59 protein-coding genes and 1 pseudogene are annotated in these 53,259 nt (G+C 64.3%); 29 read left to right on the top strand and 31 right to left on the bottom strand.

Annotation, left to right across the window (positions count from 1 at the left end; all coding sequences use genetic code 11):
• Nucleotides 1-757: 757 nt before the first annotated feature.
• Nucleotides 758-1,051: a GYD domain-containing protein gene (locus tag EN869_RS22495; protein WP_127228192.1), complete on the bottom strand. Its 294-nt coding sequence runs from the start codon at nucleotides 1,049-1,051 to the stop codon at nucleotides 758-760.
• Nucleotides 1,052-1,241: 190 nt separating this feature from the next.
• Nucleotides 1,242-2,129: a transcriptional regulator GcvA gene (locus EN869_RS22490; RefSeq protein WP_127228191.1), complete on the bottom strand. Its 888-nt coding sequence runs from the start codon at nucleotides 2,127-2,129 to the stop codon at nucleotides 1,242-1,244.
• 131 nt (nucleotides 2,130-2,260) lie between these two features.
• On the opposite strand from EN869_RS22490, the gene EN869_RS22485 reads away from it, so the two are divergent.
• The 4 genes from EN869_RS22485 to EN869_RS22470 all read left to right on the top strand — a co-directional run bounded on the left by EN869_RS22485 (nucleotide 2,261) and on the right by EN869_RS22470 (nucleotide 4,289).
• Nucleotides 2,261-2,722 carry a VOC family protein gene (locus tag EN869_RS22485; RefSeq protein WP_127228190.1) on the top strand — a complete coding sequence of 154 codons (462 nt, stop codon included), beginning with the start codon at nucleotides 2,261-2,263 and terminating at the stop codon, nucleotides 2,720-2,722.
• 35 nt (nucleotides 2,723-2,757) lie between these two features.
• Nucleotides 2,758-3,486: an SDR family oxidoreductase gene (locus EN869_RS22480; protein ID WP_127228189.1), complete on the top strand. Its 729-nt coding sequence runs from the start codon at nucleotides 2,758-2,760 to the stop codon at nucleotides 3,484-3,486.
• Between the two features lie 131 nt (nucleotides 3,487-3,617).
• Complete coding sequence (locus EN869_RS22475) at nucleotides 3,618-3,980, top strand: hypothetical protein (RefSeq protein WP_127228188.1); 363 nt, start codon at nucleotides 3,618-3,620, stop codon at nucleotides 3,978-3,980.
• Nucleotides 3,981-4,109: 129 nt separating this feature from the next.
• On the top strand, nucleotides 4,110-4,289 hold the full coding sequence (locus EN869_RS22470; protein WP_127228187.1) for a Flp family type IVb pilin: 180 nt from the start codon (nucleotides 4,110-4,112) through the stop codon (nucleotides 4,287-4,289).
• Nucleotides 4,290-4,367: 78 nt separating this feature from the next.
• Here the strand turns inward: EN869_RS22470 and EN869_RS22465 are convergent, their stop codons facing one another.
• Nucleotides 4,368-5,261, bottom strand: a complete 894-nt coding sequence (locus EN869_RS22465) for a LysR family transcriptional regulator (protein ID WP_127228186.1) — start codon at nucleotides 5,259-5,261, stop codon at nucleotides 4,368-4,370.
• 216 nt (nucleotides 5,262-5,477) lie between these two features.
• Between EN869_RS22465 and EN869_RS22460 the strand changes: the two are divergent.
• Both EN869_RS22460 and EN869_RS22455 read left to right on the top strand, forming a co-directional pair.
• Nucleotides 5,478-5,872, top strand: a pseudogene (locus EN869_RS22460) (cupin domain-containing protein).
• 39 nt (nucleotides 5,873-5,911) lie between these two features.
• Nucleotides 5,912-6,928 (top strand): zinc-dependent alcohol dehydrogenase family protein, encoded by a 1,017-nt coding sequence (locus EN869_RS22455; protein WP_127228185.1) that lies wholly within the window; start codon nucleotides 5,912-5,914, stop codon nucleotides 6,926-6,928.
• 24 nt (nucleotides 6,929-6,952) lie between these two features.
• On the opposite strand, the gene EN869_RS22450 is transcribed toward EN869_RS22455, so the two are convergent.
• Entirely contained in the window at nucleotides 6,953-7,477 is a 525-nt protein-coding gene (locus EN869_RS22450; protein WP_127228184.1) for a hypothetical protein, read from the bottom strand.
• 81 nt (nucleotides 7,478-7,558) lie between these two features.
• On the opposite strand from EN869_RS22450, the gene EN869_RS22445 reads away from it, so the two are divergent.
• Both EN869_RS22445 and EN869_RS22440 read left to right on the top strand, forming a co-directional pair.
• On the top strand, nucleotides 7,559-8,089 hold the full coding sequence (locus EN869_RS22445; protein ID WP_127228183.1) for a cupin: 531 nt from the start codon (nucleotides 7,559-7,561) through the stop codon (nucleotides 8,087-8,089).
• A gap of 1 nt (nucleotide 8,090) precedes the next feature.
• Complete coding sequence (locus EN869_RS22440) at nucleotides 8,091-8,693, top strand: dihydrofolate reductase family protein (protein WP_127228182.1); 603 nt, start codon at nucleotides 8,091-8,093, stop codon at nucleotides 8,691-8,693.
• Nucleotides 8,694-8,706: 13 nt separating this feature from the next.
• On the opposite strand, the gene EN869_RS22435 is transcribed toward EN869_RS22440, so the two are convergent.
• Complete coding sequence (locus EN869_RS22435) at nucleotides 8,707-9,066, bottom strand: hypothetical protein (RefSeq protein WP_127228181.1); 360 nt, start codon at nucleotides 9,064-9,066, stop codon at nucleotides 8,707-8,709.
• 851 nt (nucleotides 9,067-9,917) lie between these two features.
• On the opposite strand from EN869_RS22435, the gene EN869_RS22430 reads away from it, so the two are divergent.
• Entirely contained in the window at nucleotides 9,918-10,232 is a 315-nt protein-coding gene (locus EN869_RS22430; protein WP_127228180.1) for an EthD family reductase, read from the top strand.
• Between the two features lie 91 nt (nucleotides 10,233-10,323).
• On the opposite strand, the gene EN869_RS22425 is transcribed toward EN869_RS22430, so the two are convergent.
• The 4 genes from EN869_RS22425 to EN869_RS22410 all read right to left on the bottom strand — a co-directional run bounded on the left by EN869_RS22425 (nucleotide 10,324) and on the right by EN869_RS22410 (nucleotide 12,902).
• Entirely contained in the window at nucleotides 10,324-10,635 is a 312-nt protein-coding gene (locus EN869_RS22425) for a DUF2934 domain-containing protein (RefSeq protein ID WP_127228179.1), read from the bottom strand.
• A 78-nt stretch (nucleotides 10,636-10,713) separates the two neighbouring features.
• Nucleotides 10,714-11,271 (bottom strand): DNA-3-methyladenine glycosylase, encoded by a 558-nt coding sequence (locus EN869_RS22420; RefSeq protein WP_127228178.1) that lies wholly within the window; start codon nucleotides 11,269-11,271, stop codon nucleotides 10,714-10,716.
• Between the two features lie 31 nt (nucleotides 11,272-11,302).
• Complete coding sequence (locus EN869_RS22415; RefSeq protein WP_127228177.1) at nucleotides 11,303-12,454, bottom strand: amidohydrolase; 1,152 nt, start codon at nucleotides 12,452-12,454, stop codon at nucleotides 11,303-11,305.
• 28 nt (nucleotides 12,455-12,482) lie between these two features.
• Nucleotides 12,483-12,902, bottom strand: coding sequence for a hypothetical protein (locus EN869_RS22410; RefSeq protein ID WP_127228176.1), 420 nt, complete (start codon nucleotides 12,900-12,902; stop codon nucleotides 12,483-12,485).
• 311 nt (nucleotides 12,903-13,213) lie between these two features.
• Between EN869_RS22410 and EN869_RS22405 the strand changes: the two genes are divergently transcribed.
• Nucleotides 13,214-14,119 carry an alpha/beta hydrolase gene (locus tag EN869_RS22405; RefSeq protein WP_127228175.1) on the top strand — a complete coding sequence of 302 codons (906 nt, stop codon included), beginning with the start codon at nucleotides 13,214-13,216 and terminating at the stop codon, nucleotides 14,117-14,119.
• 55 nt (nucleotides 14,120-14,174) lie between these two features.
• Here EN869_RS22405 and EN869_RS22400 read toward each other — a convergent pair whose 3' ends face one another.
• The 3 genes from EN869_RS22400 to EN869_RS22390 all read right to left on the bottom strand — a co-directional run bounded on the left by EN869_RS22400 (nucleotide 14,175) and on the right by EN869_RS22390 (nucleotide 16,132).
• Nucleotides 14,175-14,711, bottom strand: coding sequence for a hypothetical protein (locus EN869_RS22400; RefSeq protein WP_127228174.1), 537 nt, complete (start codon nucleotides 14,709-14,711; stop codon nucleotides 14,175-14,177).
• Nucleotides 14,708-15,541: an SPFH domain-containing protein gene (locus EN869_RS22395; protein WP_127228173.1), complete on the bottom strand. Its 834-nt coding sequence runs from the start codon at nucleotides 15,539-15,541 to the stop codon at nucleotides 14,708-14,710. Before EN869_RS22395 ends, EN869_RS22400 begins: the two co-directional genes overlap by 4 nt.
• A 105-nt stretch (nucleotides 15,542-15,646) precedes the next feature.
• Nucleotides 15,647-16,132: a hypothetical protein gene (locus EN869_RS22390; protein ID WP_127228172.1), complete on the bottom strand. Its 486-nt coding sequence runs from the start codon at nucleotides 16,130-16,132 to the stop codon at nucleotides 15,647-15,649.
• Nucleotides 16,133-16,579: 447 nt separating this feature from the next.
• Between EN869_RS22390 and EN869_RS22385 the strand changes: the two genes are divergently transcribed.
• The 6 genes from EN869_RS22385 (at nucleotide 16,580) to EN869_RS22360 (ending at nucleotide 24,616) form a co-directional block, all read left to right on the top strand.
• Nucleotides 16,580-18,553: a GGDEF domain-containing phosphodiesterase gene (locus tag EN869_RS22385; protein WP_127228171.1), complete on the top strand. Its 1,974-nt coding sequence runs from the start codon at nucleotides 16,580-16,582 to the stop codon at nucleotides 18,551-18,553.
• Between the two features lie 117 nt (nucleotides 18,554-18,670).
• Nucleotides 18,671-20,737 (top strand): ABC transporter ATP-binding protein/permease, encoded by a 2,067-nt coding sequence (locus EN869_RS22380; RefSeq protein ID WP_127228170.1) that lies wholly within the window; start codon nucleotides 18,671-18,673, stop codon nucleotides 20,735-20,737.
• A 199-nt stretch (nucleotides 20,738-20,936) separates the two neighbouring features.
• The gene (locus EN869_RS22375; protein ID WP_127228169.1) at nucleotides 20,937-21,344 is read left to right on the top strand and encodes a DOPA 4,5-dioxygenase family protein; all 408 of its coding nucleotides are present in this window, start codon (nucleotides 20,937-20,939) and stop codon (nucleotides 21,342-21,344) included.
• A 267-nt stretch (nucleotides 21,345-21,611) separates the two neighbouring features.
• Nucleotides 21,612-21,842 (top strand): hypothetical protein, encoded by a 231-nt coding sequence (locus EN869_RS22370; protein ID WP_127228168.1) that lies wholly within the window; start codon nucleotides 21,612-21,614, stop codon nucleotides 21,840-21,842.
• Nucleotides 21,843-22,219: 377 nt separating this feature from the next.
• Nucleotides 22,220-23,545, top strand: a complete 1,326-nt coding sequence (locus EN869_RS22365; protein WP_167507120.1) for an ATP-binding protein — start codon at nucleotides 22,220-22,222, stop codon at nucleotides 23,543-23,545.
• 288 nt (nucleotides 23,546-23,833) lie between these two features.
• Nucleotides 23,834-24,616: a competence protein CoiA family protein gene (locus tag EN869_RS22360; RefSeq protein ID WP_348632436.1), complete on the top strand. Its 783-nt coding sequence runs from the start codon at nucleotides 23,834-23,836 to the stop codon at nucleotides 24,614-24,616.
• 154 nt (nucleotides 24,617-24,770) lie between these two features.
• Here the strand turns inward: EN869_RS22360 and EN869_RS34510 are convergent, their stop codons facing one another.
• Nucleotides 24,771-25,124: a hypothetical protein gene (locus tag EN869_RS34510; RefSeq protein WP_127395066.1), complete on the bottom strand. Its 354-nt coding sequence runs from the start codon at nucleotides 25,122-25,124 to the stop codon at nucleotides 24,771-24,773.
• A 465-nt stretch (nucleotides 25,125-25,589) separates the two neighbouring features.
• Between EN869_RS34510 and EN869_RS35140 the strand changes: the two genes are divergently transcribed.
• The 3 genes from EN869_RS35140 (at nucleotide 25,590) to EN869_RS35535 (ending at nucleotide 26,399) form a co-directional block, all read left to right on the top strand.
• Entirely contained in the window at nucleotides 25,590-25,925 is a 336-nt protein-coding gene (locus EN869_RS35140) for a hypothetical protein (RefSeq protein WP_245489582.1), read from the top strand.
• Complete coding sequence (locus tag EN869_RS22340; RefSeq protein WP_127228164.1) at nucleotides 25,922-26,146, top strand: DUF768 domain-containing protein; 225 nt, start codon at nucleotides 25,922-25,924, stop codon at nucleotides 26,144-26,146. Before EN869_RS35140 ends, EN869_RS22340 begins: the two co-directional genes overlap by 4 nt.
• A gap of 121 nt (nucleotides 26,147-26,267) precedes the next feature.
• Nucleotides 26,268-26,399 carry a hypothetical protein gene (locus EN869_RS35535; protein ID WP_281015787.1) on the top strand — a complete coding sequence of 44 codons (132 nt, stop codon included), beginning with the start codon at nucleotides 26,268-26,270 and terminating at the stop codon, nucleotides 26,397-26,399.
• Nucleotides 26,400-26,754: 355 nt separating this feature from the next.
• Here EN869_RS35535 and EN869_RS22335 read toward each other — a convergent pair whose 3' ends face one another.
• The 4 genes from EN869_RS22335 to EN869_RS22320 form a co-directional block, all read right to left on the bottom strand.
• Complete coding sequence (locus tag EN869_RS22335) at nucleotides 26,755-27,000, bottom strand: MoaD/ThiS family protein (RefSeq protein ID WP_127228163.1); 246 nt, start codon at nucleotides 26,998-27,000, stop codon at nucleotides 26,755-26,757.
• A gap of 172 nt (nucleotides 27,001-27,172) precedes the next feature.
• Nucleotides 27,173-29,437 (bottom strand): xanthine dehydrogenase family protein molybdopterin-binding subunit, encoded by a 2,265-nt coding sequence (locus EN869_RS22330; RefSeq protein ID WP_127228162.1) that lies wholly within the window; start codon nucleotides 29,435-29,437, stop codon nucleotides 27,173-27,175.
• 3 nt (nucleotides 29,438-29,440) lie between these two features.
• Entirely contained in the window at nucleotides 29,441-29,917 is a 477-nt protein-coding gene (locus EN869_RS22325) for a (2Fe-2S)-binding protein (RefSeq protein ID WP_127228161.1), read from the bottom strand.
• A complete protein-coding gene (locus EN869_RS22320) occupies nucleotides 29,917-30,777 on the bottom strand; it encodes a xanthine dehydrogenase family protein subunit M (protein WP_127228160.1) in 861 nt (286 codons plus the stop codon). Before EN869_RS22320 ends, EN869_RS22325 begins: the two co-directional genes overlap by 1 nt.
• Before the next feature lie 193 nt (nucleotides 30,778-30,970).
• Between EN869_RS22320 and EN869_RS22315 the strand changes: the two genes are divergently transcribed.
• Nucleotides 30,971-31,840, top strand: coding sequence for a tetratricopeptide repeat protein (locus EN869_RS22315; RefSeq protein ID WP_127228159.1), 870 nt, complete (start codon nucleotides 30,971-30,973; stop codon nucleotides 31,838-31,840).
• Here the strand turns inward: EN869_RS22315 and EN869_RS22310 are convergent.
• The 3 genes from EN869_RS22310 to EN869_RS22300 form a co-directional block, all read right to left on the bottom strand.
• Complete coding sequence (locus tag EN869_RS22310; protein WP_127228158.1) at nucleotides 31,778-32,494, bottom strand: hypothetical protein; 717 nt, start codon at nucleotides 32,492-32,494, stop codon at nucleotides 31,778-31,780. The two genes, EN869_RS22315 and EN869_RS22310, sit on opposite strands and share 63 nt — an antisense overlap.
• Before the next feature lie 164 nt (nucleotides 32,495-32,658).
• Entirely contained in the window at nucleotides 32,659-32,919 is a 261-nt protein-coding gene (locus tag EN869_RS22305) for a hypothetical protein (RefSeq protein ID WP_127228157.1), read from the bottom strand.
• Nucleotides 32,916-33,257 (bottom strand): hypothetical protein, encoded by a 342-nt coding sequence (locus EN869_RS22300; protein WP_127228444.1) that lies wholly within the window; start codon nucleotides 33,255-33,257, stop codon nucleotides 32,916-32,918. The genes EN869_RS22305 and EN869_RS22300 overlap by 4 nt, the downstream gene beginning before the upstream one ends.
• A gap of 356 nt (nucleotides 33,258-33,613) precedes the next feature.
• Between EN869_RS22300 and EN869_RS22295 the strand changes: the two genes are divergently transcribed.
• From EN869_RS22295 to EN869_RS22275, 5 genes are all read left to right on the top strand, one after another.
• A complete protein-coding gene (locus EN869_RS22295; RefSeq protein WP_245489583.1) occupies nucleotides 33,614-34,651 on the top strand; it encodes a GlxA family transcriptional regulator in 1,038 nt (345 codons plus the stop codon).
• A gap of 406 nt (nucleotides 34,652-35,057) precedes the next feature.
• Nucleotides 35,058-35,339, top strand: a complete 282-nt coding sequence (locus EN869_RS22290) for a hypothetical protein (protein WP_245489584.1) — start codon at nucleotides 35,058-35,060, stop codon at nucleotides 35,337-35,339.
• 217 nt (nucleotides 35,340-35,556) lie between these two features.
• Nucleotides 35,557-36,456: a DMT family transporter gene (locus EN869_RS22285; protein ID WP_127228155.1), complete on the top strand. Its 900-nt coding sequence runs from the start codon at nucleotides 35,557-35,559 to the stop codon at nucleotides 36,454-36,456.
• 19 nt (nucleotides 36,457-36,475) lie between these two features.
• Nucleotides 36,476-37,432, top strand: a complete 957-nt coding sequence (locus tag EN869_RS22280; protein ID WP_127228154.1) for an EamA family transporter — start codon at nucleotides 36,476-36,478, stop codon at nucleotides 37,430-37,432.
• 86 nt (nucleotides 37,433-37,518) lie between these two features.
• Entirely contained in the window at nucleotides 37,519-37,764 is a 246-nt protein-coding gene (locus tag EN869_RS22275; protein WP_127228153.1) for a hypothetical protein, read from the top strand.
• 100 nt (nucleotides 37,765-37,864) lie between these two features.
• Here the strand turns inward: EN869_RS22275 and EN869_RS35530 are convergent, their stop codons facing one another.
• A complete protein-coding gene (locus EN869_RS35530; RefSeq protein WP_281015788.1) occupies nucleotides 37,865-37,996 on the bottom strand; it encodes a hypothetical protein in 132 nt (43 codons plus the stop codon).
• A 640-nt stretch (nucleotides 37,997-38,636) separates the two neighbouring features.
• On the opposite strand from EN869_RS35530, the gene EN869_RS35135 reads away from it, so the two are divergent.
• The gene (locus EN869_RS35135) at nucleotides 38,637-40,196 is read left to right on the top strand and encodes an alpha/beta fold hydrolase (protein WP_245489585.1); all 1,560 of its coding nucleotides are present in this window, start codon (nucleotides 38,637-38,639) and stop codon (nucleotides 40,194-40,196) included.
• Nucleotides 40,197-40,214: 18 nt separating this feature from the next.
• On the opposite strand, the gene EN869_RS22265 is transcribed toward EN869_RS35135, so the two are convergent.
• The 8 genes from EN869_RS22265 to EN869_RS22230 all read right to left on the bottom strand — a co-directional run bounded on the left by EN869_RS22265 (nucleotide 40,215) and on the right by EN869_RS22230 (nucleotide 49,647).
• A complete protein-coding gene (locus EN869_RS22265) occupies nucleotides 40,215-40,670 on the bottom strand; it encodes a MaoC family dehydratase (protein ID WP_127228152.1) in 456 nt (151 codons plus the stop codon).
• Nucleotides 40,667-41,938: an NAD(P)/FAD-dependent oxidoreductase gene (locus tag EN869_RS22260; protein ID WP_127228151.1), complete on the bottom strand. Its 1,272-nt coding sequence runs from the start codon at nucleotides 41,936-41,938 to the stop codon at nucleotides 40,667-40,669. The genes EN869_RS22265 and EN869_RS22260 overlap by 4 nt, the downstream gene beginning before the upstream one ends.
• A gap of 11 nt (nucleotides 41,939-41,949) precedes the next feature.
• The gene (locus EN869_RS22255) at nucleotides 41,950-43,176 is read right to left on the bottom strand and encodes an NAD(P)/FAD-dependent oxidoreductase (protein WP_127228150.1); all 1,227 of its coding nucleotides are present in this window, start codon (nucleotides 43,174-43,176) and stop codon (nucleotides 41,950-41,952) included.
• 58 nt (nucleotides 43,177-43,234) lie between these two features.
• Nucleotides 43,235-43,813 carry an OsmC family protein gene (locus EN869_RS22250; protein WP_245489586.1) on the bottom strand — a complete coding sequence of 193 codons (579 nt, stop codon included), beginning with the start codon at nucleotides 43,811-43,813 and terminating at the stop codon, nucleotides 43,235-43,237.
• Nucleotides 43,814-44,060: 247 nt separating this feature from the next.
• The gene (locus tag EN869_RS22245) at nucleotides 44,061-44,303 is read right to left on the bottom strand and encodes a DUF1127 domain-containing protein (RefSeq protein WP_167498650.1); all 243 of its coding nucleotides are present in this window, start codon (nucleotides 44,301-44,303) and stop codon (nucleotides 44,061-44,063) included.
• 704 nt (nucleotides 44,304-45,007) lie between these two features.
• Nucleotides 45,008-46,324: an HlyD family type I secretion periplasmic adaptor subunit gene (locus tag EN869_RS22240; RefSeq protein ID WP_127228147.1), complete on the bottom strand. Its 1,317-nt coding sequence runs from the start codon at nucleotides 46,322-46,324 to the stop codon at nucleotides 45,008-45,010.
• 3 nt (nucleotides 46,325-46,327) lie between these two features.
• On the bottom strand, nucleotides 46,328-48,061 hold the full coding sequence (locus EN869_RS22235; protein ID WP_127228146.1) for a type I secretion system permease/ATPase: 1,734 nt from the start codon (nucleotides 48,059-48,061) through the stop codon (nucleotides 46,328-46,330).
• 137 nt (nucleotides 48,062-48,198) lie between these two features.
• Entirely contained in the window at nucleotides 48,199-49,647 is a 1,449-nt protein-coding gene (locus EN869_RS22230; RefSeq protein WP_127228145.1) for a family 16 glycosylhydrolase, read from the bottom strand.
• A 366-nt stretch (nucleotides 49,648-50,013) separates the two neighbouring features.
• On the opposite strand from EN869_RS22230, the gene EN869_RS22225 reads away from it, so the two are divergent.
• From EN869_RS22225 to EN869_RS22215, 3 genes are all read left to right on the top strand, one after another.
• The gene (locus EN869_RS22225) at nucleotides 50,014-50,697 is read left to right on the top strand and encodes a hypothetical protein (protein WP_127228144.1); all 684 of its coding nucleotides are present in this window, start codon (nucleotides 50,014-50,016) and stop codon (nucleotides 50,695-50,697) included.
• 162 nt (nucleotides 50,698-50,859) lie between these two features.
• Nucleotides 50,860-51,303, top strand: coding sequence for an SRPBCC family protein (locus EN869_RS22220; RefSeq protein ID WP_127228143.1), 444 nt, complete (start codon nucleotides 50,860-50,862; stop codon nucleotides 51,301-51,303).
• A 145-nt stretch (nucleotides 51,304-51,448) separates the two neighbouring features.
• On the top strand, nucleotides 51,449-51,679 hold the full coding sequence (locus EN869_RS22215) for a hypothetical protein (protein ID WP_127228142.1): 231 nt from the start codon (nucleotides 51,449-51,451) through the stop codon (nucleotides 51,677-51,679).
• Nucleotides 51,680-51,702: 23 nt separating this feature from the next.
• Here the strand turns inward: EN869_RS22215 and EN869_RS22210 are convergent, their stop codons facing one another.
• Together EN869_RS22210 and EN869_RS22205 are read right to left on the bottom strand one after the other, a co-directional pair.
• Nucleotides 51,703-52,404 carry an SDR family oxidoreductase gene (locus tag EN869_RS22210; protein ID WP_127228141.1) on the bottom strand — a complete coding sequence of 234 codons (702 nt, stop codon included), beginning with the start codon at nucleotides 52,402-52,404 and terminating at the stop codon, nucleotides 51,703-51,705.
• Nucleotides 52,405-52,577: 173 nt separating this feature from the next.
• Nucleotides 52,578-52,955 carry a GFA family protein gene (locus EN869_RS22205; RefSeq protein WP_127228140.1) on the bottom strand — a complete coding sequence of 126 codons (378 nt, stop codon included), beginning with the start codon at nucleotides 52,953-52,955 and terminating at the stop codon, nucleotides 52,578-52,580.
• Between the last annotated feature and the right edge of the window lie 304 nt (nucleotides 52,956-53,259).

The following is a 53,259-nucleotide window of genomic DNA, read 5'->3' as shown; positions in this document are numbered from 1 at the left end:
GGAAATCCTCCTGCAAACCGAACTGGCAGAGCCGTCGAAGGTTTCACCGTGGCCCCGCTTTTTTGCGTCAGTCGCAGCCATGATCCTCTTGGCTCGAGCCTCCAAACTGGACGGTCACCGGGGTGGCCTGATCGCCGCTCTTGTAGCGCCCAATCGTTGCCGTAGCGCCGCACAAGCTCCCGTGCCTGTGCCGGCGAGCCTTAAAGGTTTCCAGGCGCCGCTCTTCATCTCGGCCCGATCTCCGCAAACATCCGGTCGCGAAACGCCTTCATCGCTTCCGGCGGACAGACCAGATAGAAGCTGGGACCGCCTTCATCGTGTATGTGTGCCTCCTCCCATATATGTTTGAATCGTAAGCTAGAAATCAGTTCCCATAAAAGCGGACAGGTGGCATTATTGCGTCAGGGCCAGCGCGATTTCTGATTCCATGGCCCCTCGTCCTGGTAACCGGCGGCTCCCCAACGCCCCCCGCCCGTGCCGTCGGTTGCCCTTAAAGGATCAAAAAACAAGCCGAACAGGCCAAAGCGCATCGCGGATACGCCGACGCGAGCAATAAAGCATGTCTTCCGAAAGCGGGAACCGGTTTCGGTATAAAGACATGCGCAAAATCAAAGACCTAAAGCGCATGGAGTGGATCTGAAAGATCGCGACGCGCTTTAGGTCGCGCGTCCTCGGCGAGACATAGCCAGGGCCGGCAGGCGCCGAGCACTCGGCACGGCGCCAGCTTCGATCTCCAACGCATGTCGGTAAGCAGCGGTCAGGCCACCTTTGCCAATATCTTGGCCATATCCGCCGAGTCGAACGCCCTCAGGGTCTCGGTTCTGATGTTGCCCATCGATGCGATCGATAGGCTTAGTGCAGTCGCGGCAATGTCGTCCTCTGCTTCGGCAACCGCCACGACATCATGCTTGCCCAGCGTCCACAACAGGGTGTGAATCTTGACCCCGCTTTTGCTGGCCATCGCCTTGAAAGCCTCAGCACGCTTCTGGGTGTCCTTGATGGTCCTGATACCCTGGTCGGTGAAATTCGACAGTAATACGTAATGAGCCATTGGTTTCCTCCCACAAGGGAAACGCGGGCGCTCACGGCGCGTCCGCCGTTCCCGGAACCACAATAGCACGTGCCCATCCTGCAAAGAAGCAATTGCTAATATATCGGCACGGGTTGGATTGCTGCGAGAGGCGCGAGTGTCATGTCTCGAAGGCAGCGCGCGCAAGGCGGTGTATGGACAGTCGCTGAACTCAGCCGGGCCCGATCTCGTCAAACAGCCAGTCGCGAAACGCCTTCACCTTGCGCTGGCGGATCGCTTCCGGCGGATAGACCAGATAGAAGCTGGAAACCGCCTTCAGCGCGTGGTCGAAGGGCCGCACCAGCCTGCCGGTGGCAAGGTCGGCGGAAACCAGCATGGTCCGGCCAAGCACCACGCCTTCGCCCTGGACGGCGGACTCCACCGCGAAGGTGGCGGAATCGAAGGTGAGGCCGCTGTTCGGATCGACGCCTTCGACGCCGGCGCTGGCCAGCCACGCCGCCCAGTCGATGCGGTAGCCGTCGCGGATCAGCGTGTGGTGCCTGAGGTCCTCGGGCCGCTTCAGCGGATGCGGACCCTCGAGCAGCTTCGGGCTGCAGACGGGAAACACTTCCTCGCCGGTGAGGAATTCCGACGTCAGCCCGTGATAGTGGCCACCGCCATAGCGGATGGCGACGTCGATGCCGTCGCCGCGGAAATTGGTCAGCCGGCCGGTGGTCGAGACGCGCACGTCGATGTCGCCATGCGCGCGGTGAAACCGGTAGAGCCGCGGCACCAGCCATTTGCCAGCGAAGCCATCCGAGGTGCTGACATTGAGCGTCGAGCCGGAATGGCGCGAGGTCGCCGTCTGCGTGGCGAGCGCCAACTGGTCGAGCGCCTCGCGCACCGCAAGCGCATAGGGCTCGCCGACAGGGGTGAGCCGCACCGAGCGTGTGGCGCGCTCGAAAAGCTGCACGCCGAGCTGGTCCTCCAGATGTTTCACCGCCCGGCTGATCGCACCATGGGTGAGGTTGAGCTCGTCGGCGGCCCGCGAAAAATTCAGATGCCGGGCGGCGGCCTCGAAGGCCGGCAAGGCATTGAGCGGCGGCAGTCTGCGGACCATGACGACAAAGCCATTTGTGAGTGATGGTAACCAATCCTTGCCAAACTTTGGTTTGTCCGTCGAGCTTTTTCCGGCCAAAAATCCTCACAGAATTTGTGATCAACGCTCACTTCAAAACCTGCGAGGACACCATGGCCACCGTTCATCCCTTCCTCTGGTTCAACCTCGATGCCGAAGCGGCGCGGGATTTCTATCTGTCGGTCTTCAAGAACAGCCGGGCGCTCGGAGCGATCGAGTTCACCGACAAGCCGCACGCGATCTTCGACTTCGAGCTCGAAGGGCAACGCTTCACCGCGCTCAACGCCGGCGGGGTGCCGCCCTTCAACGAGCGCATCTCGCTCTACATCGAGACCGGGGACCAGGCCGAGACCGACTATTTCTGGAACGCGCTCACCGCCGGCGGCGGTTCGGAACAGCCCTGCGGCTGGCTGAAGGACAAGTTCGGCGTCTTCTGGCAGGTCATCCCGAGCGAAGCCTTGCGGCTGATGAACGACCCCGACCGCGCGAAGGCCGACCGGGCGCGCCAGGCGATGTATTCGATGAAGAAGATTATTCTCGCCGACATCGCCGCCGCCCACGCCGGCCGCGCCTGATTTTCAACCCATCACTGCAAGGACGGAGAACACCCATGACCAGTCTCACGGGAAAAAAGATCATTGTCGTCGGCGGCAGCTCGGGCATCGGCTTCGGCGTCGCGGCAGCCGTGCTGGAACACGGTGCGGAAGTCGTGATCGTCGGCCGCTCCGAGGACAAGCTCAAGGCCGCCGAAAAGCGGTTCGGGACAGGGCGCGTGACGGGCATTGCCGCCGACATGGCCAAAGAGGCGGACATCGCCCGCCTGTTCGATGCGGTCGGCGCCTTCGATCATCTGGTGGCGACGGCCGGTACGCCGCCGCCCAATGATCCGATCGGCCAGACCGACATGGATTTCGTGCGCCGATTCGTCGATAGCAAGCTGATCGGCGCCGTGATGCTTGCCAAGCACGCCGTGCGCAAATTGAACAAGGGCGGCTCGATGATCTTCACCTCCAGCATCAACAAGGACCGCCCGCCGGTTCCCGGCGGCTCGGTCGTCTCGGCAGTCGCCGGCTCCTTCAGCTATTTCGCCCGCGCGCTAGCGCTGGAGCTCGCGCCGACGCGCGTCAACATCGTCTCGCCCGGCTGGGTCGACACTGAGATGTGGGACGAGATCGTCGGCGAAGCCAAGTCAGGCTATTTCAATGAGATGGGCGGCTGCATTCCGGCGGGCAGGATCGCCAGGCCCGCCGACATCGCGCCGGCCTATCTCTACCTGATGCAAAACGAGTTCATGACCGGCGAGACCGTCCATATCGACGGCGGGCAGCGGTTGGTTTGAGCGGGCGGGGCCGGGCCTCGGTTTGAGGATCCGGCCTCAACGATTGCCACGCATGAGCGCCGGGCGTCGCTTGCCGGGCCTTCGCAACGCAATGGCGTTTCCGGCGGAACGCTCATATACATGACGCTCGAATGAGCAGCGCCTCCGCCCCGTCGAGGAATGCCGTGCTAAGGGTCGTCGTCACCGCCATCTGTCTTGCCGCTGCGACAGGCGCCAGCGCCCATGACTGGTACCAGAACAAGGTCGATCCGGTAACGAACTTCAAATGTTGCGGCGGCACCGATTGCCGCCCCATACCGGAGTCCTCGGTGCAGTCCAGGGCCGACGGCGGCTACGTCTATCTGCCCGATGGTTTCAACATCCCGCGCGACCGCGTGCAGGAATCCCCGGACGGCCGATACCATATATGCGAGAACCATTACGTCATAACCAACCAGCCCTATCTGCGCTGCTTCTTCGCGCCGCGGCTCAAGGTCTCCCAGTCGATACCGTAGCGCCGTGGCCGCCGGCACCATGCCGATCGGAAGCCGGCTGCAAGTCCTTTCAATTTGAAAGGCTCGATTAATCGAACGGCAGGGCCGTCGCGGTAGGCTCCAGGCCTGTTATCGGCTGGGACGTTAGACATGCAACTTGTGATCGAGCGGTTTCATGCCGACGAATCCGGCGCGACAGCGATAGAGTACGCGCTCATTGGCGTGCTCGTCGCCGTGGCAATCCTGGTCGGGGCGACCTCGCTGGGTGGTGCCTTGAATGCCCAGTTCATGAACATCGCGACCTCCGTGAACAGCGCGATTGCGCCGTAGGCGGCGTTCCGCCTGCAGGACGCCATGGCGTGGGCCCAAGGCGAGGGGTTGCGATGACCCAAGCGACCAGCGACCTGTTCAGCTGCGATGCCGAAGCGCCTCGACGATCACCGTCATCGCCGGCGAGAGCTGCCGCCGGCTCGGATAGTAGAGGTGGTAGCCGGCGAAGGGCGGGCTCCAGTCGCCGAGCGCCACCGACAGGCGCCCCTCGGCCACGTGGCGGCTGACGAGGTTCTCGGGCACATAGGCGATGCCGTAGCCACTGATTGCGGCATCGATCATGGGAAGGGTCGAATTGAACGTGAGCTGGCCTTCCACCCGTACCCTGAGGTCTCGGCCGTCCCTGGCGAACTCCCAGGCGTAAAAGCCACCGAACGTCGTCAGCCGCAGGTTGATGCAATCGTGGCCGACGAGGTCCTGCGGTATCTTCGGCGCAGGACGTCGCGAAAAATACTCCGGCGAGGCGACAGCCACCAACCGCCAGTCCGGGCCGATCCGCACTGCGATCATGTCCTTGTCGATGCTTTCGCCGAGCCGCACGCCGGCGTCGAAGCGCTCCTCCACGATGTTGCGCATGCCGTTGTCGCTATGAAGCTCGACGCTGAGGTCGGGATAGTCGCTCAGCACCGGCTTGAGCTTCGGCCACACGGTCGACTGCAGCGCATGGTCAGAGAGTGTGATGCGCACGGTGCCGGCCGGCTTGTCGCGAAAGGCGACCAGGCCCGCGAGGTCGGCTTCGATCCCTTCGAAGCGCGGCGCGAGCGACTGATAGAGCCGCTCGCCCGCATCCGTAGGCGCCACGCTTCGCGTCGTGCGGGTCAAGAGCCGCACGCCGAGCCGCGCCTCGAGCTGCTTGATGGTGGCGCTGAGCGTCGACTGCGACGTGCGGAGCTCGGCCGCTGCCTTGGTGAAGCTGCGCTCCCGGGCGACAGCCAGGAACCACAGCAGATCCTTCATGTCGTCACGCTGCATCGGCAATCTCCTGGACGAGAATTTATATCACAGGTCGATAAGTCCATGCCGACTATTCGGTCTAATCGACGATGTTGCGCTGCAATATGTTGTTCGCAACTGGCGTCTCAGCCGGTCGCCGCCTGCGCGGTCAACAGATCATTTCGTGCGGCAGGCTCCGATGCGCCTGTCGGATCCGCGCCGCCGCACCGAAGGCATGTTGAAGGAGACCCAACCATGGACATTCTTCGCGCCGGCAGCCGGCCGTCCGGCAAAGGCCCGGCGGACTGGTTCACCGGCACGGTCCGCATCGATCCGCTCTTCAATCCCTTCGATGCCGCGCGGGTGCAGGGCGCGCAGGTCACCTTCGAGCCTGGCGCCCGCACCGCCTGGCACACGCATCCGCTCGGGCAGACTCTGATCGTCGTCTCCGGCCGTGGCCGCGTGCAGCGCGAGGGCGGACCCGTCGAGGAGATACGCCCCGGCGATGTCGTCTGGTTCGCGCCCGGCGAAAAGCACTGGCACGGGGCGTCGCCCGAAACCGCCATGACCCACATTGCAGTCCAGGAGGTCAAGGACGGCAGGTCGTGGACTGGCTGGAACATGTCAGCGACGCCGATTATGGCGCCTGACCCTTACCAATCGAACGAAAAGAGAAAAGGGAAGCAAAAATGCTCGCGACCGTTCTGCACAAGCCCGGCGATATCCGCTGCGAGGAAATCGCCGATCCGAAAATCCTGCGTCCTACCGACGCAATCATCAAGCTGTCGGCGAGCTGCATCTGCGGCTCGGACCTGTGGCCTTATCGCGGCCTGCAGCCGGTGGACGCCCCGCAGCATATGGGCCATGAATATTGCGGCATCGTCGTCGAGGTCGGCGCGGAGGTGCGCACGGTCCGCCCCGGCCAGTTCGTCGTCGGCTCCTTCTGCCTCTCCGACAACACCTGCCCACACTGCCGCTTCGGCTTCCAGTCTTCCTGCGAGCAGCGTGAATTCATGTCGGGCGCACAGGCGCCCTATGCCCGCGTGCCGCTGGCCGACGGCACGCTGGTGGCGACCGCCGAGGTGCCGCCGGCCGAGCTCGTGCCCGACCTTCTGGCCGTCTCCGACGTGCTCGGCACCGGCTGGTACGCGGCCGACGCCGCGGAGGTGCGCGAAGGATCGACGGTGGTCGTCGTCGGCGACGGCGCGGTCGGACTGATGGGCGTGCTGGCGGCGAGGGAGATGGGCGCGGCGCGCATCATCGCCATGAGCCGTCACGAGAGCCGCCAGAAGCTCGCCCGCGAGTTCGGCGCCACCGACATCGTCGCCGAACGCGGTGAGGAGGGGATCGCGCGCATCAAGGATCTCACCGGCGGCGTCGGCGCGGACTCGGTGCTGGAATGCGTCGGCACGGGAGAATCCTTCGACCAGGCGCTGGCCTGCTCGCGTCCCGGCGGCACCATCGGCTATGTCGGGGTGCCGCATGGCGTGAGCTTCGATGGCCAGAAACTGTTCTTCGGCCAGAAGCGCATGCTGGGCGGCCCGGCGCCGGTGCGCCGGTTCCTGCCCGACCTGATGGACCGCGTGCTCCAAGGACGGATCAAGCCCGGCAAGGTCTTCGACCTCAAGCTGCCGCTGGCCGAGGTCGCCGAAGGCTACCGCGCCATGGACGAACGCCGCGCCATCAAGGTCATGCTCGAGGTCTAGGCGCCGGTCGGGCTCTGGACCGTCTCAGCGCTCGGGAACCACCGCCCATAGCGTCTCCGCAAAACCCCGCTTGTCGAGCTGCCACGAATTGCCGGTAACGACCGCCTTGCCGCTCGCGCATTTGTAGGAATAGACGGCGTCGTGGCCGGTCGCGAAGGCCGGCACGACGTCGGCATTCGGGTTGGTCTTGCAGAATTCGGCCGCGCCAGGATTGTCGCGCGCGGCATTCATCTTGGCGCAGGGCAGGTTGGCGCCGACGAAGCAGGCCAGCACCTTGCCGTTCATGCAGCGATAGTTGGCCTGGGTCTGCAGCTCCTGCTCAAGCGGTGCTTTCTTGGCGTCGGGAAAGAGCTTTTTGAAGGCCTTGACCGTGCCGCCGTAGAGTTCGTGCGAATAGGGGCGGATCGTGTCGTCGTTCTTCATCTGACGGCAAAGCTTGTAGAGATCGTCCGCGGACGCGGCCTTGGCGGTCGCGGCGCTGGCGGCAACAAAGGCCGACAGCAGCGCGAACGCAAGCAGGCCGATCGTCGAAAGGCGAAACGCAGTCATTGTGACCTCCTCGGTGTGACCGGAGCAAAATGCGCGGGAAACCGTTAGCTCCGATGATTGAGGTTGCAGGAAGGGGCAAGGATGGCGCAACTGGTCAGAAAGCTCGAACCGCTCACCTTCCGCTTCGCCGATGACGGGCTAGTGCCCAACCATCCGCGCTGGCCCATGCTCGTCTATCCCGGCGCGGTGCAACTGCCGGACGACGCCGATCCGGCCGCCGTCTTCGAGGACATTTTCAGCGCCAATGGCTGGGGCAACAGCTGGCGCAACGGCATTTACGGCTTCGTCCACTATCACTCGCGCATCCATGAGGTGCTGGGTATTGCGCGCGGCGCCGCGGAGGTCCGCTTCGGCGGCGACAAGGGCAAGGTGCTCGAGGTCAAGGCGGGCGACGTGGCTGTCCTGCCGGCCGGCACCGGCCACCAGCGCCTGTCCGCGTCCGCCGACCTGCTCGTCGTTGGCGCCTATCCGCCCTTCGGCAAATATGATCTGTGCCGGAGCCCGGAGCAGCACGCCGAGGCGCTGCGCACCATCCCGAAGGTCGGCCGTCCCGACAAGGACCCGGTCTATGGCGGCGACGGCCCGCTTTTGAACGCGTGGAGCGAAGGCTGAAATGGCAAGGATCGTCGCCATAGAGCATCTGACGCTGGACGGTGTCTTTCAGGCGCCGGCGCGCGCCGACGAAGACATGCGCAACGGTTTCGCACATGGCGGCTGGAGCATTCCAGGCAGCGACGCGACGATGCAGGAGATCATCGGCCGCGCCATGGGCGGCGGCTGGTCGCTGCTGGCCGGCCGCACGACCTATGAGGACCTCTACGAAGGCTGGGTTGTCCGGCAACCGGCCAGTCCGATGACCAGGGCGCTGACCGGCGCGCATAAGTTCATCGCCTCGCATGATGGGGGCTACGAACCGCGCTGGGAGAATTCGACACTGCTTGCCGGCGAGGCGGAAGAGACGGTGCGCACGCTCAGGCAACGTCACGACAAGACTCTGGTCATGTTCGGCAGCGGCGAATTGCTCCGCGCGCTGATGCGGCACGGGCTTGTCGATGAGCTGGTGCTGATGATCCATCCGCTGGTGCTGGGCGACGGCTTGCGCCTTTTCGAGGCCGGGCAGCCGCCCACGGCGCTGAAACTGACCAGCCAGGTCGTGACGCCGACGGGCGTGGCGATCCTCACCTACGCATTCGAGAGGAAGGCAGCGGCGGCCTGAAACCGCCCGTCGCCTACGGATAATGCTGCTTCTTCGGCGCGTAGATTGCCGGATCGAAATCCAGGTCCCTCGGCAGCTTCTGGCTCGAGCACTGCAGATGCATCTGGCGGGCGAGCAGCCGTCGCTGCTGCCGTTCGTGCTCCTTGACCGCCGCCACCATCCCCATGCTGTAAGGCCCGAGCAGCACGCCAAAACCCCAGCCGGGATGGTCCTTCTCGCGCTGCGCATAATCCGCGGCGGCGGCACGGGCCTGCTGGCATGCCGGCGACGCCCATTTCGGATCCTGCTGCGACAGCGAGGCGCCATACTCGACCGGCGAGGACACGCATCCAGCCACACCCGCGCAGAGCGCGGCGATCACCGCAATTCTCATCCTTGAGTCCCCGCTAATTTAGGTCGGAGAAATCACAGAATGCTTCTTCGCACAAGCGAGATGGCGGTAGGTAATATCAACCCGTGGTTCGCGGCGCAAAGAAGCAGGTCCACCGCAACCTGTACCTGCCAACGCGAAACGTCGGATAGAGGGTTTCGCAGATATGATACTGGTCATCGGGCGCTGCCTGCACGCGGTCCCAAGGAATGAACCATTCGCCGGCAGCGGGATCATTCCGAGAGTAGGGTTGAGGTTGCCTGACGTAGTAGCCCTGCCTAGTCGATCTGACATCGCCTGAGGCGACTGGGTGGCAATCGCGATCGCCGCAACATTTGAGGTGCAGAACAGGGTCGGTTTTGCCCGAGTACCAGCTATGAGCGCTGGCGTTGCTGGCCAAAATAAGACAAAGCAAGACTATTCGCCCGCGCCGCTCTCCCATGTTATTAGCCCTCTAGCATTTGCCCATAGGCATTTGCCTATAGCAATTTAGAGATAGCTAATACACTGACTTAGGTCGAATTGATCAGCGCTTTAAGCCTGAGCGCCGCCATCACTCGGCATTTCATAGGGACCACGCTTGCCCGGCTTCGGCGCAACAATGTCCATCTTCTCGCAAAGGTCATCCATAGACCAGCGCGTCTTGGACACGCCAGCGGCCATTGCGGGGGTCATTTTCAGCGTCTTGTGCATTTTGATGAAAGTTGTGAGGCACTACCGGCGGCAACAGGCAGGTGGAGCGGACCTGTCGCCTATCATCGTCCCTCTGCGCTCCCGAAATTTTTTCAACCTCTCGTTCCGTTTCCACCCGCCGTTTCGTCCTTGGTTCGTCCGCAACGAAAAGGAGAGCCGCAATGGCTGGAATGGTCGTCATCTACAAGCAGCCTGCCGACGCGAAGGCGTTCGACAAGCACTATTTCGAGACGCATATACCGCTGGCCAAGAAGATTCCGGGCCTGAGGAAATACGAGGTCAGCCAGGGGCCGATCACGGTGCTCGCCGGACCGTCCGACGTCTACCTGATCGGGACGCTTCATTTCGACGATCTCGACGCCATGAAGAAGGGTTTCGCGAGCCCGGAGGGAAAAGCCGCCGGGGCCGATCGCCGGCTCTACGCGCCCGACAAGTCGGGCGTTCAGATGTTTATTTTCGACAGCCGCGAGGTCTAGAACCCGCGGCTGACATGGGCCGATCCGTCCGCGGGTTCGCCTGGCGAGAAAAGTCTCGTCCACAGCTGTTCGACATTGAATGTGACCGGCCTCAGCCTTTGCGGCGGCTGCCCTTCGTCGGCGCCGGATCGTCGGCGGGCGGCCCTTCAGGCCGGTTGCCCATCGCCTTACGCGCCAGCGCCTCGGCCGCCAACGGGTCCGGTTGGCCGGCCGGTATCGTCACCGCGCCGGGCAACGCGGCGCCCGGCTGTTCGCCCAGCCCCTTGTCCCCGCCCTTGACCTCGCGCTCGATTTCTTCGCGGGCCTGATGCCAGTGTTCCTCGTGCTGGCCACCCGGCTCGCCGCTCCGTTGCCAGATTTCATAGGCGCGGCGTTGGATGCGTTCGTATTTGTCGTTCGCCATCGTCCGTTCCTCCGATACCTGTCTCGAAACGCGCGCTCGCCGCGAATGATCCATGAAGGGGAACGGATATGGCCCCGCTCAGAATTTCCGGCTGAGATAGGCCGATCCGCCAAGCCCAAACCGCCACTCGAAGTCCACCGCCTTGGTAAGGCCGATCCTGCGTCCGCTGACGATCGCGGCCGGATCGGTCCGCGATGGCGCGAATTCGAAGGGCGGCGCGGTCAGCGCCAGCCGATTGTGCGAGGCGTCGATGCCCAGAGCCTGGCAGAGCTTGCCGGGGCCCGAACAGAGCAGCCGTTCGTCATCCGTGCCGCGTCTGTCGCGCATCGCGGCAATGCCGGATAGCGGCTGGATCGCGCGGATCAGCACGGCGCTGCCCGGCATGCACACCGCGTTCAGGCACCAATGCAGGCCGTAGGACCGGTAGACGTAAGCCGTGCCGGGCGCGCCATACATCGGCGCGTTGCGCGGCGTGCGGCCGCGATAGGCATGCGAGGCGGGATCGTCGGGCCGGTAGGCCTCGGTCTCGACAATGATGCCGCCGACGCCGGCGAGCGCAAGCGTGGCGCCGATCAGCGCGCGCGCCACGACAACGGCATCGCGGGTGAAGAAATCGGCGCCGGCATCAGGCGGCATGGCGGTCGATCGCGCAGGCCATCGCTGACGGTCACTCACCCAGCAAATTGCGCGCCGTGCGCATGAAAATCCGCGAGCCGATCGGGATCAGATCGTCCGGAAAATCATAGTCGGGGTTGTGCAGCGACGGGTGCTTTTCGCCGGCGCCGAGGAAGAACATCGCCGACTTGGCGCTGTGACCGAAAATGCCGAAATCCTCCGAGGCGCGCATCGGCAGCGTCTCCTCGCTGCGCGAAACGCCTTCCTCGTCGAGCGCTCGGTTGAGATGCTCGACCGCGTCCGGCGCGTTGACGCTGGCGACGAAGATCTCGTGGTAGTCGAAGCGCACGCTGAGGCCATGCCTGGCGGCGATTTCTGCCGCGAGCGCTTCGGCCGCGGCGACCAATTCGGCCATGCGTTCGTCGCGCCTCGTGCGCAGCGTCGCCCACACTTCCGCATAGCCCGGCGCGATGCCGAAAACTGCTTCGCCCATCGAACAATGGGTGACGGTCACCATGCTGAAATCGTCGTCGGCGAAAGTGCCGCGCCCGAGCGCGGGCAGCGCCGGCATCAGCTCGCTCACCGCCGGCATCGGCGAGATGCCGGTCTCGGGCATCGAGGAATGCGCCGTCTTGCCTTCGAGCACGATGCGCATGCCGCGCGAGGCGCAGTTGACGGTGCCGGCCTTGAGCCGCGCCTCGCCGAACGGGACGCCCGGCAGATTGTGCAGCGAAAACGCGAAGTCCGGCGCGATCTCGGCAAAGCGCGGATCGGCAACGACGCCGGCCGCGCCATTGCCGGTTTCCTCGGCCGGTTGAAACATCAGCACCACGCGGCCGCGCGCCGGCCGGTCGCGCCCGAACTGGCGGCCAAGTGCGGCCAGGATCGCGGTGTGCCCGTCATGCCCGCACATATGCGACTTGCCCGGCACCTCAGAGGCATGCGCGACGCCCGAAAGCTCCTCGATCGGCAAAGCGTCGAGCTCGGAGCGGAACAGCACCGTCGGCCCGGCCTGGCCGCTGTCATAGATCGCCGCCACGCCATGCCCGCCCAGGCCCGTCAGCACCTTGTCCGGCGCCGTGTCGGCGAGGAAGTCCACTACTTCCCTGGCGGTCTTTTCTTCCTCATTTGAAATCTCCGGCTGCCGGTGCAGCTTGCGCCGCCATTCGGTGAGCTCGATGAGGTCGCGGTTGGTCAGGGTCATGGGTTGGAGCTCCGCTAGGGCTTACGGGTCACACAAACACGATAGGGTTTTTCTCGCGCCGTGCCATGCCGATCAATTCCGCTAGGCCATCGGCGAATTCCCTCACCCATGGGTCGGGGTCGGATTCGATGAGCTTCAATTCGGCTTCGAGTTCGACAAAGCTCGGCTCTTCGATTGCATCGCCGGTGTGGCTGCCGGAATAGAGGACGATCCGTTCCAAACGCGACCCTTCGCCGAGACGGTCGGCAATCGCGTCCCGGAGTGCGGCGACGTGCATGATGTTTCCGACGCGCCACGAGCGCACTGTGACAGCGTCCCAATCCAGATTAATGCCCTCAGGGTAGATGACCCAACATTCGCCCGTCATCGGCTCCCGCCCGAAGCGATAACCTGGAAATTCCCGTTCCATCGCTGAGAGACTTTTGAAAACCACTATGTCGAGACCCATGCCGATCCTCCTGCCGAGCCGGAGCCATCCTTACATTCCACACCTTTGGAGGGTCAAACGTGACGCGGGCCGAGGAGCGGTCGCCGCTGGACTCGGCGAAAGCGAAGAAGAACCAGGCGGAGGCGACGCTTCAGGATCTCGGCAGGCGGCCAGGGCCGGCGGAACCCTCTCCGTCATCCAGCAACTCGACGACGATCCGGGAAACGCGATAGGTTTTCCGTCTGCGATTGCGTAAAAAAGAGATCGAGCGGAGTTTTCGCGAGCGGTGAACCGCTCCGCCCCGCCAGCTGACTTCGAACCGGGGAAAGCAAATGGGTGACGCGGAAGAACAACTCGATCTGACGGAGATTGGCGCCATCCGCGCCCTGCTCGCGTCGAGGCCGCGTCCGGTGGGCTGGGACGAACGGCGGGCGCGGCTCAACGAGGTCGGCTCGTCGTGGCCGGTTGCGGGCGATATACGATGCGAGGCGGTGGTCTTCGACGGCCTCGCCGCGGAGTGGTCTCTGGCGCCTGGAAATGACAAGGACAAGGTGCTGCTCTTCTTCCACGGTGGCGGATACTGCTCCGGCTCGATCAAGAGCCATCGTCGAATGGTGACCGAGGCCGGCCGTGCAATGGGAATGCGCACGCTGGCGATCGACTATCGACGCGCGCCGGAACATCCATTTCCCGCGCAGCACGAAGACGCGCTCGCGGCATGGCGCTTCGTTGCCCGGCAAGGCGTCGTTCCGGATCGTATCGTGGTCGGCGGAGACAGCGCCGGCGGCAATCTCAGCCTGTCACTGGTCGGCAGGTTGCGCGCGGCGGGCGAGCGGCTGCCGTGCCGTCTTTGGCTGGTCTCGCCCTGGACGGACCTCTCGATGTCCGGCGCCACCCTGGCGACCAAGGAAGCAATCGATCCCATCATTCACCGCGCATATCTGGAGGAACTGGCGAGCGCCTATGTTCCCGGTGACGTTGACCGCCGTGATCCGCTGATCTCGCCCCTATATGCAAATCTGAGCGGTTTTCCTCCAATGCTGATCCAGGTCGGCTCCGCCGAGACGCTGCTGTCGGATGCGACGCGGCTCGCCGAGGCCGCCGGCGCGGCCGACGTCAAGGTTCGCCTCGAGATCTGGCCGCACATGATCCACGCCTGGCCGGTCTGGAATGCGCAATTGAGTGCCGGTCGCCGCGCCCTTGCGAGCGCCGGCAATTTTGTCCGCGACGAACTGTAGCCCGGATGGCGACGCTACCGATCGAGTGGTCTTTGTGGCGGCCCCGCCACCGATCTCAAAGCAAAAACGTCTGCCGGTCGCGCAATGTCGCCGCGATGGCGGCGATGCCGGTCTCGATCTCGCTTTTGTTGGCCAGGATCGCTTCGCCCGCGACGCCCTCGACCAGCGAGCGCAGCAGCTCCGCCTGGCCGACCAGCACCGCGTCCTTTTCGGCGAGCGTGACGAGCGTTGCGGCCTCCAGCCGGTAGCGCTGCGCCATGCGGTCGTTCTCCGGCACCGGCTGGTGGCGGATCAGGCCTTCGAGCCCGCCGACGTCGCGCCCCAGCCGCTCCAGCGCCTGGGCGCTGGCGACGACCGCCGGATCGGGGAACGGATTGGCCCGCGTCGGCGTCGGGATGTTCTCGCGCCGGTAGCGGCTCTCGGCCTCATCGATCGCCGCTCGCGCCCGGCCGAGCAGCGAGCACGCCATCTGGCGCACACGCTGGTCGTCCGCCCTGAGCTGGTTTTCCTGGCGGTAGAAATTATAGCCATAGCCGTAGAACAGGTTGATCCCGACCTGCGCGAGCGGCCCGGCCTCGTAGAAGCGGCTCATCTTGTCGCGCCCACTTCATCGCCGAGCGGATAGAAGCCCGTCGGCTGGCCGCCGATCTGGAACGGCACGCCGGCCGCCGCGTTGGGCGCCGAGACCAGGCCTTTGTCGGCCATGCGCAAGGCCAGGTAATAGCGAACGGCTTCGATCGGGCTGAGGCCGATCGCCTGCAGCGAGATCAGCTCGCGCATGCGCTCGTCGCGCGGCATTATCAGCACCTTGAGGTCGTTGAGCATGATGCCGTAGACCTTCAGGAAGTCGGTCAAGTGCGCCTTCACCGCCTCGCGCACGTCGCTGATCCGCTCGTTGACGTTCTCCATCTTGGTGATCTGGATGATCTGGTTGATCGCCTGTTCGATCGCCGGCCCGGCATAGTCGGCGATTTCCTTGGTGTCGATCACCGCGCCGGCGAAAGGCATGTGGGTGATGAGGTCGAGCGCCTCTTCCTTGCTGTCGATGTGGATGTAGTAGTCGACGACATAGGACATTTCCGCCATCTCGGCGCTGGTCGCGATGCCTTCGTTGCGCACCAGCAGCTTTGAGCGGTTGATGTAGATGACTTCGTAAACCCAGGGCGACGATCCGCCGAAGAAGCCCTGCACGACAGACCCGACCAGCGGCTTGTCCGGCGTCTGCAGCGCGTATTGCCCGGTCTCGTAGACGTTGAGCACCGCGCCGCGCGACTTCAGGATGCAGAAATGGTTGCTTTCGACCGTCAGCAGCGAGCCCGAAACGATGCTCTCGTCGACGATCTTCATCGCCACGGTCCTGGTGCCGAGCGCGTCCGTGCCGTCGCGCTGCAGCGACGTGATGACTTGTCTGGTGATTGCCATTGTCTTTCCCTCGCTTGTTGGAGGCGCGCCCCGCGCGTGCCTCATGGATTTACGGTGTGAAAACAAAGAGTTGGAGCGGATAGGCGATTCAAGATGGCAGCCACGCTAACGCGGCGAGCAGAGGCCCTTGCCCCTGAAGGATTGCTGCAGCCGGGCGGTGCGGTCGGTGCGCTGCCGAAAGCCGCCGTCGCCGTCGAGCAGATATTTGACCCGCTGCTTGCCCTGCGCCTGCGCCGCCGCCTTCTTCGCAGACTGCCTGGCCTGCCGGATCGGCTTGATGACCTCGGCGGCTCTGCGCTCGATCTCGCCGGCGACGCCGGACTCCTGCAAGGCGCGGCTGACAGCCTGGCCGAGCAGTTCCCCGCCGGCTTTTCCAAGCAGTCCGGTTTCGCCAAGAAAACCCTTCTCGCCGAGGAAGCTGGAGACCGCTTTGGCGGCGTCGGCGATCTCGTCGCCTTCGTCGTCCTTGCTGGACCGCCGCGAAGCGGCTCGGCCGCGCCCCGGCCGAATGTCTTTCGCCCCGCCTTGGGCCTTGGCGAACCACCGCCAGGCCATGAAGGCGAGCACCAGCACAAACAGAAGATGCGACATGCAAAGACCCCGCTCAAATCGAAGGACAAGGCAGCCAACGACCGATTACGCAACCCGGGACAGCGCCCCGATCTCCGTTGTCGCGGATAACCGTTTGGAGCGGCTCCGCTCAGCGGTCCGTGTTGATTGCCGTGCTTGAAGATGCCGGAACGTGCCGCCCGTGGCGGATCAAGACCTGTTCCGGAATGTTCGTCCCCCCTCCATCCCTTGCCTCATCGAAAAAGACGTTTTTCCCGGACGGGGCTGTCCGAGACGTTTGGATGGCATGCTCAGCCGTTGATAAGCGAAGACTGAATTGCCGGCCATACACATTATCGCGAGCGATTTGCGGCAAGGCGCTTGCCGGCGTTCGACGCTCGGACGCGCGCCTTGTTACGCTGCGGAAATATCCCTAACCGCCGGAATCCTTAACACGATTTTCATCCCGCTCGCCTAACCACGTTAAGCATGGCGAAGCATGACGAGCGGCTGGTTGCAGGCCCCTCTTCGGAGGGGCAGAGCGAAGCCGTGGAAGCCGGCATCCTGCGCGACCAGCTTGGCGATCTGAGCAAATGCGTCTTCATCTCGATGCCCGTCGGCACGGTGCTCTCGGCGCTGATCCTGCTGGTGCAGCTGATCTCCGGCGGCGGCCTTGCCGCTGTGCTGTGGTTCGTCGCGATCGCCCTGATCAACGGCGCGCGTCTGGTGCTGGCCATCGCGCAGTCGGGCGCTGCCGACGACAGGTCGGAGGCGGTCCGCGCCCGGCTTTCCGTCTATGGCCTGCTGGCGCTTGCGTCGGGCATCGCCTGGTCGTTTCTGGCGCTGCTCAGCGACGGATACGCCACGGCTGAGGCGCCGCTCTACCTGACCGTGCTGGCCGGCGCTTCGGCCGGCTCGGTCACCTACGGCACTTCCTACGCGCCGGCCTCGATCAACTTCATCACCTTGCCGCTGCTCATTGCCGCCGGCTGCGTGCTGGCGCATGGCGGCGTCGCGAACTACGTGCTTGCCTTCACCATCGCGATGTTCCTCGCCGGCATGGTCAGGAGCGCGCTGGTCGGACAATCCCGCTTCCGCGAGACCAGCCGTCTCAAATACGAGGCGCGCGAGTTCGCCGCCGAGATGGAGCGCAACTCCAGGCGCGACCCGCTGACCAATCTGCTCAACCGCCACGGCCTGGAGCAGGCGATCCGCGAGCTCGGCCACTCCGACGGTCCGTTCGTCGCCATGCTGATCGATCTCGACGGCTTCAAATCCGTCAACGACACCTATGGCCACACCATCGGCGACGACTTGCTTGTCAAGGTAGCGCGGCGCATCGAGGCCCATGCCCCGCAGGGCGCCACGATCGCGCGCATCGGCGGCGACGAGTTCGTGCTGTTGTTCTCCGCCGAAAAATCCGGGCAGCAGGTGGGCGAGCTTGCGCCGGCCATCATCGCGGCCATCGCCAATCCGGATCCGGAACTGAACTCGGTGCGCGTCGGCGCTTCGATCGGCATCTACCAGGCGGAAAAGCCGCGCCTGACCGAGATGCTGCTCAAGGCGGATTTCGCGCTCTATGCCGCCAAGCGCGGCGGCAGGAACGAATATTACCTGTTCGACGCCGGGCTCGACGCCGCGCTGGAGCGCAAGAACTGCATCGAGCGCGATCTGCGTGGAGCTATTGAAAGCGGCGCGCTCTGCTCCTGGTTCCAGCCGCTGGTGCGGCTCGACACCAGCGCGGTCGTCGGCTTCGAGGCGCTGCTGCGCTGGCATCATGATGTGCACGGCGCCATCTCGCCGCCCGAGATCGTCACCGCCGCGCGCGAGACCGGCCTGCTTTCGCTTCTGAGCGAGACGGTGTTCCTGAATTGCTGCGCCATGATCGGCGAGCTGATGCGGCAGGGGCGCTCGGATGTACGGGTGGCGATGAACCTTTCGCCGCGCGAGCTCGAGGCCGGGAATGTCGACGACATGATACTCGATGGCCTGAAGGCGAAGAACGTGCCGGCCGCCATGCTCGAGATCGAGATCACCGAAGAGGCGCCGGTCGACCGCGCCCGGGTCGACGAGAAGGTCGGGCGCTTGGCGGATGCCGGCATATCGATCGTCCTCGACGATTTCGGCACCGGCTTCTCGACGCTGGTGTCGTTGAAGGACAGCCGCATCCGCAAGATCAAGATCGACAAGGATTTCGTGCGCGACCTGGCGAAATCCGTCGAGGACCAGGCGCTCGTCGAGGCGGTCATCGGCCTTGGCCGCACGCTCGGCATCGAGGTGATGGCCGAGGGCGTCGAGACCGACGCCGACCGCATGATCCTGCGCTCGCTGGGCTGCATGATCGCGCAGGGCTATCTGTTCTCGCCGGCACTGCCGATGCGCGACGCGCTCGCCTTCGACGCGGCCGGCGCTGAGGTTATTTTCGAGCCGCTGCGCAATCCCCGTAGCGGCACGGCCGCCTGATCGGCCGCTCGCACCTGACTTTGTCGTGATCTTGCTGGCAAGCAGCCGTGAAAGGGCAGGTAGCCGCCCCGGGCGGCCGGCATGAAACCTTTTGATTTTTAGGCCGTTGTCGGCGCGATGCCCAAGGCCAAAGCCAAACCGAAGCCCGCAGACGCCGCCACTCCGCGTGCGGTGCGCCAATCGCGCTCACAGAAGCGGGCAGGCAAGCCTAAGCCGCGGCAGGAGAAGCCGCCCAAGCCGGGCGCGGCCGCGCCAAAGGCGGCGGAGGAAAAGCCACCCGCCGACGCCGCGCCCGAGGCCATCGGCCATGCCGGCTCGCCGCCGCCGGAGGCCGCGGAGCCCAGCCCTCAGCTTTCGCCCAAAGAGGCCGAGCGGGCGCGCAAGAAATATCTTCTGCGGCGCTTCTGGATCAGCGGGCGCGGCTATTGGGGTTTGCGCGCAGACAGGCTCGCCTGGCCGCTGACGATCGGGCTGCTCACGCTCATCTGCGTCAATGTCGGTTTTCAGTACGGCATCAACCGCTGGAACCGCGCCATCTTCGACGCCATCGAGCAGCGCGACGCCCACACCGTCTATTGGCTGAGCGCCGTCTTCCTGCCGCTGGTCGCCGGCAGCATCAGCTTGGTGGTCGCGCAGGTTTACGTCCGCATGACCATGCAGCGGCGCTGGCGCTCCTGGCTGACCACGGCTGTCATCCAGCGCTGGCTCGCCAGCGGCCGCTACTACCAGCTCAACCTCGTCAAGGGCGACCACGCCAATCCCGAGGCGCGCCTGACCGAGGATCTGAGGATCGCCACGGAATCGCCTGTCGATTTCGTCGCCGGCGTGCTCAACGCCTTCCTGTCGGCCTCGACCTTCATTGTCGTGCTGTGGACCATCGGCGGCGCGCTGAGTTTTTCGCTGGGCGGCTCGGTCATCACCGTGCCCGGCTTCCTCGTCGTCACCGCCGTCATCTATGCCGCGATCACCTCGACCTCGATGTTCTTCATCGGCCGCCATTTCGTTGAGCTTTCCGAGCAGAAGAACCAGACGGAAGCCGAGTTCCGCTACGTGCTGACGCGCGTGCGTGAAAACGGCGAGAGCATCGCGCTGCTGGGTGGCGAGGAGGAGGAGAACGCCGGCATCTTCCGGTCCTTCGCCGCCGTGCTCGGCCGCTGGGCGCGACTCACCGGCCAGCACATGCGCACCACGCTCGTCTCGCAGGGCTCGAGCCTGTTCGCGCCGGTCGTGCCGGTGCTTTTATGCGCGCCGAAATTCCTTGACGGCTCGATGAGTCTTGGACAGGTGATGCAGGCGGCCTCCGCTTTCGCCCTCGTGCAAGGCGCGTTCGGCTGGCTGGTCGACAATTATCCCCGGCTTGCCGACTGGAACGCCTCGGCCCGCCGCATCGCCTCGCTGATGATGTCGCTCGACGGGCTGGAGCGGGCCGAAGAGAACGACCGGCTGGGCCGCATCCAGCGCGGCGAGACCGAGGACGGTGCCATGCTCAGCCTCAGAAACCTCTCAGTTACGCTCGACGACGGCACCTCAGTGGTGAAGGAGACCGAGGTAGAGATCCAGCCCGGCGAGCGCGTGCTGGTCTCGGGCGAATCCGGCACCGGCAAGTCGACGCTGGTGCGCGCCATTGCGGGCCTCTGGCCCTGGGGCAGTGGCAACGTCGACTTCCACCCGGGGAAGCGCCTCTTCATGCTGCCGCAGCGCCCCTATATCCCATCCGGCACGCTGCGCCGCGCCACCGCCTATCCCGCCGCCGCCGACAACTGGACGGTGAAGGAGATCAATGCCGCGCTCGACAAGGTCGGCCTTGGCTATCTTAAGGAGCGGCTGGAGGAAGAGGCGCCCTGGGACCAGACCCTGTCGGGCGGCGAAAAGCAGCGCCTGGCCTTCGCCCGCCTTCTGCTGCACGCGCCCGACATCGTCGTGCTCGACGAGGCGACCTCGGCGCTGGACGAGAAGAGCCAGGACAAGATGATGCGGATGGTGATCCGGCAATTGCCCTGGGTCACCATCATCAGCGTCGCCCACCGCGCCGAGCTGGAAGCGTTTCACACGCGAAAAATCACGCTGGAACGGCGCGAGGGCGGGGCGCGGCTGGTGAGCGATGTCGAGCTGGTGTCGCCCAAGCGCAAGCGCGGCCTGATCCAGCGGGCGCTGTGGGGGAGTGGGCCGAACGGCAAAGGGTAGGGGGAGCGCGCCGAGGCTGCGCGCAGCTTGGCGCATGCATTGTACAACGTAGCGCTGGTCGACCCCCACTCGGTCTCGGCTTCGCCGAGCCACCTCTCCCCTCGCTGAACGCACGTTGAGCGTTCGCCGTTCCCATGAAACGAAGAACCACCTAGAGTTCCGCGCGACAGACGGGAAACTCCGGGGAGGGAACACCGAAATGAGCGAAGTCAGGCAACTCGCCGAGATCGCCAGCTACCACGCCCATATCTACTATGACGGAGCGGCCGAGCGCCAACATGCCGAATGGCTGCGCGAGCGCATCGGCGAGCGTTTTCGCGTGCGGCTGGGCAACTGGCGCGACGAGCCGGTCGGCCCGCACGAGCAGGCCATGTACCAGGTCTCCTTCGCTACCGGGATCTTCGCCACGCTGGTTCCCTGGCTGATGCTGAACCACGGCGGCTTGAGCATCCTCATCCACCCCAACACCACCAACCCCAAGCGCGACCACCTAATCGACCCGATCTGGATCGGCCGCCCGCTGCCGGTGAAGGGCGAGGTGCTGGGCGAGGAAGACGAGGCGGAAGAGGCGCTGGAGGTGAATACGGCGCCGACATTGACGGCGTGAAAGGGCCCGTTCCCTGACCGGAGCGGGCCCTCTATCGGGACCTCCCAGGAACGCCGGCTTCTCCGAACCCCCGCTGGCTGGAGAGGGCAAACCTGTCCCGACACGGCGCGGTCAGAACGCCGCCTGACCACCAAATCCCTTCATTGCTGAAATGTTCCATTAGCAGCTGCTTGAAGATTTGGTGCGGCCTGCAGGCCGGGAACCGGGAACAAATGTAGCCGGCAATGGTTTCCCGAACGAAGGGACCGCAACGACGAATGCGGAACAATGCTTGAACTTCTCGACCTTGAACTGGCCAACGCCCGCCGGCGCTTGAACCGGGCCGAACGCGCGCTGGAACACGCCGAAGACATGCTCGAAGCGGACTGCGGCGTCGGTATCAATCTCGCTATTTGCTGCAGAATACGATCCGCGCAACGGCGCGTCGCCGATGCAAGACAGCGCCTCGCAAAGATCGATCCACGTGGACCGGTGGACCGGGCTTTGATGTCCGTGTGACGCTTGTCGCCGACGGTCGGCGCATGGGCGTCGTTACGGCTCTACGAAGTCCGGCCTGCAGAACATTCACGATCTGCGCTTCGGCCGCCAGCATCAGGCGACCGTAGTGCGTAGCGGCGTCCACGCCCCGGGCGGCCCGAGTGGGCTCGTGCCCAGCGATAGCCGCGGATCAATCCCGCAACCTCGCGGTGCCCCGAGGCCGTGCGTTCTGCCCGTCCACCATGGCTCCCCGCGCTGCGGATCGCGCCAACTGTTTTACGCGGAAAGCCGCGAACGCCTTTAGTAGCGACGAGTCAAGCTTCTGACCTGGATCTGTATACTAACCCCGTTACGACTGATAAATATTGAGTCCATGCTATCCGTTTAGGGTGCTCACAGTGGCAACGGTAGAAGATCTTAAGCAGCTATTTCAACTTCAGAGTGAGACACTCGCGACAGAATTCAAGTCTTGGCTCGATCTCAATGTTCCAGCGGGTCGAGCGCCACTTGCCAAGGCTGCCATCGCGCTCGCAAATCATGGAGGTGGAACTATTGTCATTGGGATGCGCGAAGCCAACAACGCTCCTATCGGTTCCTACCCTCGTCCAGCTCAAATTGGCCGGTACACGGCCGACGCTATAAATGCGGCAATAAATAAGTATGCGGATCCTCACATTCACTGCGATCTGGTCCATTTGAATCATCCAGCATCGGGCAATGAGCATGCGATCGTGGTTGTGCCGGGCGGCCAAATTGTTCCAGTAATGGCAGCCAAGGGTACCGACGGAGAAATCCTCGCTCAGAAGGTTTACATCCGAAAGCCAGGCCCTAAAAGCGAGGAGCCGTTCACGGCCGAGGAATGGCGAACACTCCTCGACAGATGTGTACGCGCTAACCGGGATAGCCTGCTCGAAGCAATAAGGGGCATCGTACAGGGTCGCTCACTAGATTCATTGGCGCGGAAGCAGATCGACGAGCTGTTAAAGTTCACAGACGACTCGCGGGACAGTTGGAAAATGCGTCTGGTGCCATTGCCCAAGGATGATCCTGCGCGGTTCCCTCTTGGGCATTACGAACAATCGTTCCAGATTTTGGGTGTAGAGCCTGCGTCGGGTCTTAGAAGTTTGCTGGAGAATCTACGGAAGGCAAGCGAAGTGAGGTTGACCGGATGGGGTCCGTTTGTGCTCCTTGAGCGGAAGCCGATTGGACCGGTACCCGTAGGCGAGGTGATCGAGGTCTGGGTTGGTACCCCGAGCGAAAAAGCTAGGGATGGTCGACACTGTGATTTTTGGCGTGCTCGGCCAGACGGCTTTCTTTACGAAGTTCGATCTTACGACGAGGATTTCACAGAAAAGGCTGAGCCGGGAACGTCTATTGATTTGACGATGCCAGTTTGGCGCATCGGCGAGACACTGCTTTATGTTGCGCGCCTTGCTAGGTTGCTCGGTGAGGACCCTGAGATTTCGGTGCGCATTCAGTACGATGGCTTGAAAGGTCGACGGATGTTGGCCCTGTTTGATTGGCGTTACCTTAGCTATGAACGCGAGTGCTTTGTCGACACAGTGAAAATGCAGGGGCAAGCGCGAGCGTCCATCATCGAGGACAACCTTGCTGAAGTGCTGGTTTCGCTACTCAGGCCGCTTTACGACGCATTCGACTTCGCACCCTTGTCACCAACCATGGTGAGCGAAGAGATCGCAAAGTTTCGAAACAACCGTTATTGAACTCTTGGGGCGCCCGCCGGCCATAGAGGTTCTGCCGATCGATGGTCGAACTCCTCGACAGGCTTAGACTTGACCCGCCAAACTCGCCCGCTAAAATTTGCCGTGCCTTGAGAAGAAGCGACGCCGGGCATTGAGGACAGTCGCGCGCTAACCGACAGTGGGTTGCCCCCTTACGTCGACGATAAGAAGAACCAGCGCCAGCTTGTGGCTGGCTATGCTGCCGAAACACTCCTCGCAAGAAACCAGCGGCCGGCCTGCAACGGGCAGCCGCGAATTGTGGAGAAAGTTATGCGGTTTGCATTGGTGAATGACGAACGAAGCGAGGCTGCTCCCCAACTGTTGGGCTGCTGTCTGGGCTGTTCGCAGCCTATGATCGCAAAGTGCGGAACACAACGTGTTTGGCATTGGGCACACCGTAGCAATAGAAACTGCGACACTTGGTGGGAGCCAGAAACTCTCTGGCATCGCGACTGGAAGAATCAGTTTCCCTCGGAATGGCAGGAAATCATCCAGCGCGATGAAAAAGGTGAGAAGCACGTCGCAGATGTGATGACCGCAAATGGCCAAGTGATCGAGTTCCAGCATTCTCACCTGCCTGCGCAAGAGAGGGCTGCACGCGAGGCTTTTTACCGAAACATGATCTGGATCGTGGACGGGATGCGCCTAAAGAATGACCGGAAGCGGTTTCTCGCGGGCGGAAGCCTGTTCAGTGCGCCCTTTGCAAAAGGCCTGTTCCTTACGCGTAGCCCTGAAAGTTGTCTGCCGGCAGTTTGGCTCAACTGCACAAAGCCGGTCCTATTCGATTTCGAAGGCTTCGCAGCCCCAGACGGATTACCTCCGGAAATTCAAGGCAAGCTTTGGTGTTTGCTGCCGGGGCGTATCGACGGCCAGGCCGTTCTCGCGGCTGTTTCGCGGTCCTGGTTTATCGACGCGGCTAGGATGAGGGAACAGATCATACCCATGCATGCCATTACGTGGGTTGTCCGAAGGGGACTAACCGCTCGTCGTTGGAACTACACAAGACCTCCACATTCCGGGCCATCCCGAGGTCGTCGCCGAGCAAAATACTAGCGGCATCGTTAGCTTAGACGGTGACCTCGGGCGCAGCCCCGTCTCCGCCCCTCAACCCTCCTCCACCACGAACGAAAGCGCGATCAGGTCGTCGATGTCGATGCCGCCATGGCCATTGTCCAGCACGTCCGCGACCTTTTGAAAGGCCAGCATGTCATCCATGCTGAGCTTGGCTTCCTTGAGCCTGTCCTGCAAACCCGCCACCCTGGTTTCCAACGTCGCCGACGTCTCCATCATACTTGCCTCCGTTGCTGTCCAGCGCCGCGTTCCAGACGCCCAGCATCAGGCATGTGAACACCACCGGCCCGATGAAAAGGCTGGCCGCTATGCCCACGGCCACCGCTAGGCCCATGCGCTCCGCTTTCGCGGCGATCTTCGTAAGCCCGTCGTCGGGCGGATCGAGGATGGATAGATCGCGGAGCGCGCCATTGTCGTTCGCGGGCAGTTCGAGCGGCGCTCGAAAAAGAAACTGCTGCTCGCCAAAGGGTTCGCGGGAACTCATCGACATGGGTCACGTCCCCGAGAGCGCCGCCTTGCCGTGGCGTTGGAACAGCGCCAGCTTGGCCGAGTAGCCAAGCCTGAGCTTGGTCTTGCAGGCGTCGCAGCGGAAGGTGCTCACCGACTTGAACCATGAACCGTTTCTGATGATCGGCTGGTGGCAGCTTGGGCATTCATAGCGAAGACTCGCGTCCCGCAACTCATCGGAAATCGACACTGTTCACCTCTGCCCCGGTTCTTGTTCTTGCATCGGATGCCCGCCACCTGTGGGCAAGTGGCGGGCGATCCAGCCGACTGACGATAAAGGGACTGATTGCTCGTCAGCTGAGCCCTAATGAGATCGCAGGGCTTATGTTTCACGCCATGGACCAATGCGGCGGCGAATGGGACCTCAGTCCCTATCAGCGGAACCTAATGTTCGTCGCGCGCTTATGGCGACATGAGCACGCGCGGCATCAACTTCCTCGACAGATGGATGGCGGAGCACCTGCCGAACGTGATGACTGACGACCCGCTCGCGGTCAGCGATCTGGCCGACGAGATGACGAAGGCGGCGGCGCGAGAGGGCATCCCGGCCGGCGAGATCGACGAGGAAGTCGGCAGCCCCTTCGCGGTGATCTTCGAGGCGCTGCAGCATCGCGAAGGCAGTCTGGGGGAGAGCGACCAGGCCGTCTTCGATTTGCTTGCAGGCCGCCTGGCAAGGGAAACCGGCATCACCCAGGAACAAGCCGGCAAGCTGATCGAGACGATCGGAACCGACTGGAGCTCGCTGCTGCGCGAGGCGCATTTTCTCAAAGAGCAGGACGAATGAGCAGGCGCGGCGCGGAATTCTTCGGCGCGTGGCTCTCCGACAATGTGCTGCGCGGCAGCGTGGGCGCGGACATGATCTCGGTGGCCGAGCTAACGGCGAAACTATTCGCCGACGCGCAGGCAGCGGGCATCTCCGAGCATGAGATCGAAGAGGAAGTCGGCAGCGCCTACGAAGCGATCCTTGCCGCGATCGTCGGCTCCGAGAACACCGAGAGTCCGTGAGCGCTGGGCGGCTCGTCCGTGTCGCCTCGGCGGAGGCGGCCAGGATCGGCGATGGCCGTCAGGAACATTAGCGCGCCCTGAAGGTTCTCCCAGAGAAGTCCCGCGCATCCTGGGTGGAGCCATGGCCGAGCTGGTATTTGCTTTCGTTTATTATTCCGGGCTGACCAGCCATGACATGGTGGGCGCCGTGGTGTCCTTGATGGCGGGCCTGCTGCTCTACAACGTCATGCGTGAAGACCGGCCAAACCGGTAACCATCGCTCCGGGAGCGGCCCGGCCCGAAAGACGGGGGGAGCCCACGAGCCGGGCCTGGCCGGCGGGGGCACGGACTAGATACAGGGCGCCGGCTGCCGCTGGTATATCGGCGTATGCGGGACTTATCGCCATCCGAACGAAGGACGTTTTGCACTCTCTGCCCGGCGGAACATTAAGGTGTTCTAATTGTTGATCCTCTCAAAGGAGGATCCGCCATGCACAGCATCATCTATCTCGTCGGACTGGTCGTCGTCATCCTGGCCGTGTTGAGCTTCTTCGGGCTCAGGCGATAGGCGCCCCGAGGCGGTCGGGGGGATCTGCGAACCTGAGCGATGGCGGCGAGCCGCTCGTCCGCTATCCCCCAGCCAGCCTCGGCAGCAGAAAAATCTCCGCGTCCTTCGGCAGTTCCTTGCTCCATGTATCGCGATAGATCGTCCCGTCGATCGCCACCGCGATGCCGCGGTCGATCCAGGGCTCTATCCCGGGATACTGTTCCGCCAGCTTGCGGAACAGCTCCCTGATGTCCTTGGCCTCGACCTCGTGCCTCGACTTGCCTCCGGCTACGGCGCTGAGCGAGCCCCAGAGGGTGACTTCGACCATTACCGCCTCAAGGTGCGTCGATATTCAGGTGATGCCGGCCTGCGAACGACGGCTTCCTGCGCTTCCGGTGCTCACGTACTACAAGTACGCTCCGCTCCGGTTCTCGGAAGCCATCATTCTCGGCTCGGCCTGACCTGAATCTCAACACACCTTGCCCTAGCTTGGATACCTCTCAGCCTTCCCGTTCCGCATCGAGCGCCGCCAGGATGCGCGGCGGCGACATCGGGATGTGGGTCATGCGCACGCCGACCGCGTTCGACACCGCGTTGGCGATCGCCGCCAGCGGCGGCACGATCGAGGTTTCGCCAACGCCGCGCACGCCATAGGGGTGGTTGGGGTTGGGAATTTCCAGGATCTGCGTGTCGATCATCGGCAGGTCGGAGCAGACCGGGATGCGGTAGTCGAGGAAGCCCGGATTCTGCAGCCGCCCGTCCTTGCCGTAGATATACTCCTCGTTGAGTGCCCAGCCGATGCCTTGCGCCGCACCGCCCTGGTACTGGCCCTCGACATAGGTCGGGTGCACCGCCTTGCCGGCATCCTGCACCACTGTGTAACGGATCACTCGGGTAGCACCCGTCTCGGGGTCGACCTCGATGTCGCAGATATGGGTGGCGAAGGAGACGCCCGCGCCGTCGGCAACGAGCTCGCTATGGCCGGCGATCGGCCCGCCGGTCGTGCCGGACTTCGCCGCGATGTCCTTCAGCGACAGCGGCGACAGGTTGCCGTATTTCTCGCCCTTGGCAATCGCATGGCCCTTTTCCCAGGTGACGTCGTCCACCGGGATGTCCCACATCTGCGCCGCGCGGTCGCGCAGGACCTTGATCGCGTTGCGCGCGGCCGAGATCGTCGCCATCGAGGACGAGAAGGTGCCGCGGCTGCCGTCGGTCATGTCGTTGTAGCCGAGCGAAGACGTATCGGCGACGATCGCCTTCACCTGGGAATAGTCGATGCCGAGCTCCTCCGCCGCCACCAGCGACAGCGACGCGCGGGAACCGCCGACATCCACCGTGCCCACGGCCAGCGAGACAGAGCCGTCCATGCCGATGTTCAGATCGGTGCAGGTCTGGCCGCCGAAATTGAACCAGAAGCCGCAGGCCATGCCGCGCCCCTGGTTCATCTTCAGCGGCGCCTTCATGTGCGGATGGTTCTTCGCCGCTTCCAGCGTCGGGCCGATGCCGATCGGTCCGTAGACCGGGCCGTAGGAGGCGCGGGTGCCTTCCTGCGCGGCGTTCTTGATGCGGAAGTCCACCGCATTCATGCCGAGCTCGTGGGCGAGCTCGTCGACGGCGCTTTCCACCGCGAAGGCCGCCATGGGCGCCGACGGCGCGCGATAGGCCGCCGTCTTCGGCCGGTTGACCAGCACTTCATAGCCGACGGTCTTGACGTTCTCGAGCTTGTAGCAGGCGAAGGCCGTCATCGCGCCGATCTCGGCCCAGGAGCCGGGGTAGGGGCCGCAGCTATAGCGCAGCGTCGCTTCCGCGGCGGTGATGGTGCCATCCTTTTTGGCGCCGATCTTGACGTCGATCGAGGTGGCGCTGGTCGGGCCCGAGGCGCGGAAGACCTCGTCGCGGGTCATCACCAGTTTCACGGGGCGGCCGGCCTTGCGCGACAGCGCCAGCGCCACCGGCTCGGCCCAGACATGGGTCTTGCCGCCGAAACCGCCGCCGATCTCCGACGAGGTGACGCGCAGCTTCGAAGCCTCCAGCCCAAGCAGTTGGGCGCAGTGCTGGCGGTAGACGAAATGGCCTTGCGTGCAGACCCACAGGTCCGCGGTGCCGTCGGGGTTGACGCTCGCCACGCAGGCATGCGGCTCGATATAGCCCTGATGCGTCTGCTCGGTCTTGAAGGAGCGCTCGACGATGAAATCGGCCTGGGCAAAGCCCTTGTGCACGTCGCCATGGCCGAACTGCGTGCGCTTGGTGACGTTGGAAGGTTTCGCAGGCTTTTCCTCGAGGCCCTCGGTGAAGATCTGGTCGTTGATCAGCGGCGCATGGTGGTGCGCGGCCTCGTCGACATCGGTGACATGCGGCAGCACCTCATAGTCGACCTCGATCAGCTTCAGCGCCTGGCGGGCGATGCGGGCGTCGATCGCCGCTACCGCGGCCACCGCATGGCCGTCATAGAGCGCCTTCTTGCGCGCCATCGAGTTGTCGAGGATGTCGTACATGGCGGCATCGCCGTCGGTGAGGTCCGGCAGGTCCTTCGCCGTGATCACCGCCTTCACGCCGGCGAGCTTTTCCGCCTTCGAGGTGTCGATCTTCTTGATGACCGCATGCGCATGCGGGCTGCGCAGGATCCGGCCGACCAGCTGGCCGGCCATGTTGAAGTCGGCGCCGTAGCGGGCGCGTCCGGTCACCTTGTCGATGCCGTCGGGGCGGATCGGCCGCGTGCCGACCGAGGAGAAATTGCGTCCGGAGTAGCGCGGATCGAAATTCATGGATTACGCTCCCTTCATCACTTCCGCCGCGTCCTGGACGGCGCGCACGATCTTGTCATAGCCGGTGCAGCGGCAGAGATTGCCGGCAAGCCCGAAGCGGATTTCCTCCTCGGTGGGCGAGGGGTTTTTCGCCAGCAGGTCCTTGGCCGCGATCAGGAAGCCCGGCGTGCAGATGCCGCATTGCAGCGCAGCATGCTCCAAAAACTTTTGCTGCAGCGGATGCAGCTGGTCGCCATGCGCCATGCCTTCGATGGTCTCGACCTTGCGGCCCTCGGCTTCCGCGCCCAGCACCAGGCAGGAGCAGACCAGCCTTCCGTCGACGATGACGCTGCAGGCGCCGCAGTCGCCGGTGCCGCAGCCTTCCTTGGCGCCGGTCAGGCCGAGCCGGTCGCGCAGCACGTCCAGCAGCGTCTCGTCGGGCTGGCAGAGATACTCGACGGCGTCGCCGTTGATCGTGGTTGATACAGCTACACCGGCCATTATTTGCCTCCCGCACGCTTGTAGGCGATAGCGGCGGCACGCTGTGCCAGCACGCCCGCGACTTTTCGTCTGAATTCGATGGTGCCGCGCTTGTCGTCGATCGGACGGCAGGCGCCCGAGCAGATTTTCGCCAGCCGCTCCAGCGTTCCTTCGTCGAGCTTGGAGCCGACCAGAACCTGGCCTGCCTCCTCGACCAGAAGCACGGTGGGAGCGGCAGCACCCAGCGCCACGCGCGCGGTCTTGATCGCGCCCTTGTCATCCAGCGTCAGGTTCACGCCGGCGCTCACCACCGCGATGTCCATCTCGGTGCGCGGAATGAAGCGCAGATAGGCGTCGCCCGCATGCTCAGGACGCTTGTCGAGCAGGATCGCCTCGATGATCTCGCCCTTGGCCAGCGACGTGCGGCCGGGTCCGGTCGGCACGCTCTCCACCGCAATGGTGCGCTTGCCCGAAGGCCCGGCGACCACCGCTTTTGCGGCGGCCGCCACCAGCGCGGGCACGCTGTCGGCGGCGGGTGAGGCGTTGCACAGATTGCCGGTGATGGTGCAGCGGCCCTGCACCTGCTTGGAGCCGATCAGATTGGCCGCCTCGACCACGCCCGGCCAGGCCTTGCGCACCGCCTTGTTCTCGCCCAGCACAGCGCAGGGCACCGCGGCGCCGATCCGGAAGCCGTCGGCCGTTTCGGTGATGTCGGCCAGGCCGCTTATCGCCTTGATGTCGACGATCAGCTCGGGCTCGATGAAGCCGCCCTTCATCCTCACCAAAAGGTCACTGCCCCCGGCGAGGATCGCGGCGGGGCCTACCGCCTTGGCGAGCTCGCCAACGGCATCTTCGATTGAAAGCGGACGTATGTAACGCATCGTCTCCCCTTGGTGGTCGCTTTGTCAGCGACCGTTATAAAGCGTCTGGTTATAATGGCCATCCCGTTCATGCATGTCCGGGTTGGGCCAGAGCCATGCTCCAGATGCGCCCAGCGGCCGGGCCAGGACATCGGGACCACTCGTTTGCGTTGAGCCGGCCGGCCGCGCCACCATAGAGGGAGCTTCAAATTCAGTGACCAGCACCGGTCAAGTTGGCAGCGAGGATCTGGTCCGCCGCGCGGTCGCCGCCTTCAATTCGGGCGACCACGCCCAGGCGATGGAGCTGTGCGAGCTTGGCCTGAGGTGGCACCCGGGCGATCCCGCGCTTTGCCACCTTCTGGCGGCTGTGCTGTTCGCCAAAGCGGACCTGCCGGCGGCGCGGGCGCGCATCGAGGCGAGCCTCGCCGCGCGTCCGGACAATGCACCCGCCCTGATCCTGGCAGGCAGGATCGCCCGGGCCGAGGGCCGGTTCGAAGCGGCGTTGCGGTTCCTGGATCACGCCGCAACGCAGTCGTCCCGGGTGGAAATCCTTCTCGAGCGGGCGCGTATCTTCGATCAGTCGGGCGATGCCGCGGCGGCGGGCGCTGGCTGGACACAGGTCCTGCAGAGCGATCCGAAATCCGTGGAAGCGATGGCGCGCCTGGGGCGCCTGGCATGGGAACGCGGCGCGCCCGCCGAGGCGGAAGGCTTGCTCGAGCGCGCCGTCGCCGGCACCGCGCATTCCGCCCAGTGGTTCGACCTCGGGCTGGTGCGCCAGGACATGCGCAAATTCGAGGCCGCCGCCGAGGCCTACCGCCATGTGCTGGAGATGAGCCCGGATGCGGCGGAGGCAGCGGTCAATCTGGGCGTCGTCCTGCAGGAAACAGGCGATCTCGATCGCGCGATGGCGGCCTATTCGCAGGCCTATCGCCTCAAGCCGTCCACCTTCGGCGTCATCGCCATGGCGCTGACCTCGGCGCCAAGCGGCCTTCTATGGCTCGATGAGGAAGCGCTGCGCCGCTCACTCGCCGGTGGAGCGTCCGCGCCTGGCGCGGAACCGCTTGCGGTAGACGCCCGGCGTTGACAGGACATCCGCGACCGTTTGCGCATAGGCGGCTTGGCGTTTTTCGTCGAACACTTCGAATTCCAACTGCGGCGCGGCCCGCGGAACCGCGAAGCATTGCGCGACCGGGGTTCCTTTGCCGAGCACGCCGGAGAATTCGGGCTCTTTCCAGATCGCCGGGAAATTGATGCCGCCATCGCTGAACCGGTCCGAATCCACCAGGCCCGTCACCAGTCGGAAGGGAAGGTCCTCGCGATTGACCGGGTGCGTCGCGTAGAGCGACCAGCCGTCCTCGACCTCGATGGTCCAGAAGCTGTTGAATTTGAGCGCGGCCTGGCCAGGCCTGGCGAACGGGCTGCCGGCAAGCTGCCCCGGCGTGTGGAAGCTCAGCGGCGCTCGCGGGTGGTTCCCGGTGGCCGGTTCCGGGATATTCCAGTCCCAGGAAAACTTGCCCCGGTCGACGACGACGTCGCAGGGCAGCAGGATCATGAAGCCGTAGGTCATCGCGTCGACGACCGGCGGGCATTGCTTGAGCGTGCGAATGTCGCGGCCGTGGATCGCCGAATAGGCGGTGGCGGGCATCGCGCGCAGCCAGTCCGGCAGCACGCCGCGCGCGGGCACCGGACGCGGCAAATGCTGCGCCAGGATCGGATCACATCTGAAAATGACACGCATCGCCGCCTCCCGGCATTGCGATAGCACGCCAGCCGGCCGCGCTCCAAGCGGCGCCTGGCCAGTCTGTCACCCGCGCCGGTATCCGCGGTCCGGCGTTGCCTCGGGAGAAAAAGGCCGTCCCGGGTGAATGCAGGTGGAACGGCCTCCCCATAACACGGTGGAGCTTAATAGCTCGTCTTGGGCGCCGCTTTTTTAGCCGCCGCAGCCTTTGCAGTGTGCTTCTTGTGCTTCTTGTGCTTCACCGGGCACTTGTGCGTCTTGGTCACCTTGCAGGCCTTCTTGGCGGCAACCTTTTTCGGAGCGGCCTTCGCCGGAGCAGTGGCGGCCGGAGCAGCGGCCGTGGTAGCGGCCGCGTTGCCGAGGACCGGCATCGAGAAGGCGAGGGCAACGGCGAGGCCGAGGGCGGAGAGAAGGGGTTTTTTCATGGTTTTTTCTCCTTGCTATGCAGGTCGGTTTTGGGTGTCACTGCATCGGGGTCGATCGGCGTCACGCCAAGCAGCTTCAGAGCGTTCGCGAACGCCCGGATCCCCTGCGCCTGCTTCTTGGTGGCGCAGAACCGGTCTCCCTTTCTTTGCAGTGCCTTGGCCGCGGTGACCTGCGTTGACGCGGCATGGGTTTCGAGGGCTTCGTCAACCTGGCGGCTAAGATTGGTGCAGCGCTCGGCCCGGGTCGTGGCAACCTTTGCCTCGCCGGCTTCAACCGGGCCGGTGCCGAGCGAAATGCCGAGCAACGCACCCATCAAGCCGATTGAGAACCTTTGCATCGCTTGTCGCCAATCCGAACAAGTTGCCGCAGTGCTGCAGCCGATGATCGACCCTCTCCAGTCAATCCTACGCCTGAACGATTTCTGGAGTTTTTCTGAAGTGTTTCTGAATTGTGTCCAAGGCGCCGGCGGAGCGCCCGTCAACGCTGAAGAACGCCTCGATGAAGGTCGGCGATGAGGGCTTTGTGCCGGATTGCGGCGCCCGACCGCCGAAAGCGCACGCCAGGATTCATGCACCGGCACAAAGCGCTATTCAAGGCCACGCGCTATCCAGTCTGCCTGCAGGTTGATAAACGTTGCGGCCGGCACTTCAGGATAGCTCCTGGCTGGAAATGAGAGGACGGCTCCGGAAACGAATGGCCAAAAAATTCGCATTCCTCCTGGTGCGCGATTTCACGCTCTCACCGCTGTCGCTGTTCATCGACACGCTGCGGCTGGCCGGCGACGAGGGCGACCGCAGCCGCAGGGTCGAGTTCGACTGGCAGATCGTCGGCGAGCGCGGCCTGCCGATCCGGGCGAGCTGCGGCGTTGAATTGCTGCCGACCAGGGCGATCGGCAATCCCGAGGATTTCGACAATGTCGTCGTGGTCGGCGGCCTGCTCGACACCAACCGTGTCCTGAGCTCGGAAAAGGAGGCGTTCCTGCTGCGCGCCGTCGAGAAGGGCGTGCCGCTCACCGCGCTCTGCACCGGCAGCTTCGTGCTGGCGCGCTACGGCCTGCTCGACGGCTACAGCGCCGCCGTCAGCTGGTTCCACATCAAGGATTTTCGCGCCGACTTTCCTGACGTGAACGCCCATGCCGATAGCCTGTATTCGGTGGATCGCGGTCGCGCCACCTGCGCCGGCGGCACGGGTGCCGCCGACCTCGCCGGCTATTTCGTCTCGCAATTCATCGGCCAGAAGGCGGCGGAGAAGGCGGCAAAAATCCTGGTGCTCGACCGCATCCGCAACATCAGGGACGTGCAGCCGGTCGGCGACCTGTTTCCCGAAGCGGCGAGCCGCGCGGTGAAGCGCGCGCTGCTTTTGATGGAAAGCAATCTGCAGGAGAAGGTCTCGGTCAGCGAGATCGCCAGCCGCCTGAACTGCTCGCGCCGCCAGCTCGAGCGTCTGTTCGCCACCGAGCTCGGCACCAGCCCGATGGCTGCCTATCTGGCGCTCAGGGTGCACTACGCCAAGTCGCTGCTGGAAGGCAGCGACCTCGCCATCGGCGACATCGCCTATCGCTGCGGCTTCGAGAATGCCGGCCATTTCAGCCGCGTCTTCCGCCAGCACACCGGCATCACCCCGACCCATCTGAGGCACCCGAACCGCGTGGTAGGGGTGGCGGCGAAAGCCGCCGTGGTCGCCTCGCAGCTCCCGCCTGGCCGATTGCGTGGTCGCGGAAACGGACCGTAGCATCGCCGCCAGTGGCAATGCCGCCGCTGTTCAACGCCCGTCATTGTCAACGCCGCGAGAGCCATGCCGCATTACCCCCACGCCATGCCCGGATCGAAAGCCGGCCGACTGGGCGCTTCAAGGCGCGCCGGTTTCGGTGCCCGGTTCGCGGAGCCTCGCGCCATCGGCCGCGCGCAACATTCCGGGGCACTGATCGGTGCGCCTTCAGCCGGCTCAGATGCATAAGATGCGACCGTCCGCGTTAACCATCAATTAACTATCCGGTCGCCTTTAATACGGTTCTGGAGGATACTGATTTTGGCCGCGAACGAAGAATTCGCGACCGCCGAAATGAGAAAAGAAGCGACGGATACCGTCGCCATTCTGCCGGGGAGGCGCCCAGCATCGTTTGATGAGGAGCGCCGGAATGAACATCGAGGAAGCAGTCACCGCAGCGACGACAGGATCGGGTGCGCTCCTGTCCTGTCTCGGCCAGCCGGTCGTCGCCTACCACGTCACGGCCATCATGCGCGAAACCGACAAGATCCATGCGCGGCAGATGCAACTCGCCCTGCTGCGGCGAAGCATCGAGGCGCTTGTCGACGACGGCCTCGAAGACATCGAAGCCGAAATATTTGCATCGCAGTTCGACGGCCGCATCGGCTCGGCCTGGGACCAGCTGCATCCGGCCGGCGACACGCCGCATTGATCGCTGCCAGGCCAGTTGCGGCGTTCCTTTGCGGTAGGATAGACTGCGTCCCAACGGCAGTTGAAACTGCCGGCTGCATGCCAAAGTGACTTTTGCACGAGGCGGCTAGAGCAATTCCAGGAAAAGTGTAGGCGGGTTTCCGTGCGGAATTGCGTAAAACAGAGGGATAGAGCGGTTCGCCGTTTCCGTAAAACGGTGAAACGCTCTAGATCGGCCCATGGTCGATGCGGGGACAGTTTCGTCGGTATCTGGTGCCGGGTTCAAGCAGCGGGCGCTCGGCGTTGGCCTTGTGGTCCTCTCGACAATCGCCATCGCACTCGTTCCAAGCCTTGCTAAACTTGCCTATGAGGGCGGCAGCAACACGCTGAGCGTCATCACCGGCCGAAGCATCTTTTCGGTTTTGATCACGCTGGCGTTGTTGGTTGCGTTTCGCCAACCAATGGTAATTCCGCGCCGGCCGATGCGGATAGCCCTCGCGATGGGCGTGGCCTATGCGGTGATGCTCTACGGTTATCTCGGAGCCGTGAACTACCTTCCGGTCAGCCTGGTGATCCTGATCTATTTCGTTCATCCAGTGCTGGTTGGGTTCATCGTGATGTTTCTGGGACAGGAAAAACTCACGATCATATCCATCGGCGAGCTAGCAGCCGCGCTTGTGGGGCTTTACCTGGCAATCGGGCTTTCCTTCGAAGGGCTGAGCGGCATTGGATTGGCCCTCGCAGCGTTGGCGATGGCGGTGACGGCGATCATTGTTGTGTGCGGTGCGCGTGCGACGGCGGAAGCAAAGGCGATTTCAGTCGGCTTCTACATGATGCTTTCGGCCGCGGTCGCGCTCACCGTAATCTTCGCGCTCTTTGGAACACTGGCCCTGCCCACGACTCCGCTCGCATGGACCGGCTTTGTCGGTGTCGCCGTTGCGTCCACTGTGGGCACCCTCGCATTCATCTCAGGCATGGCCTATGTCGGCGCGGCGCGCGCCGCGATGATCAGCAATCTGGAGCCGGTCCTCGGGGTCTTGTTTGCGATTGCGGTTTTGGGGGAACGGGTTTCGCTGCTTCAGGGTACCGGCATCGCGATCGTGATCGGAGCGATCTTTGTCATGGAAATGCGTCGCTAGCCGCATCGGGGGGCTGACAATGCAGGCAATACCGATAGTCCATCGGCCGGAACCGCCGGCCATCGCCGCGCCATCATCCCTGGGCGGCTATCCCACGGCCGTGCTGTGCTGGCTGCTCTCGGCCGGCGTCTATATCGCGGCCAAGTGGGTGGCGCCGGAAATGCCGCCCTGGGGTCTGTGCTTCTGGCGGCTCCTGCTGGCCTGCGCCATCCTGTTGCCGATCGTGCACCGTCATCACGGCGCGATGATAGCGCTGCTGCGCTCGCGGCCACTGGAGGTCGTCGCCGTCGGCGCCATCGGCCTGACTCTCTGCCAGGGCATGATCTACCACGGCCTGAACGACACCGACGCGACCACGGCCGGCATCATCATGGCGATGTCGCCGATCATGACCATGGTTCTGGCGCGTCTCGTGCTTGGCGAGCCGCTCGGCCTCTGGAAGGCGCTTGGCGCGGTTGTGGCACTTGCCGGCATGCTGGTCATCGTCGCGCATGGCAATATCGAGGCGCTGGTCAAGCTGCGCTTCAATGTCGGCGAGTTGTGGATCGTCGGCAGCGCCTTCTGCTGGGCGCTTTACACGGTGCTGCTGCGCCGCTCCAAATTCGGCCTCGAGCTGCTGCCGCTGGTCGTGCTGCTGCTCGGTGCCGGCGCGCTGGTGGCGCTGCCGTTCCACCTGTGGGAAATCGCCAATGACGAACGCTCGGCCCTCAATGCCCACGGCCTGCTGGCGCTCGCCTATCTGGCCGGCCCAGGCGGCGCGCTGATGTATTATCTCTACAACAAAAGCGTCGAGACGCTGGGTGCCAGCCGGGCAAGCATGCTGCTCTATCTGCAGACGCTATTCGTCGCCATCCTCGCCTATCTGCTGCTCGGCGAGAGCCTGCACGACTACGACCTGGTTGGCGCCGCCTTCATCGTCGTCGGCGTCGTGCTGGCGACGGTGATCAAGCCGAAAGCGGTTCCGGCAAAGGCGTGAACGAGGCGAAAGGACCTCGCTTAACATATGTGGATGTCCGCGCCTCCCAGTCGATCTATCCCCTCGGTGGGGCGGAGAGAATCGACATGGACTGCTTCACCAGGCTCGAAGCACTGATCGACGCCGGTGGCGCCGACGCGGCCGAGGAAGCGCGTACCCTGCTCAAGCATCTCGCCACCGATTCGCGAGCCGCTTTCGATGCGGCCGACGAGTTCCTGATCGAGCTGATGACGCTGGCCTTCCTGGTCGAGGCCGGCCTGGAAGCCTTTCACAATCCGGCGCGGCGCCTGGCGCGGCTAAGGCTCTCCCGACTGAAGCTGCTGCTGCCCTGATCCGGCCAGGCGTTACTGCCGTGTAGTCGAACTCCTATGTTCCAAGCAGGGAAGCCGCCGAGCCCGACAAAAACGAGATTCATTGAACAGTCAGGCCGGGTCAAATAAGCCCAGTCATGCGGATGAGATGCATAAGCCGCGTGCCGATAGCGAGGACGAATTGGCCGTCATTGGCGGCCAGGTCCCAGCCAAAGAATGCGATCCAGCAGAAGATCAGGACGGCGAAACGCATTAGTAGATTCTAATATTCATCCGTTGCGCAAATCTTAAGATGGCAAAAGGCCCGCTCTGTGAAGGCGTGAAAGCGGGCTTGGCGAATAGCCTGCCTTGAACGGTCCAAGGACCGATGGATTGCAGCCCCTGACATGGCAGGATTTCGAACTGATATGCCGAGGCGGTGGTGGGGACAGTTTGAAATGATCGACGTTGCCAACGCGATCCGCCGCTGGCGCCGATCTCTTTTTGCCGGCTGGCCGGTGCGCACGGGGTTCTTCTTGAGGGGTTTTATGCGGCACCGGCCAATGCGGGTTTAAGGTGGCAACTTTCCTCCCGCGCACACAATCTAGGCGCGAACCTACAACCGCTCAATCTGGACTGAGTACCCTATGAATGGCGGGCCGAAAGGCTCAAGCAGCAAGCCGCGCGCTTTTTGTAGGCGCACAGAAGGGTTTTCGGCTTCCTTCGCCTCAATCGGCGCAACGATGTCCGCGAAAGCGCCTATTGTGATCGGGGCGGAATTTCAAACTGAACCTCTACCCCCGAACCACCAAGCTTTCCTAAATTAGCCGATTTTGCTATTGGCGGGCGGCTGCTTTTGGCGGCGCCGGCCAAGGCCGAAGGGGGATCATGGCGATCGACAAGCGCATGGACGCATGAGCGACAGTCGGCACATCGGGGCGCTGGAGCTGCGCGTGCTTGGCGATTTCCAGGTGACGCGCGACGGCCGGCCGCTCGACCTGCCGCCGTCGCGCAAGACGCGGGCGCTGCTTGCTTACCTGGCGGTCACCGCCAGGCAGCACCAGCGCGAGCGTCTATGCGAGATATTCTGGGACATTCCCGACGATCCGCGCGGCGCCCTGCGCTGGAGCCTGTCCAAGATCCGCCAGGTGCTGGGCGCCGACGAAACAGCCCTTGTCGCCGATCGCAACGCCGTCGCGCTCACCATCGAGACGGACTATGCGCGGCTGGCGCCGCTGGTGAAGGCCGATCTTTCCTCGCACTCGACCGGGGAGCTTGAAGCCGTCCTGGCCTCGATCCGCGGCGGTTTTCTCGCCGACCTCTCGCTCGAGCGCTGCTTCGACTACGAAGCCTGGCGGCAGGCTATCGCCAGCGAGGTGGAGATCGTCGAGCTCGGCATCCTGCGCGAGCTGGTCGAGCGTCTGGCGGATGAGCCGCGGCGGGCGCTGCCCTTCGCGCAGCGCCTGCGCCGCCTCGTGCCCGACGATGCAAGGCTCGCGGCCGAGACCGATGCGCTGGAGGACAGGGTCCGCTCGGCCGCCGCTCAAGCCACCGGCCGCGCGCCGCAAGCTGCTTCCTCAGGTCCGCCGCAGGCGCCGCCGAAACCCGCCGCGTCGGCGCAGGATCCAGGCCGCGCCGTGCAATTCTGCCGGGCCCTCGACGGCACCAGGCTCGCCTATGCCAGCACCGGCAGCGGCCCGGCGATCCTGCGCGCCGCGCACTGGATGTCGCATCTCACCTTCGACTGGGACAGCCCGATCTGGCGGCACTGGATGCGCGAACTGTCGCGCCACAACCGGTTGGTGCGCTATGACGAGCGCTGCAACGGCCTTTCGCAACGGCATGTCATCGACATCTCGTTCGAGACCATGCTGTCGGATCTCGAATGCGTGGTCGCGGCTCCAGGGCTCGACCGCTTCACCTTGCTTGGCCTGTCGCAAAGCTGCGCGGTTTCGATCGCTTATGCCATACGCCACCCCGAGCGGGTCTCGGGCATGGTCCTTTATGGCGGCTACGTCAAAGGCTGGCGGGCGCGTGGCGACGCCGGCGAGATCGCGACGCGCGAGGCCGTGGCGACGCTGATGCGGGAGAACTGGGGCAAGCCGAACCCGATGTTTCGCCAGGCCTTCTGCTCCATGTTCATCCCCGGCGCCACGCACGAGCATTTCGCCTGGATGGACGAACTGATGCTGCGCACCGTCTCTCCCGACGATGCCTGGCGTCTGCAGAACGCCTTTTCGACGATCGACGTCAGCGACCTGCTCGAGAAGGTGCGGGTGCCGACGCTGGTGCTGCACGCGCGCGACGACAACGTCGCGCCCGTCGAATCCGGGCGCACCATGGCCGCGGGAATCCCGGGCGCCCGCTTCATCGAGCTCGACAGCCAGAATCACATCCTGCTCGAAGGCGAACCCGCCTTCGAGGAGTTCGTAGACCACGTCCGCGCCTTCATCGCCGAGACGGAGGGCGCCTGACTAGGCGCCGAGAACTCTTCACCCCCTGGCGAGCGGCACGGTGAACACCGTCGCGGTGCCGGTGAGGCAAAGTTCGCCGGCCTCGTTGCGCACCGAGGTCTCCAGCTTGGTGATCGGTTTGTCGGCGCGCACCTCCTTGACCCCGACGCGGCCGGTGATCAGTTCGCCGACACCGACCGCCTTGACGAATTTCCACGACACTTCGAGGAACACCGAACCAGGGCCGGGGAGGTCCTCCGCCACCACCGCGTTCAGGATGCCGGACGTGACGCCGCCCTGCACGATGAGCTTGCCGAACACCGAGGCCTCGGCCAGCGTCTTGTCGTAATGCAGCGGGTTGCGGTCGCCGGTCATCTCGGCGAAGGCGTCGATATCCTGCGCCTGCGTGCGCCGCGAGCGCTCGGCGAAAGCGCCCACCTTTGGCCGCCCCTTGACGACGCCGACCCAGCCGTCCTGCATCAGATGCACTGTCATGGTCTTGCTCCTGTTCGGTTGTGTGAAAGGTCGGCCGGCGGCCTGTCCTGGTTGGCCGGGGCCCGATAGGTCGAGGGCTTCGAGGCGCGGCGAACCGGCATGGGTTGCCCGGCCAGCGCCTGCACCTCTGCCTTCAGCACGCCGCTGAAGCGGCGATGCCGCTCGCCGAGATCGTCGAGCGTCCAGTCGAAGCCGGCGATCGCGTCGGTGGTATCCAGGATCTGGTTGGCGACCATGTCGCGCTGCCGCTGCCAGATCGCGAATGCCGCCTCCGAGCCGTCGAGGATGGCCCGCGCCAGAGTTTCGGCGTCGCGCAGCGCATCGGAAATGCCGTGCGAGGTGATCGGGTCGCGGAAGAAGCCGGCGTCGCCCACCAGCGCCCAGCCGGGGCCTTGCGGCTGGCGGATATAGCCCGGCACGCCGCGAAACGCCTGCAGGCGGGCATCCTGCGGCGCCAGGGCCGCCTGTTCCGCCAGCGCCGGCGAAAGCGCTTCCAGCATATCCATGCGGGCACGCGCGTGGCCGAGGCGGAAGCGCTGGTCGAAGAGGGCCGTCGGCACCGAGGCGACGATGCAGGCGAGGCCGTCATTGGTCGGGATGAAGGAGCCGGCGATCCCATCGCGGAAATACCAGTGATAGCCGGCGCCGGGTTCGACCGGCGCATAGCCGTAGACATGGGCGGCCGACACCGAGCCGCGCCGCAAGGGCTGGGCGTCGACGCATTTCGCCACCAGCGAGCCGATGCCGTCGGCGCCGACCACGATATCGGCGCTGACCCGCACTGAGGCGCGGCCGGCGGCGCGGATCTCGATGCCGCGCACGCGGCCGTGCGTGTCGGCGAAGAGATCGCCGACCGCCATTTCGTGCAGGACCTCCGCGCCTGCCGTGCGCGCTGCATCGACCAGGATGCGATCGAGCACGGTTCGCCGCGGCGCGATCAGGCCGGGAAGCTCCGAACCGGCGGCGAGCGGGATGGTGATCTCCTCGTCGCCATAGTGGAAGGTCGTCGTCTCGATCAGCGGCGTTCCGGCATCGAGCAGCGGCTCGAGCAGGCCCCAGCGCCAAAGCTGCAGTACGGCTGGCCGCATCAGCGCATGCGTCGACAGCGTGTCGGAGCCATAGGGCTTGCGCTCGATCGCCAGCACCTTGAGACCCGCGCGGGCGAGCAGCATCGCGGTCGCCGCGCCAGCGCAGCGCGCGCCGACGATGATGGCGTCGTAGTGGCCACGCTTGGGAGCGGCCATGAGGGAAATTGCTTTGCTTGCCATGGTCAGTGTCCTCAGGCGGCCTTGCGGCCGTTGCGCTCGAGATGACGCAAGACCTCGGCGGCGATCACCTCCGCGTCGGCGCCGACGCCGTCGATGAAGTTGGAATCGCGCTTGCGCAGGAAGCGGAAGCCGAGCGCGTAGAGGCCGGGCACGCTGGTGACGCCGCCCTGATGCGCGAGCTCGCCATCGGCGCCGAGCGCCAGCGGCTCCAGCCAGCCGAACGAGCGCGCATAGCCGGTCGCCCAGATGATGGTGCGGATCGACCCATCGGTCAGCGAAAGCCGCTCAGCGCAGGCTGCCGGCATCGCAACCGGCTCGGGCCGGTATGGTGTCGCCGAGCCTGTGAAGCGGTCGATCTCGTCGAGCAGGCGCGCCTGCTTTACTTCCGCCGCCGCGATGTGCTGGGCGAGATCGGCGGCAAAGGCGATCTCGCTATCGCCGACGCCGCGCACCCGCCCGGCCAGTTCGACGCCGAGCGCCTGCAGCGTGGCGAGATCGACATCGGCCCTGTCCGGCCGGCCGGCGAGCTGCAGCGACGGCTGGCGCCGGGCGGCTTCCGGATTGGCCAGGTCCTCGTGGCGCTGCGCCATCAGGCCCATTGCGCACAGCCAGAAGAAGATGTCCTGGCCGCGCCATGTTCTGGGCAGGCGCGTATGCTTGCCGACCGAAAGCACGACGCGCCGCCCGGCGCGGCCGAGCTCGTCGGCGATCTGCACGCCGGACGACGAGGCGCCGACGACCAGCACGCCGCCGCCCGGCAGCTCGCCCGGCGAGCGATAGTGCGAAGCGTGCATGCTGAGCGGCCCGCGAAGGGTCTCCGCTGAAAAAGGGATGACCGGCCGGTCGCAATGTCCCGTCGCGACGACGACCGCGCGCGCCGACCAGTCGCCCGCGCTGGTGCGCAAGGCAAAGCCGTCGCTGATCCGTTTGCAGGAGATCACCTCGACATTGGTCTCGACCGGCGCATGCCATTGCCAGGCGTAGCGCTCCAGGCTCTCCACGAAAGCCCCTTTGCTCATGAAGCCGTCGGGATCGCCGCCCTTGTAGGGCGAGCCGGGGAGCGCATTCAGCCAGTTCGGCGTGAGCAGCCGAAGCGAGCGCCAGCTCTGCGAGCGCCAGCGCTCGCCGATGCGGCCGCGCTCCAGCACGGCATGGTCGATGCCGGCCTGGCCGAGGCAATGGCTGAGCGCAAGGCCGGCCTGGCCCGCGCCGATGATCACGACGTCCGCGCGTCTCATGGTCTGTTCCGTCTGAGGCAAAGAGGCGGCCCGGATCGGTTCCGGACCGCCTGGAGCGTTACTGGATGGTCTTGATGCCGACAGTGACCGGCACGCCCTTGGTCAGAACGTCGAAGACCGCCGAACGCGTACGCGACTGCTCGACCAGCTGCTTGAGCTTCTCGGCCGGCGCGTCGCCTTCGATCTCGAACGACACCTGGATGTTCTGGAAGCCGTTGCGGACCTCGTCGGAAATGCCGAGGATGCCGCGCAGGTCGATGTCGCCGTCGACCGAGCACTTCACCTTTGTGAGCTTGATGCCGCGCGCGGCGGCGATGTTGGCCACGCCCGCCATCAGGCAGCCCGCCAGCCCGTGCAGCAGCCACTCGACCGGGGTCGGCGCATTGTCGGCGCCGCACAGGATCGCCGGATGGTCGGCGTCGGCGTAATGCGGCTTCTCGTGCTTCTGCTCGTTGCCGGCGCCGAAGAAGCCGTTCATGACGGTCTTGCTGTGCGTGCCCTCGATCCACTCATTGTGGGCGCGGAACTGGAACTTGGCGAGCTCCGGCTGCCCGGCGACGAAATTGATCGTCGCCATCAGGTTCGGCGTGTCGACCCCGTTGAGCGGAAGCCGTGCAGGTTTGGTGTTCGGTTGCATCTTCATCTCCAAGGTTGGTTTTGCGGCTTGGTTGCCGTGACCGCTTTTGTTTGCCGGTTGAGCGTTTGAACGAGAGTGGATGCGACCGTGGAATTTTTTATACGCCCACCGTGGAAATGGCGTTGGACGTATCGTTTGAAACGAGCTGGCCCACCGCCTGAAGCGAATGAGCCGGAACGCAAGAACCCCGGGCGTTGGGAGGGCGCCCGGGGCTTATCGACGACGTGGTGACGATCGCCACCGCCGGTCATCCGGCGTCGCGGATGTCCATGCGCTCGGTGTCGGTTGGGGCGTAGCGCATCGAGGTGTAGTGCTCGATTTCCGAGCGGGCGATGCCCATGTCCTTGAGCATGTAGTCGGGCATCGCCAGCAGCGCGGCGCGCTCGCTGCGCATCTTCATCGCCTGATAGGCAAGCCTGAGCGCGCGGCCGGCAAAGCCGATCAGGCGGGGGCTCGCGCGGCCGGTTTCATGGGCTTCCAAGGTCGTCATCGTAATCTCCATCCTTTGCGGCGCGACCATTTCGCGTCGTCGATGGAGGACTTGTCGCTTATGATCGGGGGAGCCAGCGTTGTAGCGGGCGTCGAAATTGCCGTGGAAATCGCGGTATTATATCTCTGCCGGCGGGATAGTGGCTGCGCGCGATGGCGCTTCGATCCGCTGCGAAGCCTGCGCAGCCGGGGCCGTATGAGAAAGAGCGCAAGAGGGGTATGAGGCGGCACCGCTTACTTGAGCCGTTTGTTGCTGCGTTGGAGCGGCTCGATGGCCGGTCCTATGACCACCTCAGAGTATTGTTCGCAGCCGTGGCCAGTCGCCGCCCGGAGTTGCTTGAACGATCCCTGTTCGCCGAGCGTAGCCGCCGCACCTCCGAAATCGAGAAGGTCCTTCAAAAGGCTATGGCCGAGCTTGAGCAAATGAAGCGCGCTGGTGCGCTTCCGGAGGGAATGTCGGTGCCTCATTTGTACCATTTGAGGCTGAACCACTCTACCGGTCGCCTGCATGTTGGCCACGGCCACCGATCTATCGTGTTGTTCCCGACAAATTCAAACTGAGACACTGCCGCCGCCGAGCGGACGGCCGAGATCAGCGAACAGTCGACGTCCACGAGCGGTTTCCGGATGGCTGATCGCCAGCCCATTCAAGGCGAAGGATCGAGGCGTTCCATTGGTTGGGTCGCGGAAGCTGAAACGCAGCCCCTACCGCTCCCGGAATGCCCTCGCGAACGAATCCATCATCGGGCGGACCAGATACTCGAAGAACGTCCGGTCGCCGGTGCTGATGAAGGCGTCGACCGGGGTGCCGGGATAGAGCTGTTCGGCCTTCACGCTGGCGGGCAGGGGATCGGCGATCTTCAGCCTGGCGCGGAAATAGGGTTCGTGCGTGGCCTCGTCGATCAGCCGGTCGGCGGAGATCTCGCTTACCGTGGCCGGGACTTCCGGTGTCAGGCGCGTGTTGAGCGCGGAGAGCCTGAGCTTCGCCTTCTGGCCGACATGCACCGCGTCGATGTCCTTTGGCCTGAGCTTGGCGTCCACCACCAGACCGGATGACGTAGGCAGGATCTCCATGATCTTCTCGCCGGGCGCGACCACGCTGCCTTGCGAATTATAGATCGAGGACACGACGATGCCCGCCGCTGGCGCGGTGATGGTCGTGCGCTTCAGCACCGCTTGCGCCGCGCGCATCTGCTCCTCGATGTCGGCGAGGTTGGTGCGCACGTCGTCGAGCTTGGTCAGCGCCTCCTCGACGCGTTGCGTGGTGGCGCGCTCGATCTGCGCCTCGGCCTCGACAATCTGCGTGTTGGCCGAGGCGAGGTACGATTCCAGCGCGCCGGCCTGGCCGACGAGGTCGGCCTCCGAGCGCAACAGCTGCGAATATTCGGTGCGGTTGGTGAGGCCCTTGCCCAGAAGATCGGTCTTGATGCCGAGCTCCTTCTTCACCACCTCGGCCTGCTGCTCGATGGCAAGTTTTTGCGCGTTCAGGCCTTTCACCGACTCGCGGTGCATGGCCACGCGCTGCGCCAGGATCGACTGCTCCGAGCGGAAGCGCGCAAGCCTGGCGTCGAACTCCTTCTGTTGTTCACGGATCAGCTTCTCGAAATCCTGCTCGAATGGCGCGGGGGCTGGCTCGGCGATCGGCGCCAGCCTGTCCAGCCCGTCGCGCTCGGCCTCCAGCCGGGCCGCACTTGCCTTGAGCGCGATCCACTGCCTCCTCAGCCGGTTGAGATCGGCCTCCGGCGCGGTCCGGTCGAGCAGGATCAGCTCCTGTCCCTCGCGCACGCGGTCGCCCTCATGCGCCAGCAGCTGCCTGATGATGCCGCCCTCGCGATGCTGGATCAGGATGTTGCCGCCGGTCGCCGCGATCGTGCCTTGCGTGATGACCGCGCCGGCTAGCGGCGCGCTCGCCGCCCAATAGCCGAAGCCGCCGATGAGAAGCGCGATCGCCGCGTAGCCGGCGAAGGCGGTGCGGCGGAAGTCGGTGCGCGGCCGGTCGTCGAAGGCGAGGCTCTGTGACATCGTCTACGACCCGTGGCGGATATTTTGCGAGGCGCGGATGGTCGGCACGAACGAGCCGGTGACCACCGTGTTCTGCCGCGCGCCTCTGCCCTTGTCGACAGTCGACTGGCGCAGCACCTCGGCGCTCGGTCCGAATGCCTCGATGACGCCGCCGCGCAGAACCATCACGCGGTCGCAGGCGGCGGCAATCGAGGGCCGATGGGTGATCACGATCGTGGTGACGCCCGCCGCGCGCGCGGCCGCCAGCACCGCTTCGAGCGCGGTTTCGCCGGCGCCGTCGAGATGCGTGCTGGGCTCATCCAGCACCAGGATGCGCGGATTGCCGTAAAAGGCGCGCGCCAGCCCGATCCGCTGCCGCTCGCCGCCCGACAGCGTCCCGGCGACCATCGTCTGGTAGCCGTCGCGCAGCGAAAGGATCAGCTCATGCGCCTCGGCGCGTTTTGCCGCCTCGACGATCGCCGCGTCGTCGGCCCGCGCGTCGAAGCGGGCGACATTGTCGGCGACCGAGCCCGGGAAAAGCTCCACTTCCTGCGCCAGATAGCCGATATGCCGGCCAAGCTGGTTCTCGTCCCAGGTCCTGAGCTCGGCGCCATCGATCCTGACCGAGCCGCCGCTCGGCTGCGCGGCCCCGACGAGCAGCCGCGCCAGCGTCGATTTGCCGGCGCCGCTCGGGCCGACGATTGCCACCGCTTCGCCGGGCTGAATAGCAAAGCTCAGCCGCTTGAGGATGGGCTCGGCGCCGAAGCCGGCGTTCGGCGCGATGAAGAAGAGATCCTGCGCGGCAATCGCGCCGGTCGGGTCGGGCAGTATGAGCTTGCTTGCCTCTGCCGGCTGCGCCGCGAGCGCGGTTCCCAGCCGCGACCAGGCGCGCCTGGCCTCGCCGAGCTGCCGCCACGAGCCGATCAGCTGGTCGAGCGGCTGCAGCGCGCGGGACGACACCAGCGAGGAGGCGAAGATCATGCCGGCCGTCATCTCACCCTTCAGCACCAGCCAGGCGCCGGTGCCGAGGATCGCGAGCTGCAGCATCATGCGCAGCGCCCGCGAGGCGCCGCTGAAGATCGCATTGGCGCTGGCCGAACGGTCATGCAGGACGAGCGCCTCCGCCACATGCCGTCCCCATGCGCGCGCGGCGTTTTCCACCATGCCCATGGCGCGCAGCGTCTCGGCGTTGCGGGAAAAGGCCTGCTCGGCCCGGCTGGCCAGAGCCGAACGCTCCGCCGAAAGCGCATCGTTCGCGCCGATGGCAAGCTGGTTGGCCGCAACCAGCACGACCAGCAGCGCCGCGCCGCCGAGCGTCACCCAGAACAGCACCGGGTGGATCAGATAGAGCAGGCCGAGGAAGACCGGCGCGAAGGGCAGGTCGAACAGCACCGCAACGCCGCGCGAGCGGATGAAGGCGCAGACCGCGGCAAGGTCGGCGAGCGGCGACGGCGCGCTTTTGGCGCCGAGCGAAGCGGCGAACATCCTTGCGCCCAGCCTGTCGTTGACCGTCGCGGCGATGCGCTGCGTGTAGACCGCGCGGATGGCGTCGAGCAAGCCAAGGAAGCCAAGCGCCGCGACCGCGATAATCGACAAATAGGCGAGCGTCTCGACGCTGGAGGAGGGCAGGACGCGGTCATAGACCTGCAGCAGGTAAAGCGGGATCACCAGCAGCAGCAGGTTGATCAGCAGCGAGAACAGGCCGACATCGGCGATGGCGCGACGCAAGACCGGCCGCAATCCCGACTGTCCAGCCATTCCCGCACTCCCTGTCGAAGCCCATGGGCCGATCGCCTGAAGCATGTCCCTCGGGAAACCGGGAACCGGTTTCGAGAAGGAAAGACATGCGCAAAATCAGAAATCTGAAGCGCGCGATCCGAAAGACCGCCCTCGCTTCAGACCGTATGCTCGCCTGTCGTGCTGCTTGCGGTGTGGCTGGTCAGCGCCGCCGCCTGGCTTGGCAGATCGTTCAGCGTATAGGCGTGGATGTAGTCGATCTTCATCTGCGCCGGTGTCGCCAGATGGTCCGGCGGCGCGCCCGCCTGGCCGCCCACCGCGAGATCGACAAGCATGTACATCGGCTTGTTCATGTCGGACGGCGTCGCCGCCGCCGCGACCTGCACGCCGTCATAGGTCCAGATCAGCTTGTCCGGCGTCCACAGCAGGCCATAGGTGTGGAAGCCGGCGGTGTCCATGACGTTCACCGTGGACCCGACCGTCGTGTGCTGGCCCGTCTGGTTGGTATGCGCGGTCATCAGCAGTGAATTCGGCTTCTGGCCATACATTTCCATCACGTCGAGCTCCGGCGGCCAGGAGCCGTCTTCCGGCAGCAGCCAGAAGGCCGGCCATGCGCCGGCGTTTTCCGGCAGGTCGGCGCGCATTTCGAAATAGCCGTAGGTCTGCGAGAACGAGTCATGCGTGGTGAGCAAGCCGGAGGTGTATTCGTAATTGTTGATCAGCGGCTTGATGTCGGCCGATGCCTGCGCCGCGGTGATGGTGAGCACGCCATTGTCGATGCTGAACGGATGCACCGAGCTGGTCGGGGCGTAATTGGCGTCGATATACCATTGCAGCTCGTTGTTCCGGACCAGCGTGCTGCCGTTCGCCGCGCCCCACCAGAAATTGGTGTCCCAGGTGCCGCCCTGGCTGCTGTGCAGGTTCAGCGTGTTGAACTCGTCGCTGAAGGACAGCGTCATGCCGGACTTGTCGATCGGCAACTGGAAATTGTTGGGCTGCAGTTTGTCGATCGTGGTGTTCTTGAATTCGAGGATTTCGCCCGATCCGAGGTTCAGCACCACATTCGGTCCCGCCTGGATCATGCTGTCGTGGACGGCGGCGAACGAAGTGAAGCCGTAGCCATCGAGCCGCACGGCATCATTCGAGGCAAAATTGAGGATCGAGTCGCTGCCATTGCCCTTGGCGATGATGAAAACATCGGCGCCACCGCCGCCGTCGATCAGGACATCGTTGCCCGCCCCGCCGTCGATCGTCTGGCCGCCCGCCGTGGCGGTGATGATGTTGTCCAGCGCATTGCCGAAGGCATAGTTGTGAGCGTTGGTGACGACGAGGTTCTCGACATTGTTCGGCAGCGTGTAGCTCATCCATGTGTTGATGGTGTCGACGCCCTGCCCAGCGTACTCGACCACCTTGTTGCCCGCCGAATAGAGATAATAGATGTCGTCGCCCTGGCCGCCATACATGGTGACGTTGACGCCGCTAGAGGCCCAGATGGAGTCGTTGCCGCTGCTGCCGTTGAATGTCGGTCCGGACGTTGCCGAAAACCAATGATTGGAAGCACCGCTGTAATAAAGAGGAACGCCTATCGCGTTGACGACGAAGCTCATCGGACACTCCTTTCTTGGTGGCGGCTGATTTTTCAGGCCAACCTGCAAGCCGGCCTATGGTTCCAAGGATTCGGGTTGCAGTACAGATAAAAAATTACCGCTCATCGATTAATGATTGGAAATAGCATAACAAGGGGTTTCTAATACAATTTAAGCGCGATAATTACACCTCGAACTACTCAATTTTACTCAATATTGCGGGGCTCATGCTGAAATATTGGGCAAGATGCGGAGAGTGGCTGCAATCGACCAGCGCGGCAGCGCGTCGTGAGCGAGGGGCTGAGTCGCCGCAGGCGCGACGGGTGGACATTCGATTAGGAATGCTATTTCGGTTGCAATAGAAAAGCGATCAACCGAACGGACAGTATGGCCAACGATGTCACACATCGCGTCACATTGTGCGGGTCCCCCCAGGCGCTCGAGACTCTGGCCAGTCGCTTCTGCGCCCGTGACGAGAATGGTTTTCTGCTGATCGACTTCAACGCCGTCGTGCCGCAGCCTTCCGTTCTGAAGGACACCTCGTCCAGCACCGAGGTGCACAATGGCCTTGTTCTACTGGGGCGGGGCGAGCTGAGCGACTTTGGCCCGGCGACCATTGAGGAGATGATGAATCATTCTTGGGTGGTTGAGGAAGGCATTACCTCGGTCGATCAGCTCAAGGCCCGCTTGCTGGAACGTTCTCCGGACTGCATCGAAAAAGCCAGGCATGCGATCCAAGTGTATGAGGAAACCGGCCATACCTCCTGGTACGGCTGGCAACTGGCCAACTGGGGTGTGAAATGGGGCGCTTACAATGCCAAGCCGGAGGAGTGGGCCGATGGAAGCCTGAGTCTTACCTTCGACACAGCGTGGTCGGTGCCGCATCCCATCTTCGAGAAGATCGCGGCGGAGTTCCCGGCGGCTTCCGGTGAAATCGCCAGCCTGGAAGAATTCTGGAGTTTCGCCTGTTTGGCCTCATTCGGAAATGGCCGGTATCTTGCCGAGGAGGTCGAACCCACCGACGCATTCTATGAACGGATTTTCGGCCATGCACCCGAGCATGGCGACTGATCGTCCGCTCACGCCTCGCCCATCGCGATCGACTTCGTGAGCGCCGCCGTCAGGCCCTTGTCGGACGGCCCTCGTCGACGCAAAAATTCGACAGCCTCTGTCGGATCGGCTGGGGGCCGCCCGTCCTTGGGGCATCGATCAACTAGGGAAGGATATCGAGACATGCCGAGCACCATCCACCTGCACCGCGTCCTGGCGACCAAGCCGGAGAAGGTGTATCGCGCGTTCGTCGAGGCCGATGCGCTGGCCAAGTGGCTGCCGCCGAACGGCTTCACCTGCACTGTGCACGAGTTCGAAGGCAAGGTCGGGGGCAGCTACAAGATGTCCTTCCGCAACTTCACCACCGGCGGCAGCCACGCCTTCGGCGGCGAATTCGTCGAGCTCGTCCCAGGCGAGCGCCTGCGCTACACCGACCGCTTCGACGATCCCAACCTGCCGGGCCAGATCGAGGTGACCGTGATCCTGAAGAAAGTGTCGGTCGGCACCGAGGTCAACATCACCCAGGCCGGCATTCCGGACGCGATCCCCGCCGAGGCCTGCTATCTCGGCTGGCAGGAATCGCTGCGCAATCTGGCCAGGCTCGTCGAGCCGGAAATCAACCAGTAAGCCTCGGAGCAATTCCAGGAAAAGTGTGAGCGGTTTTTCCGTCAGGAATTGCGTCAACGAGAAAGTGAGGCGGCGGCCGGCGCTACGGTCGCCGCCTTACCCAAGGTAAGTAAAATTTCACCAGGCGCTGTTAAAAGCCGCTCTCATGGATCGCAACAAGAACAACGACCTCTTTGTTCTGATGGCGGCGCTCGCTGCGCTGGCGATCTACAACATTGCCTGCGGCATCAAGACAGGCGAGATCCGCGGCTGGAAGCACTGGATCGCCGTGGCCGACGATCCGACGCGCTTCTGGAACGTCTTGGTCGCCAATTCGATCGTCCTGGTAGCCTCGATAGCCTTGCTGTGGGTGATCAATTCCCGCAAGCCGGGATGATCTGAGGCGGCCACGTCGGTGCCTTACAGCGCCCTTGTGATGCCCCCATCCACACGGATGTTCTGCCCGGTGATGTAGGCCGCCCCATCCGAGGCCAGGAACGAGATCGTCGCGGCGATCTCTTCCGACGTGCCGTAGCGCTTCATCGGCACAGCATGGCGGCGCTCTTCGGTCGCCGGCAGGCTGTCGATCCAGCCGGGCAGCACATTGTTCATGCGGATATTGTCGGCGGCATAGGTGTCGGCGAAGATCTTGGTGTAGGCGGCAAGCCCGGCGCGCGCCACGGCCGAGGTCGGAAACATCGCGCTCGGCTCGAACGCCCAGGCGGTCGAGATGTTGATGATGACCCCTGATTTCTGCTTCTGCATCACCGGCGTCACCAGCCGGGTCGGGCGCACGGCATTGAGAAAATAGGTGTCGATGCCTTTGTGCCAGTCTTCGTCGCTGATCTCGATGATCTGCGCGCGCGGTCCGTGGCCGGCGCTGTTGACCAGCACGTCGATGCGGCCCCAGCGTTCGAGCGCGCCATCGGTAAGGCGCTTCAGGTCCTCGTTCGACTGGTTGGAACCGGTGACGCCGAAGCCGCCGAGTTCCTTGCCCAGCGCCTCGCCCTTGCCGGAGGAGGAGAGCACGCCGACCTTGAAGCCGTCGGCCGCCAGGCGCTTTGCCGCCGCGGCCCCCATGCCGCTGCCGCCCGCCGTCACCAGAGCTACTTTGTCCGCCATCTCTCGATCCATTCGTTGAGGCGGGGAGGCCGCCTGTTGATGAAGGCGCCTCTGTTAGCATGGACCGGGCAGGGCACGAACCGGATTGGATTGCGCCAAGACGACGGCGGCTGATCAATGCGGCGGAGCTGTCGCTCTCCCCTTGCGGGGGAGATCGACGGCATCGACGCCGGCTATTTCGCTTCGGGATTGTGAACCCACCCATGCCGCCGCTCCTCCCATCCGATGCGTGTCGGCGCCGGAAAGGTCGGATCGGCAAAGCAGCCCGTGGCAACGGCAATGACGTCCGGCTTGCGATCCGGCTCCCAGAAGACGCTGGACCCGCAGTTCGGGCAGAAATGGAAGGTGACGGCTTGGCCGCTGTGGGACGATCGCCTGAAGGTCTTAGCGTCGCCTTCGGCCTTCACCTTCTGGCGCGCATAGAAGGCCCCGATGCCATAGGTGCTGCCGGTTCGCCGCTGGCAGTCGAGGCAATGGCAGAGCGCAACCAGTTGCGGCTCGCCGTCGCAGGAAATCTTCAGTTGCCCGCAGGCACAGGATGCAGTTCGCATGGCTGTCTCATGGTTGGATAAAGCGTCGCCCGCCTTTCGGCGGCGGTCGGCATGTTCAGATTTTCGGGGATTTGCGCGGTGTCGCGCCAGCCACAGTGTTACGCGCTGCGGGCGAGGGATTCAACCGTGCATGGCGATTGGCGAAAGCCGCGGAACTGCCAATCTCCCCCTTGCGGGCAGGGCTATCGCATATGGGTTAGGGCCTGGATGAGATAGTCGTCATTCCAGGCGCATTTCTTGATGCGGTGGCTGATTGGAACTTTGTCAGCATCTGCGGCCTGAAGGATGTTTCTGGCGATGCGGG

The organism is Mesorhizobium sp. M2D.F.Ca.ET.226.01.1.1 (genome assembly GCF_004022705.2).
Taxonomy (GTDB): domain Bacteria; phylum Pseudomonadota; class Alphaproteobacteria; order Rhizobiales; family Rhizobiaceae; genus Mesorhizobium.
The sequence above is the reverse complement of the archived record's forward strand: the minus strand, read 5'-3'. Positions and strand labels throughout refer to the sequence as shown.

Bases quoted from the DNA above. Each gene is read 5' to 3' on its own strand.
- EN869_RS22495 (WP_127228192.1), bottom strand. From the start codon at position 1,051: ATGGCTCATTACGTATTACTGTCGAATTTCACCGACCAGGGTATCAGG.
- EN869_RS22490 (WP_127228191.1), bottom strand. From the start codon at position 2,129: ATGGTCCGCAGACTGCCGCCGCTCAATGCCTTGCCGGCCTTCGAGGCC.
- EN869_RS22485 (WP_127228190.1), top strand. From the start codon at position 2,261: ATGGCCACCGTTCATCCCTTCCTCTGGTTCAACCTCGATGCCGAAGCG.
- EN869_RS22480 (WP_127228189.1), top strand. From the start codon at position 2,758: ATGACCAGTCTCACGGGAAAAAAGATCATTGTCGTCGGCGGCAGCTCG.
- EN869_RS22475 (WP_127228188.1), top strand. From the start codon at position 3,618: ATGAGCAGCGCCTCCGCCCCGTCGAGGAATGCCGTGCTAAGGGTCGTC.
- EN869_RS22470 (WP_127228187.1), top strand. From the start codon at position 4,110: ATGCAACTTGTGATCGAGCGGTTTCATGCCGACGAATCCGGCGCGACA.
- EN869_RS22465 (WP_127228186.1), bottom strand. From the start codon at position 5,261: ATGCAGCGTGACGACATGAAGGATCTGCTGTGGTTCCTGGCTGTCGCC.
- EN869_RS22455 (WP_127228185.1), top strand. From the start codon at position 5,912: ATGCTCGCGACCGTTCTGCACAAGCCCGGCGATATCCGCTGCGAGGAA.
- EN869_RS22450 (WP_127228184.1), bottom strand. From the start codon at position 7,477: ATGACTGCGTTTCGCCTTTCGACGATCGGCCTGCTTGCGTTCGCGCTG.
- EN869_RS22445 (WP_127228183.1), top strand. From the start codon at position 7,559: ATGGCGCAACTGGTCAGAAAGCTCGAACCGCTCACCTTCCGCTTCGCC.
- EN869_RS22440 (WP_127228182.1), top strand. From the start codon at position 8,091: ATGGCAAGGATCGTCGCCATAGAGCATCTGACGCTGGACGGTGTCTTT.
- EN869_RS22435 (WP_127228181.1), bottom strand. From the start codon at position 9,066: ATGAGAATTGCGGTGATCGCCGCGCTCTGCGCGGGTGTGGCTGGATGC.
- EN869_RS22430 (WP_127228180.1), top strand. From the start codon at position 9,918: ATGGCTGGAATGGTCGTCATCTACAAGCAGCCTGCCGACGCGAAGGCG.
- EN869_RS22425 (WP_127228179.1), bottom strand. From the start codon at position 10,635: ATGGCGAACGACAAATACGAACGCATCCAACGCCGCGCCTATGAAATC.
- EN869_RS22420 (WP_127228178.1), bottom strand. From the start codon at position 11,271: ATGCCGCCTGATGCCGGCGCCGATTTCTTCACCCGCGATGCCGTTGTC.
- EN869_RS22415 (WP_127228177.1), bottom strand. From the start codon at position 12,454: ATGACCCTGACCAACCGCGACCTCATCGAGCTCACCGAATGGCGGCGC.
- EN869_RS22410 (WP_127228176.1), bottom strand. From the start codon at position 12,902: ATGGGTCTCGACATAGTGGTTTTCAAAAGTCTCTCAGCGATGGAACGG.
- EN869_RS22405 (WP_127228175.1), top strand. From the start codon at position 13,214: ATGGGTGACGCGGAAGAACAACTCGATCTGACGGAGATTGGCGCCATC.
- EN869_RS22400 (WP_127228174.1), bottom strand. From the start codon at position 14,711: ATGAGCCGCTTCTACGAGGCCGGGCCGCTCGCGCAGGTCGGGATCAAC.
- EN869_RS22395 (WP_127228173.1), bottom strand. From the start codon at position 15,541: ATGGCAATCACCAGACAAGTCATCACGTCGCTGCAGCGCGACGGCACG.
- EN869_RS22390 (WP_127228172.1), bottom strand. From the start codon at position 16,132: ATGTCGCATCTTCTGTTTGTGCTGGTGCTCGCCTTCATGGCCTGGCGG.
- EN869_RS22385 (WP_127228171.1), top strand. From the start codon at position 16,580: ATGGCGAAGCATGACGAGCGGCTGGTTGCAGGCCCCTCTTCGGAGGGG.
- EN869_RS22380 (WP_127228170.1), top strand. From the start codon at position 18,671: ATGCCCAAGGCCAAAGCCAAACCGAAGCCCGCAGACGCCGCCACTCCG.
- EN869_RS22375 (WP_127228169.1), top strand. From the start codon at position 20,937: ATGAGCGAAGTCAGGCAACTCGCCGAGATCGCCAGCTACCACGCCCAT.
- EN869_RS22370 (WP_127228168.1), top strand. From the start codon at position 21,612: ATGCTTGAACTTCTCGACCTTGAACTGGCCAACGCCCGCCGGCGCTTG.
- EN869_RS22360 (WP_348632436.1), top strand. From the start codon at position 23,834: ATGCGGTTTGCATTGGTGAATGACGAACGAAGCGAGGCTGCTCCCCAA.
- EN869_RS34510 (WP_127395066.1), bottom strand. From the start codon at position 25,124: ATGTCGATGAGTTCCCGCGAACCCTTTGGCGAGCAGCAGTTTCTTTTT.
- EN869_RS35140 (WP_245489582.1), top strand. From the start codon at position 25,590: ATGGCGGAGCACCTGCCGAACGTGATGACTGACGACCCGCTCGCGGTC.
- EN869_RS22340 (WP_127228164.1), top strand. From the start codon at position 25,922: ATGAGCAGGCGCGGCGCGGAATTCTTCGGCGCGTGGCTCTCCGACAAT.
- EN869_RS35535 (WP_281015787.1), top strand. From the start codon at position 26,268: ATGGCCGAGCTGGTATTTGCTTTCGTTTATTATTCCGGGCTGACCAGC.
- EN869_RS22335 (WP_127228163.1), bottom strand. From the start codon at position 27,000: ATGGTCGAAGTCACCCTCTGGGGCTCGCTCAGCGCCGTAGCCGGAGGC.
- EN869_RS22330 (WP_127228162.1), bottom strand. From the start codon at position 29,437: ATGAATTTCGATCCGCGCTACTCCGGACGCAATTTCTCCTCGGTCGGC.
- EN869_RS22325 (WP_127228161.1), bottom strand. From the start codon at position 29,917: ATGGCCGGTGTAGCTGTATCAACCACGATCAACGGCGACGCCGTCGAG.
- EN869_RS22320 (WP_127228160.1), bottom strand. From the start codon at position 30,777: ATGCGTTACATACGTCCGCTTTCAATCGAAGATGCCGTTGGCGAGCTC.
- EN869_RS22310 (WP_127228158.1), bottom strand. From the start codon at position 32,494: ATGCGTGTCATTTTCAGATGTGATCCGATCCTGGCGCAGCATTTGCCG.
- EN869_RS22305 (WP_127228157.1), bottom strand. From the start codon at position 32,919: ATGAAAAAACCCCTTCTCTCCGCCCTCGGCCTCGCCGTTGCCCTCGCC.
- EN869_RS22300 (WP_127228444.1), bottom strand. From the start codon at position 33,257: ATGCAAAGGTTCTCAATCGGCTTGATGGGTGCGTTGCTCGGCATTTCG.
- EN869_RS22295 (WP_245489583.1), top strand. From the start codon at position 33,614: ATGGCCAAAAAATTCGCATTCCTCCTGGTGCGCGATTTCACGCTCTCA.
- EN869_RS22290 (WP_245489584.1), top strand. From the start codon at position 35,058: ATGAACATCGAGGAAGCAGTCACCGCAGCGACGACAGGATCGGGTGCG.
- EN869_RS22285 (WP_127228155.1), top strand. From the start codon at position 35,557: ATGGTCGATGCGGGGACAGTTTCGTCGGTATCTGGTGCCGGGTTCAAG.
- EN869_RS22280 (WP_127228154.1), top strand. From the start codon at position 36,476: ATGCAGGCAATACCGATAGTCCATCGGCCGGAACCGCCGGCCATCGCC.
- EN869_RS22275 (WP_127228153.1), top strand. From the start codon at position 37,519: ATGGACTGCTTCACCAGGCTCGAAGCACTGATCGACGCCGGTGGCGCC.
- EN869_RS35530 (WP_281015788.1), bottom strand. From the start codon at position 37,996: ATGCGTTTCGCCGTCCTGATCTTCTGCTGGATCGCATTCTTTGGCTGG.
- EN869_RS35135 (WP_245489585.1), top strand. From the start codon at position 38,637: ATGAGCGACAGTCGGCACATCGGGGCGCTGGAGCTGCGCGTGCTTGGC.
- EN869_RS22265 (WP_127228152.1), bottom strand. From the start codon at position 40,670: ATGACAGTGCATCTGATGCAGGACGGCTGGGTCGGCGTCGTCAAGGGG.
- EN869_RS22260 (WP_127228151.1), bottom strand. From the start codon at position 41,938: ATGGCAAGCAAAGCAATTTCCCTCATGGCCGCTCCCAAGCGTGGCCAC.
- EN869_RS22255 (WP_127228150.1), bottom strand. From the start codon at position 43,176: ATGAGACGCGCGGACGTCGTGATCATCGGCGCGGGCCAGGCCGGCCTT.
- EN869_RS22250 (WP_245489586.1), bottom strand. From the start codon at position 43,813: ATGCAACCGAACACCAAACCTGCACGGCTTCCGCTCAACGGGGTCGAC.
- EN869_RS22245 (WP_167498650.1), bottom strand. From the start codon at position 44,303: ATGACGACCTTGGAAGCCCATGAAACCGGCCGCGCGAGCCCCCGCCTG.
- EN869_RS22240 (WP_127228147.1), bottom strand. From the start codon at position 46,324: ATGTCACAGAGCCTCGCCTTCGACGACCGGCCGCGCACCGACTTCCGC.
- EN869_RS22235 (WP_127228146.1), bottom strand. From the start codon at position 48,061: ATGGCTGGACAGTCGGGATTGCGGCCGGTCTTGCGTCGCGCCATCGCC.
- EN869_RS22230 (WP_127228145.1), bottom strand. From the start codon at position 49,647: ATGAGCTTCGTCGTCAACGCGATAGGCGTTCCTCTTTATTACAGCGGT.
- EN869_RS22225 (WP_127228144.1), top strand. From the start codon at position 50,014: ATGGCCAACGATGTCACACATCGCGTCACATTGTGCGGGTCCCCCCAG.
- EN869_RS22220 (WP_127228143.1), top strand. From the start codon at position 50,860: ATGCCGAGCACCATCCACCTGCACCGCGTCCTGGCGACCAAGCCGGAG.
- EN869_RS22215 (WP_127228142.1), top strand. From the start codon at position 51,449: ATGGATCGCAACAAGAACAACGACCTCTTTGTTCTGATGGCGGCGCTC.
- EN869_RS22210 (WP_127228141.1), bottom strand. From the start codon at position 52,404: ATGGCGGACAAAGTAGCTCTGGTGACGGCGGGCGGCAGCGGCATGGGG.
- EN869_RS22205 (WP_127228140.1), bottom strand. From the start codon at position 52,955: ATGCGAACTGCATCCTGTGCCTGCGGGCAACTGAAGATTTCCTGCGAC.